We start from the raw sequence: 57,671 nt of genomic DNA, 5'->3' as shown, positions 1-57,671 counted from the left end.
TGTCGATCAGACGCTTGTGGGTGCGCATCTCGAAGTGCTCGCGGCTGTCCTTGTACTTGTGGGGCGACCGGATGACGCACACGACGTTCTTCTCGGTCGGAAGCGGCACGGGTCCAACGACCGTCGCGCCCGCTCGGGTCACGGTGTCGACGATCTTGCGCGCCGAGCTGTCAAGCCCCGCGTGGTCGTACGACTTCAGGCGAATGCGGATCTTCTGTCCCGCCATTGTCTGCTCACTCTCTTTTCTCGCGTCTTACCTCTGGACCCCGATCGGTTCGGGGCACGGGCATTGGACGCACCGTGGCGCTTGCGCGCCGTGGCACTTCACTCCGCGTGTTGCGGATGCTGCACCGCTGTTCTGATGTCAACCCGGACACTCGCGCATCCGGTCCCGCACGACACGCACGCGTGTCACCCTGGCAAGCAGGGATGATGTGTGGGAAACGTGTTCTGCTGCCCGCGGCCTAGACTCTGCGCTTGCGCGCGTTCTATGCACTGCCCTGGCAGTGATCCGAGCGCACGTCAGTGCGCATCAGAATGTGGAACCTGAACAGTCTACGTGCATCCCGGGCGTGTCGCAAACTCGGAATAGGAGTTGTTCCCGCTCATCCCGCGCACGACGAAGGCCCCCGCCGAAGCGGGGGCCTTCGCTGAGATGTTGCGGTGGCGCTTAGGCGTCCTGGCGCTCGCGGCGAGCCGCGAAGACCGTGACGAGCACGCCGCCGAGCAGCAGCACGCCGCCACCGATCCAGACGCCGAGCATCGAGCCCGCGTCGAAGCCGGTGCTCGCGATCGTCGCGTTGATCGTCAAGGAAATGCTCTCGCTGCCGAGCACACCCTTGAGCTCGTACGAGCCCTGAGCGTTCGTGGGCAGAGTGACCTTGACGGTTTCACCCGCTGCCTTCGACACGGCGGTCGAGGTCGGTGCGGCCTTGACCATGGCGAGGTTGGCCGGGCCGACACCCTCACCGGTCAGCGTGTACTCGACGGTGCCCGTGCCGCTGAAGTCGAACAAGAAGGTCGCCGTTCCCCAGCGGGAATGCTGGTGGTCGCGCCGGACGGCCCAACGGGCGTGTAGGCCATTGCTGCCGTAGGAGCAGCAATGAGGGCGACGATAGCGATGGCTGCCGCCGCGATCTTGGTACGAAGGCTCTTCATGGTGTCTCCCCGAAGTATGGAATAAGTCTGTTGTTGTGGTGTGCCGACATGGTGCGTGGGGCGTTGTGCGCGGAGGCAATTGCTTCCTGAAACAGCCCTCGGCCTCCCCGAGTTCTCCCAGGCTACCCACAGTTTCGTGAATACCACAATCCGGGTCCCGAAGTGGGACGCAATGTTCACCGATTCGAAACACAATGCCGACACCGGATGCCATCCCCAAAACAGGGGGTTCACGGCACGCGAAAGGGGGCCGCCCGCAGAAGCGGACGACCCCTTGTCGACAGGTGTCGAAGATTACTTCAGGATCTTCGTGACCGTGCCGGCGCCGACGGTGCGGCCACCCTCACGGATCGCGAAGCCGAGGCCCTCTTCCATGGCGATCGGCTGGATCAGCTCGACCGTCATGTCGGTGGTGTCACCGGGCATGACCATCTCGGTGCCCTCGGGCAGCGTGATGACGCCGGTCACGTCGGTGGTACGGAAGTAGAACTGCGGGCGGTAGTTCGTGAAGAACGGGTTGTGACGCCCACCCTCATCCTTGGACAGGATGTACGCGGTGCCCTCGAAGTTGGTGTGAGGGGTAACCGAGCCGGGCTTGACGACGACCTGCCCGCGCTCCACGTCCTCGCGCTTGGTGCCACGAAGAAGCAGACCACAGTTTTCGCCGGCCCACGCCTCGTCGAGCTGCTTGTGGAACATCTCGATACCGGTGACCGTGGTCTTCTGCGTCGGGCGGATGCCGACGATCTCGACCTCGGAGTTGATCGCGAGCGTGCCACGCTCGGCGCGGCCGGTGACGACAGTGCCACGACCGGTGATCGTGAAGACGTCCTCGATGGGCATGAGGAACGGCTTGTCCTTGTCACGCACCGGGTCGGGGATGGACTCGTCGACAGCCTCCATGAGCTCGACGATCGAGTTGACCCACTGCTCGTCACCCTCGAGAGCCTTCAGGCCCGAGACGCGGATCACGGGAGCGTTGTCGCCGTCGAAGTCCTGGCTGGAGAGCAGCTCACGGACCTCAAGCTCGACGAGCTCCAGGATCTCCTCGTCGTCGACCATGTCGGCCTTGTTCAGCGCGACGAGCAGGTAGGGAACACCGACCTGCTTGGCGAGCAGAACGTGCTCACGGGTCTGAGCCATCGGGCCGTCGGTGGCGGCGACCACGAGGATCGCGCCGTCCATCTGGGCAGCACCGGTGATCATGTTCTTGATGTAGTCAGCGTGACCCGGGGCGTCCACGTGTGCGTAGTGACGCTTCGGGGTCTCGTACTCGACGTGCGAGATGTTGATCGTGATACCGCGCTGGCGCTCCTCGGGAGCCGAGTCGATCGACGCGAAGTCACGCTGCACGTTGGTGGCCGACGGGTACTTGTCGGCGAGCACCTTCGAGATCGCCGCGGTGAGCGTCGTCTTGCCGTGGTCAACGTGACCGATCGTTCCGATGTTCACGTGCGGCTTGGTCCGCTCGAACTTGGCCTTAGCCACTGGGTCCTCCTCAGGACGGTCATGTAGAAGCTCCGGTCGCTGGATTGCGACCGGCTCTCTACGGGGATGTCTCTCAGTCTAAGCGAGAGCGTGTGTGTGTTTCTGGTGTGAAGTTGTAACCCCGAAGAACCGGATGCCGCGGGCGCGGCATCCGTGGGCGATTACTCGCCCTTGTTCTTCTGGACGATTTCGTCGGCGACGGCCCGGGGGACCTCCGCGTAGCTGTCGAACTCCATCGAGTAGACCGCGCGGCCCGAGGTCTTCGAGCGCAGGTCACCGATGTAGCCGAACATCTCCGACAGGGGAACCAGGGCACGGACGACCTTGACGCCCGCGGCATCCTCCATCGACTGGATCTGACCGCGACGCGAGTTCAGGTCACCGATGACGTCGCCCATGTACTCCTCGGGAGTACGCACCTCGACCGCCATGAGCGGCTCGAGGATGACGGGGTTCGCCTTGCGGATGGCCTCCTTGAAGCCCATCGAACCGGCGATCTTGAACGCCATTTCGGACGAGTCGACGTCGTGCGACGCGCCATCCATCAGGGTCGCCTTGATGCCGACCATGGGGTAGCCCGCGAGCACACCCACGTTCATCGCATCCTGGAATCCCTGGTTGGTCGGCTCGATGTACTCGCGCGGGATGCGGCCACCGGTGACCTTGTTCTCGAACTCGTAGATCTTCTCAGCCGTGACCTCGAGGGGCGCGATCGCGAACTGGATCTTCGCGAACTGACCCGATCCACCGGTCTGCTTCTTGTGGGTGTAGTCGTGACGCTCGACGGTCTTCTTGATCGTCTCGCGGTACGCGACCTGCGGCTTGCCGACGTTGGCCTCGACCTTGAACTCGCGCTTCATGCGGTCCACGAGGATGTCCAGGTGCAGCTCGCCCATGCCCTTGATGACGGTCTGGCCGGTCTCGGAGTTCTGCTCGACGCGGAACGTCGGGTCCTCTTCGGCGAGCTTCTGGATCGCCAGACCCAGCTTCTCCTGGTCAGCCTTGGTCTTCGGCTCGATCGCGACCTCGATCACCGGCTCCGGGAAGGTCATCGACTCGAGGACGACCTGGTTGTCGGCATCCGAGAGCGTGTCACCGGTCGTCGTGTCCTTGAGGCCGATGACCGCGTAGATGTGCCCCGCGGTGACCGAATCGACCGGGTTCTCCTTGTTCGCGTGCATCTGGAAGATCTTGCCCACGCGCTCCTTCTTGCCCTTCGTCGAGTTGACGACGGCCGAACCGGAGTCGAGGTGACCCGAGTAGACGCGGATGTAGGTGAGGCGGCCGAAGAACGGATGCGAGACGACCTTGAACGCGAGAGCAGCGAAGGGCTCCTCGCGGTCGGCGTGACGCTCGATGACCTTCTCTTCGTCCTTGGGGTCGTGCGCCTCGATCGAGGGCACATCCAGGGGCGAGGGCAGGTAGTCCACGACAGCGTCGAGCATCGGCTGCACGCCGCGGTTCTTGAACGCCGAGCCGCACAGGACGGGGTAGGCCTCGCCGGCGATCGTGAGCTTACGGACGGCGCCCTTGATCTCTTCGGGGTGAGCTCTTCGCCACCGAAGTACTTCTCGAGCAGCTCGTCGTCGGTCTCGGCGACAGCCTCGAGAAGCTTCGCGCGGTACTCCTCTGCCTTCTCGACGAGGTCGGCCGGGATCTCCTGGACCTCGTACTTGGCGCCCATCGTCACATCACCCTTGGCGTCACCGGGCCAGACCAGCGCACGCTTGTAGATGAGGTCGATGACGCCGACGAAGTCGTTCTCGACACCGATCGGGATCTGCAGCACGAGGGGCTTGGCCTTCAGGCGGCTGATGATCGTGTCGACCGTGAAGTAGAAGTCCGCGCCGAGCTTGTCCATCTTGTTGACGAAGCAGATACGGGGGACGTTGTACTTGTCGGCCTGACGCCACACCGTCTCGGACTGGGGCTCGACGCCCTCCTTGCCGTCGAAGACGGCGACGGCACCATCGAGCACGCGCAGCGAGCGCTCCACCTCGACGGTGAAGTCGACGTGACCGGGGTGTCGATGATGTTGATCTGGTTGCCTTCCCAGAAGCAGGTGACTGCTGCCGAGGTGATCGTGATCCCGCGCTCCTGCTCCTGCTCCATCCAGTCGGTGGTGGCAGCGCCGTCGTGGGTTTCGCCGATCTTGTGGTTGACACCCGTGTAGAAGAGGATGCGCTCGGTCGTCGTCGTCTTGCCGGCGTCAATGTGAGCCATGATGCCGATGTTGCGGACCTTGTTCAGGTCGGTGAGCACTTCTTGTGCCACGGGGTGTCCTTACGTGTGGTGAGGGATGTCGCGGACTCTGCCGATCCCGCAGGTTCGTGGCCTGCGGGATCGGCAGAGGGGTGTTACCAGCGGTAGTGGGCGAATGCGCGGTTCGACTCGGCCATCTTGTGCGTGTCTTCGCGGCGCTTGACCGCGGCACCGAGGCCGTTCGAGGCATCCAGGATTTCGTTCTGCAGACGCTCGGTCATCGTCTTCTCACGACGACCCTTCGCGTAGCTGACGAGCCAGCGCAGCGCGAGCGTGTTCGCACGGTGCGGCTTGACCTCGACCGGAACCTGGTAGGTCGAACCACCGACGCGGCGGCTCTTGACCTCGAGGGTGGGGCGCACGTTGTCGAGCGCCTTCTTGAGGGTGGCAACAGCGTCCTGGCCGTTCTTGGACTCGACGCCCTGGAGAGCGTCGTAGACGATCGACTCGGCGAGAGACTTCTTGCCGTCGACGAGGATCTTGTTGACCAACTGCGTGACGATGGGAGCGCCGTAGACCGGGTCGTTGACGACGGGACGCTTCGGGGCGGGACCCTTACGAGGCATTGTTCTCAGCCCTTCTTCGCGCCGTAGCGACTACGGGCCTGCTTGCGGTTCTTGACGGCCTGGGTGTCCAGGGCGCCGCGGACGATCTTGTAGCGCACACCGGGAAGGTCCTTCACACGGCCGCCGCGCACCAGCACGAGCGAGTGCTCCTGCAGGTTGTGGCCTTCGCCGGGGATGTAGGCGGTGACCTCGGTGCCGTTGCGCAGCTTCACACGAGCGACCTTGCGCATCGCCGAGTTCGGCTTCTTCGGCGTCGTGGTGTAGACGCGGGTGCAGACCCCGGCCTGCTGCGGGTTCGACTTCAGCGCGGGAGCCTTGGTCTTGCTGACCTTCGGCGACCGCCCCTTGCGAACCAACTGCTGAATGGTTGGCACGTTCTCTCCTTGATTGTGCTGCACGGTGACAGCTCGTGGTTTCACCACAGATCCACCGGCGCGCCAGAAGTCTGTCGCGAGTCGTGTGGTGGATATGCCGTGGGGGTGGCCTGTTCGCAGGCCGTTCCCTGATGCGCGGACTGCGCTTTCCTCGAGCCACGCCACGGCGCAGCACAAGTGGCGCGCAGGCGCACACCCGATCAATGATACGCGCGATGTGAGAGGTCGGTCAAACGCAGGCAGATGCCCGGCCCTGTGTCAACGCGACGCGCGGACCAACCGCAACTCCAGGTCGCCCAGAAGCAGGCGCTCTGCCGCTGGGGCTTCTCCCCCGGGGGCCAGCTCGACCTCGGTCCCGGTGACCGAGACCACGACGACGCCGTTGGTGGAGCCGAGATCGACGACGTGCCACTCGTCGCCGCGCAGCTCGAGGCGAGCATGCGTCTTCGAGACCGTCACGTCGTCAAGCGCGACGAGCTGGGCGCCGGAGTGCGCCGGGTCGGGGGACGGGCGTCGCCCGAGGATCACGACCTGCGAACGCAAGGCGAATTCGTCGCCGCCCGCCGTCACCAGCGACCACCGCGGCCGGTTGCGGTGTGCCAGCAGCGTCGCGTCGAAATCGCCGTCGTCATCCGCAGACGCCGATACCGCCGAGCGGGCCATCCTCGGCGAGCCCGCCACCGGAGAACCGACGATCGCCGACACGGCGCCGGATGTCTCGGGGAACGGTTCCGCATCCGGCCCGGTCGCCCAGTGCTCCCCGTCCGCGACCGGCGGGAACAGGGGCGCGTCCTCATAGGGCGAGCGACCGCTGACGGCCGACACCGGCGCGGGAGCGCCGGGAACGGCATCCGTCACATCGTCGATCGGCTCCCCGACGGAGCGAGCCCGGTCGCGCCGGTCTCGGCCGGGCGCGCCGCACGCGCCGGCGGAGCGAACGGTTCGGGCACGGCCGCCGGTTCGCCCGTGCGCGAGGATGCCGGCTCGTGGTCTCCCGAGGGCGCGGCGATCGCCGGGTCGTCAGCGTGCGACTGCGCGGGCACGGATGCCGCGACGGGTCGCTCCCCCGCCGCAGCAGCGACCGGGGGCGGCGGCGTCGAGGCAACGGGGGAACCGGGGGCGGCGGGCTCTGCTCGGCCTCGGTGAACTCGGAGAGCAGGTCCCACTCGTCCTCGGCAGGGTTCTCAGCGGCGGGCTCGGAGCGGATCTCGGGAGTGGGCTCGGCCCGCGCGAGTGAGCCGACATGAGCGTCGGATACCGCCGGACGATCGAGCGGCGGCGGCGCGAACGGCGAGACCGCGGGCGGTGCCGGTGGGGGCGGCGGCGACGCCGTCACGAGAGTCTCGGGGGCGCCGAAGCCGGTGGCGTCCGGTTCTGCTCCGCGGCGCCGGCGACCTTCTCGTCCGATCCACCGCGCCGAACCGAAGCCGAGGACTGTCGCCCACACCGGGAACAGCAGGGCGGCCAGCACCGTCATCCCGCCCCCGTAGCCGAACGACAGGTTGACCCGGTGAGCTGCAACGATGACGAGAACCGCGACGATGAGCGCACCCAACCCCGGAAGAAGCAGCAGCAGGACCCACCATCCGGGAATTCCGCCGAGAACGAGCAGTGCGGCGAGATTCACGAACGGGACCCACGCCTTCCAGCGCGGCTCACCAGACTTCACGAAGACAGCACCGAGCGCGAGGGCGCACCAGACGTAGAGCGCGATCACCGTCACCGAAACGGGGATCAACAGAATCAGCGCCTGGTTCACCGCGATGCCGTCGGTCATGGCATCCACCCTAGGCGGCGGCGTCCCCCAGGGACGCGACCCGTCGAGCGGAAGCCCTCACTCCCCGATGGCATCACGAGGATCAAACGGCGCGTCGAGCGATCGAGCGAGGTCATCGAGCATCGCCGTGATCTGCGGTTCGACGTACTGACTCACCCCTGCTGGATGCGCAGCCGGTGATGAAGCAGGATCGTGCAGACATCGCGACCGATCATGTTCGCGTAGTCGTCGGCGAGACCGACCTCCTGGCGCAGGGCGGCTTTGGCTTCGGCGCTCAGGGGCGGGAGAGCCGGAACATCGGCGTCCGCCTCATCGGCAAGGCCCGAGATCGTGAACAGGAACGGAGCTCCCGGAACCGGATCGGGGTCCAGGGGCAACCCCTCGAACTCCGGCTCCAGGCCTTCGGCCGGGCGGTAGCTTCGCGCGCGATTGCGGGCCGCCTGCTGGTCGAGTTCGGCCTGCAGCATGGGAAGGTTCTGGGCGGTGTAGTCAGCGACGGCGTGATCGACGATGGTCTTGATGCGCGTCGACAGGCCGTGCTGCACGCCATGCGGAACGTCGGCGCCCAGCCCCGCGGCCGACAGAATGGGCGACCCGAAGCACCGTCGACAGGGAGCCACCCGCCCACGGTGCGTCGCAGGCTCCCAGCGCGGAAGCCAGCGCAGCCAGGCATCCACTGCCTGGCTCACTTCCGTCTCGAGCGAGCGCTCCACCCCTCTACGGTAGCGCCGGAGCCTGCGCGCGCCGCGGCGTTCTCGCACCGTGCGCGTGTCGCTCGGTCATTCCTCGTCCTCCCGCTCCCACGTCCACCGGGCATTCTGGTCTGCCCCGCGCGCCACCGCGACAGCCATTGCCGCAGCGACGACGGCGGCGGCAATGACCACGAGACCGGGCCAGGTCGTCGCAGCACGCCCGACCGCCGACAGCGCGAGCACGGCATCCCCCGAGGCCACGACGGATGCCACGCCCAGCCCACCGAGATACCCGAGGAAGGCAGCGAGGGCGGACCACCCGAGAGTGCCCCACACGCCGGGCGCCGGCATCCGCGCCCAGAGTGTGCCGGCTACCGCGGCAAGCGAGGTCGCGACGGCAACCACCCCGGGAACCTGGCCGAGCCCGGGCGTGACGATCACGTCTTCATCGAGGAGGAGACTCACGATGCCGAACGCCGCGATCAGAACCGCGGCGTACAGCACGGCGCCGGCCGCGGTTGCCGCAGCTCGACGAGCGCTACTCACGATCCACTCGTCCGCTCGGAACCGGATGCGTACGGCTCAGTACTGGTGCAGCTGCGGACCCGCCTCGAGGGTGCGCTCGTACTCGCGGCGCGCTTCGACATTCAGCTCGGTCATGCGCTTGCCGCGGGCGGCGACCCACGAGCCGAACCAGATCGTGAGCTCGCGGCCGATGATGAAGGCGGCGATCGCGAGCGGAGCGAGCAGCTGCCCCTCGACGAGCTCGGCACCCTCTTGGGCCGTGAGGGTCCAGAACGGGGCCTGGAAGAGCTGCCCCAGCAGATGGCCACCGTAGGCTGCGGCACCGACGAGGAGTCCGAAGATCACCCACGCCGCCCAGCGGCCGCGGTTGATGATCGCACCGAGCAGCCAGAACGCGATGAAGAACACCACGACCGGAACCCACAGCGACCAGGTCGCGAGGGCGGCAAGCAGAGCGGTCCCGATGCTGCTGACGGTGACGGAACCGTCGACCAGTCCCAGGCCGACCCACACCGCGAGGTAGAGGACCCCGAACGAGAGCGCCGCGAGCAGGCCGATCGCACCCGCTGCCGCGCGGTTGCCGCGCGGACGCGGCGCTTCGGGGGCCTGAACGAAGATCGGCTGAGCACCGTAGGCGCCGACGCCCGGTTCGCTCGCCGTCACCGCGGTTGCGACAACGGCGGCTTCGTACGCTTCGGTGGGCGCTGCGGTCTCCGCGGCCGCGGACTCGACAACGACGGGCTCCGCCGCGACGGTCTCGACGACCGCGGGCTCGTCAACGCTGGGCGCGGACTCCACGACGACGGGCTCGACCACGACAGGCTCGGCTGCCGGTTCCTGGTCAGACGCGGGTGTTTCCGGCGAACCGGCGGCTTCGGCATCCGCGAGGCTCTCGCGCGCGCTGCCGACGACGTCGTCGACAGGGGGCTCCTCGGCGACAGGCTCGCCGACCGGTTCCTCCACGGGCTCGCCGGGTGTGGGCTTGTCGTCACTCATGCGAAACTCCTCCCGAGGTAGATCCTCGGCTCGCAGACTACCCCGACCCTGGTTCAGATCCGGGGAACGAGGCCGCGCGGATGCTCAGATCGTTCCCCCCACGACCGTTCTGGTGCACCACCGGTCCGCTGACGTCACTGCCAGAGGTGGGTCGCGATCCGTTCGTCATAGTCCTCGGGGTACCACGCGCTTGCCACCGTCGTCACCCACAGCGACCCGTGCACCGCCTGGTGCTCGTCGCCGGCATCGGTTGCGGAGGCGCACACCAGAGTGCCATCCGTCGTCGTGCAGGCGAAACCCTGCCCGCGCAGGGAGGCTTCCGCCATCCCGGCGGCATCCTCGGCGACCGTCGCAAAGGTCGTGACGACCTTCTGCCCGCTGCTGTCGGTCCATGTGCAGGTCCGTGCCGCCGTCGGCGCGAGCGCGGTGACGAGGTCAGTCATGGCCGTCGCCGGTCCCGCCGTGGACTGGCTCAGGATGGCGTCGGATGTCCACGTGAGTTCGTTCCACAGGTCGTTGGGGTACAGGTCGCGGCAGTCGGACGCGGAGACATCGAGTCCCTCGGCAACGACCACATGCGGGGTCGGGGTTGCCGCGAGCATCGTTGCGGCGTTTCCTGCCGTTCCCCCGCCCATGCCACGACGATCGGCATCGCGGGGACGGCGAACCAGACGAGCGCCCCGACGATGGCAAGCGAGAGCACCATCACGGGGATGGCGATGCGGTTGTCGCGACCGGGAACGCGAGCCATGGTGACCTCCGCCAGCAACCGTACGACGCGGCGGCCCGGGAAGCTGGCCGGAACGCTCGCTACGCGCCGAAAAGGTGGCGCGATGTGTCACCAAACGCGCCGTACGCGACAACATGCGCCAACTTTCCCCGATGCCTCCCCGTAGCCAAGACGTAGCGGCATGCCCTGCGCGGGGCTGGCACCGGGTCTGGCAGGAGCCGGCGCCAGCCGGCGAGGGCATGTCCCCGCGCAGGGCACGCCGCGAAGCCGGAATCACGAGCAGAAGCGAGAGTCTCGGGCACGCCGCGGAGCCGGACTCTCATACAGGCGGCACAACCCTCAAGGCATCCGAGCCCCCGGAAAAGGAGCAGGGCCCCGGGAAATCCCGAGGCCCTGCCGTAACCGTGACGACCGTCAGTTGTAGTTGCCGGTGAAGTCGTCGGTCGAGAAGCTGTCGAAGTCGACGAAGCTCAGGTCGGCGTCGCTGTATGCGCCGTCCGAGGCGAAGATGCGGTTGGGGTACCGCTCGCTCTTGGCCTCTTCCGTCGCCTCGACCGCGACGTTGCGATACTTCGCAAGTCCGGTTCCGGCGGGGATGAGCTTTCCGATGATGACGTTCTCCTTGAGGCCGATCAGCGGGTCGCTCTTGCCCTCCATCGCAGCCTGCGTGAGCACGCGGGTCGTCTCCTGGAAGGAGGCGGCCGACAGCCACGACTCGGTCGCGAGCGACGCCTTGGTGATACCCATCAGCTCCGGACGGCCGGATGCCGGGCGCTTGCCCTCGGCGACCGTCTGGCGGTTGATGTCCTGGTAGCGACGGAAGTCGACCAGTTCACCGGGCAGCAGCTTCGTGTCGCCGTGGTCGACGACCGTGACCTTGCGCAGCATCTGGCGCACGATGACCTCGATGTGCTTGTCGTGGATCGGCACACCCTGCGAGCGGTAGACGCCCTGGACACCGTTCACGAGGTACTTCTGCACCTCGCGTGCGCCCTGGACGCGCATGACCTCCTTGGGGTCGAGCGTTCCGACCTGCAGGGGCTGACCGACCGTGACGTGCTGGCCGTCCTCGACCAGCAGCGTCGCGCGCTTGAGCACCGGGTAGACCACTGCCTCGTCGCCGTTGTCGGGCGTGAGGATGATCTTCTTGGACTTCTCGGTCTCGTCGATCGTGATACGACCGTCGAACTCGGCGATCGGCGACGCTCCCTTGGGGGTACGGGCCTCGAACAGTTCCTGCACACGGGGCAGACCCTGCGTGATGTCCTCGGCGGATGCCGAACCACCGGTGTGGAAGGTACGCATCGTCAGCTGGGTACCGGGCTCACCGATCGACTGGGCCGCGATGATGCCGACGGCCTCACCGATGTCCACGATCTTGCCGGTGGCCAGCGACCGGCCGTAGCAGGTCGCGCAGACGCCGACAGCCGAGTCGCAGGTCAGGACCGAGCGCACCTTGATGGAGGTGATCCCGGCAGCAACCAGCTTGTCGATGAGCACGTCACCCACGTCGTCGCCAGCGGCAGCCACGACCTCGCCGCTGTCGGTGACGACATCCGCGGCCAGGGTGCGTGCGAACACCGAGTTCTCGACGTTCGCGTCGCGGACGAGCTTGCCGTCGGAGCCGGGGGCAGCGATCGTGAACTCGAGGCCCTTGGACGTGCCGCAGTCCTCCTCGCGGATGATGACATCCTGCGAGACATCCACCAGGCGTCGCGTGAGGTAGCCCGAGTCGGCGGTACGGAGGGCCGTGTCAGCCAGACCCTTACGGGCACCGTGCGTCGCGATGAAGTACTCCGCCACCGACAGACCCTCGCGGTACGAGGAGATGATCGGACGCGGGATGATCTCACCCTTCGGGTTGTTCACCAGGCCTCGCATACCGGCGATGTTCCGGATCTGCAGCCAGTTACCACGAGCACCCGAGGACACCATGCGGTTGATGGTGTTGTCCTCCGGGAAGTTCGCGCGCATCGCCTTCTGGACCTCGTCGGTCGCCTCCGTCCAGATCTTGATGAGCTCCTGACGACGCTCAGCGTCGGTCGTGAGGCCCTTCTCGAACTGCGACTGGACCTTCGCGGCCTGCTTCTCGTAGCCGGCGACGATCTCTGCCTTGTTCGGCGGCGTGAGGATGTCACTGAGCGCCACCGTCACACCCGAGCGCGTGGCCCAGTAGAAACCGGCGTCCTTGATGCGGTCCAGCGTCGCAGCAACCTCGACCTTGGGGTATTCCTCGGCCAGCTTGTTGACGATCTGGCTGAGCTTGCCCTTGTCGGCCTGCTCACGCACGAACGGGTAGCCCTTGGGCAGCGCGTCGTTGAAGATCGCCTGACCGAGCGAGGCATCCAGCAGCCCGTGCCCCCGGCGCGTAGTGCCGGATTCGTCGACCGAATCCGCGTAGCCCTCGGGGGCGTCGCCCTCGAGGAACGTGAGGCCGGGAACGCGGATACGGACCTTGGCCTGCAGGTCGAGGGTGCCCTCGTCCTTGGCGAGGATCGCCTCCGAGACCGAACCGAACACGCGGCCCTCACCGGTTGCCCCCGCCTTGACCGTGGTCAGGTGGTGCAGGCCGATGATCATGTCCTGCGAGGGCAGGGTGACCGGGCGGCCGTCCGAGGGCTTGAGGATGTTGTTCGAGGCGAGCATCAGGATGCGAGCCTCGGCCTGCGCCTCGACCGACAGCGGCAGGTGGACAGCCATCTGGTCACCGTCGAAGTCGGCGTTGAAGGCTGCACACACGAGGGGTGCAGCTGGATGGCCTTACCCTCCACGAGCTGCGGCTCGAACGCCTGGATGCCGAGGCGGTGCAGGGTGGGTGCACGGTTCAGCAGCACGGGGCGCTCGCGGATGATCTCCTCGAGCACGTCCCACACCTCGGGGCGCGTACGCTCGACGGCGCGCTTGGCAGCCTTGATGTTCTGCGAGTGACCGAGGTCGATCAGGCGCTTGATCACGAAGGGCTTGAACAGCTCGAGTGCCATCTGCTTGGGCAGACCACACTGGTGCAGCTGCAGACGCGGGCCGACGACGATGACCGAACGGCCCGAGTAGTCCACGCGCTTACCGAGCAGGTTCTGGCGGAAACGACCCTGCTTACCCTTCAGCATGTCGCTGAGGGACTTGAGGGCACGGTTGCCGGTACCGGTGACGGGGCGACCCCGACGGCCGTTGTCGAACAGTGCGTCGACGGCCTCCTGCAGCATCCGCTTCTCGTTGTTGACGATGATCTCGGGAGCACCGAGGTCGATCAGGCGACGGAGGCGGTTGTTGCGGTTGATCACGCGGCGGTACAGGTCGTTCAGGTCGCTGGTCGCGAAGCGGCCACCGTCCAGCTGCACCATGGGGCGAAGCTCCGGCGGGATGACCGGGACGACGTCGAGCACCATGGATGCCGGGCTCATGCCGGTCTGCAGGAACGAGTTGACGACCTTCAGACGCTTGATCGCGCGGATCTTGCGCTGGCCCTTACCCTCGGCGATCTGCAGGTGCAGGCTCTCGGCCTCGGCAGCCAGGTCGAAGGCGGCCAGGCGCCGCTGGATCGACTCGGCGCCCATGTGGGCCTCGAAGTACTGACCGAACCGGTCCTGCAGCTCCTGGAAGATCTCGTCTTCAGCCTTGAGCGAGCCGACCTCGAGGGTGCGGAACTCTTCCCACACACGCTCGAGCTTGGCGATCTGGTCGTCGGCCTGCTTGCGGGCCTGCGCCATGTCCTTCTCGGCGGCGTCCTTGACCTTCTTCTTCTGGTCGGACTTCGCACCCTCCGCCTCGAGCGCGGCGAGCTCGTCCTCCAGCTTCTGGAGGCGGGCAGCGATCCGCGCGTCGCGACGGTCGGCGAGCGTCTTCAGCTCGAGACGGATGTTGCTCTCCTGCGTCGCGAGGTCGCGGTGACGAGCATCCTCGTCGACCGAGATGACCATGTACGCGGCGAAGTAGATGACCTTCTCGAGGTCCTTGGGCGCCATGTCCAGCAGGTACCCGAGGCGCGAAGGCACGCCCTTGAAGTACCAGATGTGGGTGACGGGGGCAGCCAGTTCGATGTGCCCCATGCGCTCACGGCGCACGGACGACTTGGTGACCTCGACGCCACAGCGCTCGCAGACGATGCCCTTGAAGCGGACGCGCTTGTACTTGCCACACGCACACTCCCAGTCCCGCGAGGGCCGAAGATCTGCTCACCGAACAGACCGTCCTTCTCGGGCTTGAGGGTGCGGTAGTTGATGGTTTCGGGCTTCTTGACCTCACCGAAGGACCAACGACGGATGTCGTCTGCGGTGGCCAGGCCGATGCGAAGCTGATCGAAAGTTGTTGATTCGAGCACGAGTTCTCAGTTCTCCTGTATCGGAATTCTGTGTTGCCTGGCCGGGTCAGATCTCGTCGATGGACGAGGACTCGAAGCGGCTGGAGATGTTGATGCCGAGTTCTTCGGCAGCGCGGAAGGCATCGTCGTCGGTGTCGCGGAGGTTGACCGCGGTGCCGTCGGCCGAGAGGACCTCGACGTTCAGGCACAGCGACTGCATCTCCTTCATGAGGACCTTGAACGACTCGGGATGCCGGGCTCCTGGATGTTCTCGCCCTTGACGATCGCCTCGTACACCTTGACGCGGCCGAGGATGTCGTCGGACTTGATCGTGAGGAGCTCCTGCAGCGCGTACGCGGCACCGTAGGCCTCGAGGGCCCACACTTCCATCTCACCGAAGCGCTGACCACCGAACTGCGCCTTACCACCCAGCGGCTGCTGCGTGATCATCGAGTACGGACCCGTCGAGCGTGCGTGGATCTTGTCGTCGACGAGGTGGTGCAGCTTCAGGATGTACATGTAGCCGACCGAGATGGGAGCCGGGAACGGCTCTCCCGAGCGCCCGTCGAACAGCTGCGTCTTACCCGTCGAGTCGATCAGGCGGACGCCGTCACGGTTGGGCAGCGTCGAGTCGAGCAGGCCAGCCAGCTCGGACTCGTACGCGCCGTCGAACACGGGCGTCGCGACCTTCGTGCCGGGGGCTGCTTCCCGTGCGATCTCCGGCAGACGCGCTGCCCACTCGGGGTTTCCCTCGACCTTCCAGCCCTGCTTGGCGATCCATCCGAGGTGGAGCTCGAGCACCTGGCCGAAGTTCATGCGGCCGGGGATACCGAGCGGGTTCAGGATGATGTCGACCGGCGTGCCATCGGAGAGGAAGGGCATGTCTTCGACGGGGAGGATCTTCGCGATGACACCCTTGTTGCCGTGACGGCCGGCGAGCTTGTCACCTTCGGTGATCTTGCGCTTCTGGGCGATGTAGACCACGACGCGACGGTTCACGCCGGAACCGAGCTCGTCGTCACCGTCTTCGGCGTTGAACTCCTTGACCGCGATGATCGTGCCCTGCTCGCCGTGGGGAACCTTCAGCGACGTGTCGCGAACCTCACGGCTCTTCTCGTTGAAGATCGCGCGCAGCAGTCGCTCTTCGGCCGACAGCTCGGTCTCACCCTTGGGTGTGACCTTGCCGACGAGGATGTCGCCGGGGCGAACCTCGGCACCGATGCGGATGATGCCGCGCTCGTCGAGATCCTTCAGCAGGTCGGGGCTGACGTTGGGGAGATCACGCGTGATCTCCTCCTTGCCGAGCTTGGTGTCGCGGGCGTCAACCTCGTACTCCTCGATGTGAATCGAAGAGAGGGTGTCGTCCTTCACCAGGTCCTGGCTGAGGATGATCGCGTCCTCGAAGTTGTGCCCTTCCCACGTCATGAACGCGACGAGGAGGTTCTTTCCGAGGGCCAGCTCGCCGTTCTCGGTCGCGGGGCCATCGGCGATGACCTCGCCGGCCTCGATGCGGGCGCCGGCTTCGACGATCACGCGCTGGTTGTAGCTCGTGCCCTGGTTGGAGCGGTCGAACTTGCGCAGGAAGTACTCGTCGATCCCGCCCTCGTCCGTCTGCACGGCGACGACATCCGCCGAGACCTCGATGACAACACCGGCGCGCTTGGCGGTGACGACGTCACCGGCGTCGATCGCAGCGAAGCGCTCCATACCGGTTCCGACGACGGGCGAGTCGCTGCGCAGCAGCGGCACGGCCTGACGCTGCATGTTCGCACCCATGAGGGCGCGGTTCGCGTCGTCGTGCTCGAGGAACGGGATGAGCGAGGTCGCCACCGACACCATCTGGCGCGGCGAGACATCCATGTAGCCGATGTCCTCGGCGGGAACGAGCTCGACCTCGCCACCCTTGGAGCGGGCCAGGACGCGCGTCTCTTCGAAGTGACCGTCGGCCTTCAGCGGCGCGTTGGCCTGGGCGACGATGAAGTCGTCCTCCTCGGCGGCGGTGAGGTAGTCGATCTGATCGGTGACCCGCCCCGCGACGACCTTGCGGTACGGGGTCTCGATGAACCCGAACGCGTTGATCCGCGCGAAGGATGCGAGCGAACCGATCAGGCCGATGTTCGGGCCTTCCGGCGTCTCGATCGGGCACATGCGGCCGTAGTGCGAGGGGTGGACGTCACGAACCTCGACGCCTGCGCGCTCACGGGACAGACCACCGGGGCCCAGGGCCGACAGGCGACGCTTGTGGGTCAGACCCGCGAGCGGGTTGTTCTGGTCCATGAACTGCGACAGCTGGGACGTTCCGAAGAACTCCTTGATCGCGGCGACGACGGGGCGCACGTTGATCAGGGTCTGCGGCGTGATCGCCTCGATGTCCTGCGTCGTCATGCGCTCGCGAACGACGCGCTCCATGCGCGACAGACCCGTGCGGACCTGGTTCTGGATGAGCTCACCCACGGCCCGGATGCGACGGTTACCGAAGTTGTCGATGTCGTCGATGTCCATGCGGATCGTGGCCGGCTTGCCCGAACGCATGCCCTCGAAGCTCTCGTCACCGCGGTGCAGGCGGACGAGGTACTTGATGGTCGCGACGATGTCTTCGACCGTGAGCACCGAGTCGCTGAGCGGACCCGACAGGCCGAGCTTCTGGTTGATCTTGTAGCGACCGACCTTGGCGAGGTCGTAGCGCTTGGAGTTGAAGTAGAAGTTGTCCAGCAGCGCGCGAGCGGCCTCGGCAGCGACCTGCTCGCCCGGACGGAGCTTGCGGTAGATGTCGCGGAGGGCATCTTCCTTCGTGAGGATCGTGTCCTTGGACAGGGTCTCTTCGATGGAGTCGAAACCGGCGAACTCCTCGAGGATCTGCTCGCTGGTGAGGCCCAGCGCCTTGAGGAAGACCGTGACCGACTGCTTGCGCTTGCGGTCGATGCGCACGCCGACCTGGTCGCGCTTGTCGATTTCGAACTCGAGCCACGCGCCGCGGCTCGGGATGATGCGCGCCGAGACGATGTCCTTGTCGCTGGTCTTGTCGGGCGTCTTGTCGAAGTAGACACCGGGCGACCGCACCAGCTGGGAGACGACGACACGCTCGGTGCCGTTGATGATGAACGTTCCCTTGTCGGTCTGGAGCGGGAAGTCGCCCATGAAGACCGTCTGGGTCTTGATCTCACCGGTCTGGTGGTTCATGAACTCGGCCTCGACGTACAGGGGCGCGGCGTAGGTCTTACCGCGCTCCTTGCACTCTTCGATCGAGTACTTCTCGGGCTCGAGGTAGGGGTTGGTGAACGAGAGCTGCATCGTCTCGCTGAGGTCCTCGATCGGCGAGATCTCCTCGAAGATCTCCTCGAGGCCACTCTTAACCGAGATATCGGTGCGGCCGGCCGCCTGAGCCTCGGCGAGGCGGGCCTTCCACGTTTCGTTTCCGACGAGCCAATCAAAGGACTCGGTCTGCAACGCCAGCAGGTCGGGGACCGTCAGCGTGTCGGAGATTTTTGCGAACGAGAGGCGGGATGCTCCGCGGCCGTTCTTGAGGGATGTGGTGGTGGTTGCGTTGCGCGCAGCAGCCAAGGGGATTACCTCCGTGGGCCCGGGCGGGGCACTATCCTTGTCGTCAGGTGAAGCGTTCGGTCCTCCCCGAAAACCCGCGCGTCTCGCACCGCATCGAGCGGGGACACGCAGGCACAGCCGACCACCATATGAGGGCAGGGGGAATCCAAGAGCGCAACCACCAACTATACGCGTTCCGGCACGCCGTGTCCAGCGGGATTCTTGACGAGTCGAAATCGGTGCGGTATAAAGTGCGCTCTCAGTAGCGAGGCGCGTGCCGGAAGTGCACGGTTGTGCCGGGCCCCGCTTGGCCGAGCAGGTCGAGGTCGGCATCCAGAACCGTCGCGATGACCGCGTAGCCGCCCGTCACGGGTCCGTCGGCGAGCAAAATCGTCGGCGAGCCCGACGGGGGCACCTGGATAGCCCCGGGAACCATCCCCTCGCTCGGCAGCTCCGCGGCATCCGTTCGCTGCAGTCGCGGCCCCTCGAGCCGCATGCCGACCCGGTCGGCTGCCGCACCGACGGTCCACGTCGCCTCGAACAGCGCCTTCTCGGACGCGGGGGCGAAGGCGTCAGCGCGGGGCCCGGGAACGAGGCGGATGACCAGGTCCGGGGGCGGCGGGCTCCACGGCGCAAGATCGGATGCCGGGACGTCGCCGGTCTCGGCCGACCCGCCGGCGAGCACGGCGCCGGCACGAAGCGGTGCGGGCCCGAGGCCTGCGAGCGTGTCGGTGGCGGCCGAGCCGAGAACGCGCGGGGCCTCGATTCCACCCCGGACGGCGAGATACGCGCGGACCCCGGCCGAGACCCACCCCACCCGCAGGCGCTCCCCCCTCCGCCACAGCTGCGCGATGCCGTGATCGATGTCCCGTCCGTCGATCGTGAGGGCACCCCATGCGCCGGTCACGGCGATCCAGGCGTCGGTGAGCGCTTCGGCCTCGAAGCCGCCGGCGGTGATCTCCAGGCCCGCTGCATCCTCGGGGTTGCCGACCAGCCGGTTGGCGGTGCGGAGCGCGGTGCGATCGAGCGCGCCTGACACCGAGACTCCCAGCGACCCGACACCCGGGCGCCCGGCATCCTGGATCGTTGCGAGCAGTCCCGGCTCCTCGATCCGCAGCACGCGCTCGGCGGGTCCCCCGTGAGCGGCGGTCCGGTGCGGGTCCGGAGCATCTGGGCGGCGCTGATGCGCAGAGCTGCCGCGCGTGCCGGCCGGAAGGTCGGCCTCCGCGCGGAATCGGACGCGTATGCCGGGGCGCAGGAGGGCCGGGGATGCCGCATCCGGATCGAACAGCGGTGCGGATGTGGCGCCGATGAGCCGCCAGCCGCCGGGGGTCGACCGCGGGTAGGCGCCCGAGAAGCTCCCCGCCAGGCCGACCGAGCCCGCCGGCACACGCGTGCGCGGCGACGCGAGGCGGGGCACCTCGAACGGCCAGTCCTCGCTCACGAGGTACCCGAACCCGGGCGCGAAGCCCGTGAACGCGACGGTCCACGTGGCGGCCAGGTGCGCCGACACGAGGTCGGCGGGACGGATGCCGAGCAGAGCCGCGGTCTCCTCGAGGTCTGGCCCGTCATACCGGATGCCGATCTCGATGTCCGGGTCGCCGGGCGCGGGGGCTGCGGCGATGCCTCGGGCGTCGCGGCGGCGAGCGCGTCGGCGAGGGACTTCTCGATCCAGGCGCGGACGACGGACGCCGCGACCCGACTCGGCGTGAACCGCACCAGGACGGTCCGTGCGGCGGGGACGAGATCGACGACACCGTCGGGGCGGGAGAGCTCGAGCCGCTCCCGGAGGGCGATCACGACCCGCAGCGCCTCGGCCGAGCCGAGCACATCCGGAACCTCGGCGAGCAGTCCCGTGTCGCCGAAGAGCCGGACCGTGGGGCTGATCACCACGGCGCTCGCACCGTCACGGATGCCGCCTCCAGCGCCGCGCGCACGGCCCGAGCGGCCGCGACCGACGCCGACGAGTCACCGTGCACGCAGAGGGAGGCAGCTGTCACCGCCACGCTCGTTCCGTCGACCGCCACGACCGTGCCCTCCCGGGCCAAGCTCACGGCCCGGGAGGCCGCCAGAGCCGGATCCTCGACGAGGGCGCCGGGCTGATCGCGGGGAACGAGGGTCCCGCCCGGGGTGTATCCGCGGTCGAGAAACGCTTCCTCGACGACCTCGAGACCGAGCTCACCGGCGGCCGTCGAGATCTCCCCCGACATCCCCAGGATCGGCACGCGGCGACCGAGCCGGACTGATAGCTCCGACACAGCCGCGGCGAGCGCCGCCGCGTGCGCGGCATCCGTCGTCACGGCGTGATAGAGCGCGCCATGGGGTTTGACGTAACGGATGTCGGCGCCGACGTCCGCCAGCGCATCCAGCTGCGCGAGCACTGCCGTCCGAAGCTCGATCGCCGCCATCGCACGGGGCCGCCGCCCGAATCCGGGTCGGTCGGGGTAGGAGGGATGGGCGCCGATCGCCACACCGAAGCGCGCGGCACGCTCGACGGCCTCGGCCATGGAGCGCACGTCCCCGGCGTGACCCCCGCACGCGACGTTCGCGCTGGAAATGACGGCGAACAGCGCCTCGTCATCGGCTGTCGGCACCCCGTCGACCGTCTCGCCGAGATCGGCGTTGAGATCGATGGCGCTCATGCGACCACGGTACGCCGGTCTACGGTGGAGGCGTGGCCCGAGCGCACGTCGAAGCCCCGCCGCCGCAGGTGCGGTTGTCGGATGGGTCTCTGGCGCGCATCCTGCCGTCGGCGTTCGCCACCGGGTGGGAGTTGGAGGTGGGCGGCACACCGCAGTCCCATGTCGACCTCGACGACCCGACCCATCTCCACTTCGAGTACGTCGCACGGATGGGCGCGGTGATCGATCAGCTCGGTGATCCGGGGGCGCCCCTGACCGCCATCCACCTCGGCGCCGGCGCCTACACTCTTGCGCGCTACATCGACGCAACCCGGCCGGGCTCGCGTCAGCAGGTCATCGAACTCGAACCCGCGCTGGTCTCGCTCGTTCGCGAACACCTGCCGCTGCCTGCCGGATCGCGCGCCGGCGGCTCCATCCGCACCCGAACGGGCGACGCGCGCGATGTGCTCGAACGGATGCCGACCGGCATCCGCGGTCAGGCAGACCTCGTGGTCGCAGACATCTTCCACGGCGCTCGCACACCCGCGCACGTGACCAGTGTCGAGTTCTACCGCCTCGCGGCGCGCTACCTCACCGACTCGGGCGTGCTGTTGGTCAATGTCGCCGACGGCCCCGGGCTCGCCTTCGCGCGCCGTCAAAGCGCAACCATTCGCAGCGAACTCCCCCACGTCGCGCTCCTCGCGGAGGTTCAAGTACTCAAGGGGAGGCGCTTCGGGAACATCGTGATCGCGGCTTCCCGAGCGCCGCTGAAGGCCGACTGGCTCCCTCGGCTGATGGCCGCCGGTCCGCACCCCGCGAAGGTGGCTCAGGGGGCGGAAGTCGACGCGTTCGTCGCTGGGGCGCGCATCGTCACCGACGCCGACGCCGTCGCGTCGCCGGCACCCTCGGCCTCGTTGTTCGACCGCTGACGGCGTGGGAAACCGGCGCCGCGCGCCATCGCGGCCACAATGAAAGCGCATCGCGTGTGGGGCGAGGTGCGGCGAGGATGCGGGATCTGGCGGCCTGACCGCGGCGATCACCGCCTGCGGGAAGGAGCGCGAGTGAGCTATATCCACGGCTACGACCCCGTCACGCTTCGTGAAGTGGTCAACCCGCGCGATTGCCGCGAACGCCTCGATGAACTCGGCGATCAGCGCTCACTCCCGGCCCTGCTTGAACGGGTGTGGCTGCTGAAGGTCCTCGACCGCCTGGATGACGCGCTCGAGATCGCCGATCAGACGGTGCGCACGGCCCGGATGGCAGGAACACGCAAAGACCTGCTGCGCGCCCGCATCCTGCACGCGACGGTGCTGCAATTCCGCGGATCTCTCGCGGCAGCCGAGCAAGAGCTCACGACCTGCGCCGTCGAGGCCGAAGGTGCCGGATGGGCCTCGATCGCCGCCTTCGCCTACCAGCACCGCGGGAAGGTGCACTACGACGCCGGCGACTTCGACGCTGCGCGCGCCGACTTCAAACGCGCACTGTTCGCCCGTCAGAGCACGGCGACACCGGATGACCAGCTCGAGTCGACGCTTCTCGCGATCGACGCTGCGGAGCGTCGCCGGGCAGAGGCCGGCGCGGCCGTCGCAAGCTGACCGGCCGGTGTCCGACCCTCCGCTTACGCTGTCGTCATGTCCGAGTTGCACCGCGTTCGCCATTGGGCCGAGGCCCTGCTCTCGGCGCACCTGAGTCCGGAATGGACATTCGGCTTCGACAACGCGAAGCGCCGTGCGGGCCTGTGCGACTTCACGCGTAAACGCATCACGGTGTCGCGCTATTTGGCCGCCCGCCACGACGACGACACCAACCACCAGACGCTCCTGCACGAGGTCGCGCATGCGCTCGCCGGCGCTGCGGCCGGTCACGGCCCGCGGTGGAAGGCGATTGCGCGCGACCTCGGCTATGTCGGCGGCACGACCCACCACGGGGAGACGGCAACAGAACTCGCGCCGTGGGTCGGGGTGTGCCCGTCGGGGCACGTCGCCTATCGCCACCGCCGGGCCAGCCGGCAGACCTCCTGCGCGCGCTGCGCGCCCCGCTTCGATGAGCGCTACCTGCTCACCTGGTCCAAGCGCGAGATCCCGGCATCCGTGCGCCTGGCGGCGATGACCCCGCGCTGAAGCACCGGATCCTCTTTTCTCCGGCCTTTAGTCCCTATCTCGCTAGTACCCCCGGGGTATCGTGCGAGTGAAGGCCATGGCGGCCGGAAAGCGAGGAACACGATGTCACGTGTCATCGTTCTCGGCGCAGCGTTGCGGGCCATACCGCTGCGTTGACACTGCGTCGCAAGCTCGGGAAGGAACACGACGTCATCGTCGTGTCGCCGAACGCGAACTGGAACTGGATCCCGTCGAACATCTGGGTGGGCGTCGGACGGATGAGCCGCGACACCGTGGTGTTCCCGCTGGCTCCGGTCTAGAAGCGCAAGAAGGTCGCGTTCCACCAGGCCAAGGCCACGGCGATCTGGCCCGATGGCGACGGCGACTCTGCCCAGGGCGCCGTCGATATCGAGTACACCGAACCCGGCCGTGCGGGCCAGACCGAGCGGCTGCGCTACGACTACCTCATCAACGCCACGGGTCCCGCACTGAACTTCGCGGCCACGCCGGGGCTCGGGCCCGACAACGGCTACACGGTGTCGGTGTGCACCCCGGGGCACGCCACCGACGCATCCGAGCAGCTCGACGCTGCCATCGAGCGCGCCCGGGCTGGAGAACGGCTGCGCTTCGTCGTCGGTGTCGGGCACGGACAGTGCACCTGCGAGGGCGCGGCGTTCGAGTACGCGTTCAATGTCGAGCAGAAGCTCACGCAGGCCGGTGTGCGCGAGAACACCGAGCTGGTCTACCTCAGCAACGAGCCCGAACTCGGCGACTTCGGCGTCGGCGGCATGTCGTTTCGCACCAAGGGCGGCGACATACCAGGCCAGCAGTGGATGTCGAGCTTGTTCCGCGAGCGCGGCATCCGTGCAATCACCCGCGCTGCCGTGACCGCGGTCGAGCCCCAGACGATCCGCTACGTGCAGGAGGACGGTTCGCCGCAGGCGCTTGATTTCGACTTCGCGATGCTCCTGCCGCCGTTTCGCGGAGTCGCGCTGACCGCGTACGACCGCGACGGCTACGACGTCTCGGATCGGTTCTTCGCCCCGAGCGGGTTCATGAAGGTCGACGCCGATTACTCGCCGAAGCCGTACGCGCAGTGGTCCGCGAAAGACTGGCCGACCACCTACCAGGTGCCCGGATACCCGACCATGTTCGCCGTCGGGATCGCCTTCGCTCCCCCACACGCGATCTCGCAGCCGCTGTCGACACCCGAGGGTGTCGCTATCGCGCCCGCGCCACCGCGGACGGGAATGCCCTCGGGCGCGATGGGTAAGGCCGCCGCGCTGAACATCGCCGAGATGATCAGGACGGGCACGAGCATCGCCCGCCACGGCGCATCGATGGCGGAGCTGCCGGCCGCGTGCATCGCCTCGACCGGAACCGGGTTTGCCCGGGGAAGCGCCGTCGCCATGACCATGACCCCGATCGTCCCTGACTTCGAGGCTCGGCCCACCTCCCACGGTCGAGACCCCGACCACACGACCGGCGAAGTGGGTCTGGCCGCGCACTGGCTGAAGCGGATGCTGCACACGGCGTTCCTGTACAAGGCCAAGGCCTACCCGCTGTGGTATCTCATCCCGGAATGACCCCGCCACGGCGGTGAAAGGAGTCTCATGATGATCACGCCCGTGGATTCATCGGCCCAAGCGATGGTCGATGCCGCACCGCTGCCGACGGATGCCGATCTGCGCCGCCGCACGAACCTGTTCGTTCAGCTGTTCCGGTTCATCGTGCTCGGCTGGGGGATGTTCCGGCTCGCTCAGCACTAAGCGGGCGAATCGGCATCCACCGAGGCCGCGGCGAGAACCTCATCGCGGCGTCCGGCGTCAAGCCAAGCCTGCCCGGTCCCGCTGGCCGTCAGCAGATGGCGCACCGCCGGACGAAGTCCCCGGAACGCCTCACATGCCGCGGCAGCCTCGGGCGAGGTGTGGTCGATACCGCGCGCCGCGAGCGCGTCGATGACTGCTCCGGCACCGAGAAGGTCCTCGACGGCGAACCGCGCGCCGTCGGCATCCGCCCCGCCGCAGGCGATCACGGCGATGCTCGTGCGCTCGGCTCGCCGATGCTGCTCGGCCAACACGGCCTCACCGATCGCTGAGGCGTTCCGAAGCCCTCCGCGCAGCACGACGCTACCCGCCGCCGCCGCTTTCTCGGCGATCTGGTCGGCAGCGGAGTCCGCGTCGGCGAGGACGTCAACGATCACGGTGACCTGCGCCGGTGCCAGGCGGTCGCGGCCCGCGGGTCCCCACTCGAGACGTACCTGATAACGACCCTGATCCAGCGGTGACGGCATCCGTCCAGCGTAAAGCGATGGCGGATGCGAGACTTGCCGCATGCGCGTGCTCAGCAAGTTCACGATCGACTGCGATGCCGACGCCGCCTGGCGCGCCCTGCACTCCCCGCGGGTACTGGCCGAGGTGTATGGCCCGTTCCTCGACATGCAGCCGCTCGAAGCGATGCCGACCCGGTGGGAGCACGGCCAGAACGCCGCCGTCGGGCTCAGCATCGCGGGCCTGATCCCGGTCGGGCGCCAGCTCATCTCGATCACGGATGCGCAGCGCGAGCTCGACGGCGTGCGGGTGCGGATCATCCGCGACTCGGGCATGCCCCTGACCGGTCCGCTCGCCGTCCTCGATGTGTGGGACCACCAGATGGCGGTCTCGCCCCTTCCGGACGGCCGAACCCTGTGGCGCGAGCGCCTCGTGATCGGCGGCGCCGCGGCGCCGGTGCTGTGGCCGAGTCTGTGGGCCGTGTGGCAGTGGCGGGCTGCCCGCATCCGTCAGATCGCGCCATCGTGGGCACATGATCCGGATGCCGCGACGGCCGACCCCGAGGACTCGGACTCGACCGCCACGGCGTAACCCGCTACTCGCTCAGCGCCGCCACGGGAGCGACCCGCGTGGCAAGACGTGTGGGCGTCACCGATGCCACAACCGTGAGCACCGCCGTTGCCGCAATGATCACCACGAGCGGCCCGAGCGGCACCGCCGGCCACACGATGCCGGCGCGCAGGAGACCGTCGGGGCTCGTGGGAACGCTGCCCAGCAGCGACTGGGCTCCCGCCCAGCCGTACGCGATGCCCAGCAGAACGCCCAGCAGGGTCGAGGTCACCGTCACGTGGACCGCTTCGAGCAGCACCATCCGGCGGATCTGCGCGATCGAGACCCCGAGGGCACGCAGGAGCCCCAGTTCCCGGGTGCGCTGGATGATCCCGAGCGTCAGGAGGTTCACGAGCCCGACTCCCGCGATGACCGCCGAGATCGCGACGAGCCCCATCATGATCGCGGCGAAGGTGTCCATGATGCTGGCCAGCTCCGGCTCGAGCGTGCCTCCCGCGTTGGCCGTGAGCACCGCCTTCACCGACTCGATCGCCACGGCGAACATCGTCACGAGCGTCACACCGATGACGATGCCGATCGATGTCCGGGCGGCGCGCTCCGGATTCCGGTAGGCGTTCTGCACCGCGAGCCGGGCGGGAGCTGACCGACCGAACGCGCGTCCGACCAGACGCAGCGCCGGCGGCATGACCAGCGGGGCTGCCATCGTGATGCCGGTGAACGAGAGGACCCCACCGAAGAAGGCCACAACGACGCCGAGCGGCGAGACAAGACCCAGCAAGATGCCCGCAGCAAGCGCAACTGCCCCGAGGGCGAACAGGATGCCGGCGACCACGTGCCTGCCCCGACGCGCGGCGACCTCGTCGGCTGCAAGCGGGACCGAGCCCGACACGGCCTGAAGCGGTGTGACCTCGAGAACCCGCCGGGAGCCGATCCACGCTGAAAGCCAGGTCGTGAGCGCCACGATCAGGCCGGGAAGCAGCATCGAGACCGTGACGGGAGCGACATGCACGGCATCCAGCCCGAGTCGAACGATCGCGATCTGCGCTCCGGCGGCAGAGACGACGATACCCAGAACCGTGCCGGCCACCGCGCCGACGATGCCGACGACCAGGCCTTGCGTGGCGACCCGCGCGCGTTGTGAGCGCGCCGAGGCGCCGATCAGTCGCAGAAGCGCGATCTGGCGGGCACGCCCCGCGACGACAGTCGCGAACGTATTGGCCGTGACGATGCCGGCGACATAGACCGCGAGCGCGACGAGCAGCAGCGTGAGGAACCCGAGGACGAAAGCGAGGGTTCCGCTGTCCCCGATGTAGGGATCTGCGCGCAGCATCGCCGCCAGAAAGTCGGTCGTGGCGATGAGGACGACCCCGAACACCGTCGAGATCGCCGCGACCAGGATGCTGGCCCCCATCCCGCGCTCGCGCAGCCACGCGAGACTGGTGCGTGTTCGGCGCACGCTGAAGGCCGCAGGCTCGACGGATGTCGCGAGGGCACTCATGCCTCTACCCCCGTGCGCTCTGTCTCACGCTCGAGGCCACCGGCGTCAGCTGCCAACATGTGTGCCGAGATCTGCTCAGCGGTTTGTGCGGGCTTGTCGGCCACCAAACGTCCGTCGCCGAGGAACAGGACGCGATCGGCGTGGCTTGCCGCGACGGGATCGTGCGTGACCATCGCGATGGACTGTCCGCGGGTTCGGCTTGCTTCGGCCAGGAGCGCGAGGACCTCACGACCCGAGCGCGAGTCGAGGTTTCCGGTCGGCTCGTCGGCAAACAACAGATCGGGCGCGGTAGCCAGGGCGCGGGCGATAGCAACACGCTGCTGCTGGCCACCCGAGAGCTCGTGCGACCGGTGATTCAGGCGCGATCGAAGCCCGAGAGCATCGATGAGTCCGTCGATGCGGGAGCGTTCCAGCACGCTCGGTGCCCGACCGTCGAGGTCGAACGGAAGCAGGATGTTGCCCAGGGCATCCAGGGTGGGAACGAGGTTGAAGGACTGGAACACGAACCCGACGCGGCGCCGGCGCAGGATCGTGAGTTCCAGATCGCCGAGGTCGGTGATGTCGGTGTCACCGATCCAGACCCGTCCTGCGGTGGGGGCATCCAACCCCGCCATGATGTGCATGAGGGTCGACTTGCCCGAGCCGGACGGACCCATGATCGCGGTGAACTCGCCGCGACGGATGCCGACTGTGACGTCATCGAGCGCCCTGACCGCTCCGCTCCCGGTGCCATACGTCTTGCCGAGGTTCTCTACGCGGGCAGCCAAGCCCATCTGCGTCGTGGTGATCTTCATACCTCTGACGCTAGGAATCACACCCTCGCCACCGCGTCAGTCGTCGGATGCTCCCTCATACATCGCAGGGATGATTCCGCGACATCCGTCTGACGGCTTCCGCACGTGGACGCTCAGACGCTCGTCGAGGTCAGACCAGGCCGTGCTCGTAGGCGAAAACGACGAGTTGGACGCGATCACGCAGGCCGAGCTTGCCGAGGATGCGGCTGATGTGCGTCTTCACGGTCGCCTCCGAGAGGTACTCGCGGGTGGCGATCTCGGCGTTGGACAGACCCCGGGCCGCCTGGGCGAAGATCTCCCGCTCCCGCTCGGTCAAGTCGCCGAACGCGCGCGGCACGGGGAGTGTCCGTTCGTCGCGGAAGTGCGCGAACAGCTGCGCGGTGGCCGTCGCGGCGATGACCGCCGACCCGGCATGAACGCTGCGGATCGCCGCGAGGACGAACTCGGGTTCCGCGTCCTTGAGCAGAAACCCGCTCGCACCACCACGGATCGCGCGGGCCGCCGCCTCGTCGAGGTCGAAGGTCGTGAGCATCACGATGCGAGGCGCCCCCGGGTCCTGCAGCAGCTGCGCCGTCGCCTCAATGCCGTCCATGACCGGCATCCGAATGTCCATGAGAACGACGTCCGGATGGGTATCCCGCACCACCGATAGCGCGGCCAGGCCGTCCCCCGCTTCCCCCACGACCGCCATATCGCGCTGCGAGTCGATCACCATCCGGATGCCGGCTCGGAAGAGCGCCTGATCGTCGACGAGCGCAACCCGGATGACGGCAGGATCGCTCATACGGCGGTCGCCCCAGCGCCCGCCGCCATTCCGGTCCCGGGGCCCCCGGGGATGGGGAACGTGGCGCGCAGAATCCACGCCTCACCGACCATTCCCGCCTCCACTGCGCCACCCACGAGCCGCGCCCGCTCGCGCATGCCGACGATACCGTGACGCACCTCGATCGGCTCGGTGGGGTGGGCGCCATCATCCACCGTAGGCGGGCCTACCGGATTCGATACCCACAGGTGCAACCGGTCGGGAAGCCACCGCATCGTGACATCGATGTCTCCGTTGCCATGACGGATGGCGTTGGTGAGCGCCTCCTGCAGCACCCGGTAGACCGCCAACTGCACGGCCGCCGGCACGGTCGCGGGAGGCATCGGCTCGACATCCACCCGCACCGCGAGTCCGGCAGCGCGCACCTGCGCGTACAGGCCCTCCAGGTCGTTCAGCATCGGCTGCGGGGCTCGCCCTTCGCTGTGACGCAACTGCGCGAGAAGCAGCCGGACGTCCGCGAGCGCACTGCGCGCTGCGGTCGAGATCGTCGCGAGAGCGTCCTGCGCCGCCCGCGGTTCGGTGTCGGCGGCATACCGGGCCCCGTCGGCCTGGGCGATGATGACGGCGAGCGAATGACCGACGACGTCGTGCATGTCGCGGGCGATGCGGCCACGCTCCTGCTCCTCGATGCGTTCCCGCTCGGCGCGCTCGCGCTCGCGCTGTGTGCGCTGCGCACGCAGCGACGTTCGCACAAGAGCTCCCACCGTCCACGCCAGCAGCAGCGCAAAGCCCGCCGCGACGAGGACGGCAGCGGCCAGCGGAAGCAGGCTCCACGAGTCGACGCTCAGCAGTTGCGCGCCGAAGAGGTACCCCGTGATGACGGTGGCCCCGACGATCGCCGACGCGAATCCGAGCCAATACACGACCACCGTGCCGTAGGCCGCCGTCGCATACAGCACAGCGAAGATCGCGACATCGACGAAGGAGGGGGGACGCAGCAGGAGCATCTGCGCGATCGCCGCGATCCACGCCGCCCCGAGCGCGAGCAGCGGCGAGAGCCGGCGCACCGCGAGCGCGCTCGCGAAGAGCAAACACATGATGACGGTCGTCAACGCGGCCTCGGGTGCCCAGCCAGCGCCCGTCAGCTCGATGGGGAGGCAGACCAGCCCGAACACCCCGGCGACGGTGACATCGGTCGCCACCTGGTAGGGCAAAAGCTCGCGAAAAATGGCGGGGCGCTTCACCTGCTCCACGGTACGGAGTGCTGGGGCCGCGCGCGTCCATCTCGCGATGTATCTGCCGGCCTAGCCGCCTACGGTGACGGCGCGCTCTCCGCTTCCATCACCGCGGCCTCGGGCGCCGCGCGGTACTGGGCGGTGATGAGCCGATACGACCGCGTCGTGAACGCGAGCAGGGCGATGACGACCATGGCGAGCCCTGCGAAGACGAACACGAGCGCGATGCCGCGCGCATCCCCGTCACCGAGCAGCCATCCCCAGGTCTGCTGACCGCTCGGCTATTCCATGGAGGGGATGATCCAGAACTCGGCGATCGGTGCGATGAGGAATGCCGTGATGGGCGCGGCCGCCGATTCGAACGCGGCGGCGAACCCGAAGACGCGCCCCTGCGAGCCATAGGGCACGACCTTCTGAATGACGGTCTGCTCGGCGGCCTCGACCGCCGGCACGAGAGCCATGTAGAGCCAAATGCCCGCGGCGTAGAGCAGCCACCACTCGCGGATCGTGAACAGCGCGCCGAGCAGTCCCATCGCGACCACGACGAGCAGCATCGTTCGGATCGGATTTCGACCAAGTCCGAACCTGGCGATCACGATGCCGCCGACGATGAAGCCGGTCGCAGCCACCCCGAACACGATCCCCCACGCCTCGACGGTGAACAGGGTCAGACCGTAGGGGTCCATCAGCGCGATGTAGACCCCACCGATGAGGTTGTTGAACGTCGAGAAGATGATGAGCGCGAATAGTCCGGGCGCCAGCCGCACGGCTGTGATGGCGCCCCGGAGATCGACGCCGCGCCCCACGGATGCTGTCGGCTGGTCCTCGGGGATCCGCAGCAGCAGCAGATGAATCCCCGCGATCGCCGTCGCGACAATCGCGATGAGTAATGTCCAGCCCATGCCGAGGAGGCCAACCGACAGTCCGCTGAAGACGCTCGTGATGATGAACGCGATGCCCTGAACGGTGCCGACCAGGCCGTTGGCGTTCGCGTGCCGCTCCTCGGGGACGAGGAGGGTGACCGTGGTCGAGAGCGCGATGTTGCGCATGTTCTCGACGATCGAACCGAGCAGGATGATGCCGGCGAAGGCCCAGAACCAGGGACCGCTGATGTCGACGGGCGCGGACTCGGGCTGGGCGAGATAGAGAGCCCCGGCGATGAGGAACGCCACCAGGGTCGCGGCAGCCGAAAACACCATGACCTGATGCTTGCGGTGGCGGTCGACGAGCGTGCCGAACCACATCGCGAACACCCGCCAGCAGCAGCATGTACGTCCCGCCGATGATCCCGGTTGCCAGCACCGAGCGGGTCTCGAGGTACACCCAGAACGTGAGGGCGAACCACAGGTAGCTCGTCGTGATGTTCGCAGCGGCGGTATTCACGAGCACGTGGAGGAAAGTGCGCTCCTTCGCGGTGCCGAAGCGGCGTGCGCGAGAGGCAGCGTCAGTGGGGTCCGCCGGAGCGGGAGTCGTCATGCCGGGAAGCGTACTGCGAGGCCCGGACATCCAAAACTCTCGCGTTCCGCCCCGGAACGGCGCATGATCGAGGACAACCTCGTCGAGCCGAACGGTTACCACCCCGACATGACACGAAACGGTGGGGAAACGTCGAGGACCCAGGATGGCGAGAAGTGGGCCGGTCGGCTCGCCCGCCGATACGGAGGGAGCAACCGAGATGACGACGGTAAGAGCGGCCATCACGCAGACCACGTGGACCGGCGACAAGGCATCCATGCTCGACAAACATGAGCAGTTCGCCCGGGATGCAGCATCCGACGGCGCACAGGTCGTGTGCTTCCAGGAACTCTTCTACGGCCCGTACTTCGGCATCACGCAAGACAAGAAGTACTACCGCTACGCCGAACCGGTCGACGGTCCCATCGTGCAGCGCTTTGCGGCAGTGGCGAAGGAGCTCGGCACCGTCATGGTGCTGCCGATCTACGAGGAGGCCCAAACCGGGGTCTACTACAACACGGCAGTGCTGGTAGATGCCGACGGCACGGTGCTCGGCAGCTACCGCAAGAACCACATCCCGCACGTCGAGAAGTTCTGGGAGAAGTTCTACTTCCGGCCCGGCAACCTCGGCTACCCGGTCTTCGACTCTGCCGTCGGAAAGGTCGGCATGTACATCTGCTACGACCGCCACTTCCCGGAGGGGTGGCGCGAGCTGGGCCTGAACGGCGCACACATGGTCTTCAACCCCAACGCCACCAAGCCGGGGCTGTCCAACCGGCTCTGGGAGGTCGAAGGGCCGTGCGCTGCCGTGGCCAACGGCTACTTCGTGCTTCAGCCCAATCGCGTGGGTCGCGAAGACAACGAGTACGGCGACGAGGCGGTGAGCTTCTACGGCACGAGCCAGGTCATCGACCCGCGGGGGAATTTCGTCGGCGCCCTCGGCTCCAGCGAGCACGAAGAAGTCCTCATCCGCGACCTGAACCTCGACATGGTCCAGGAGATGCGCGACGACTGGCAGTTCTACCGCGATCGCCGCCCCGACAGCTACGAAGGGATCTCTGCGCCATGAGCACCACGCTGATTACCGGCGGCACCGTCGTCTCGGCCACTGGCCGGGCAGCCGCCGACGTCCTCATCGACGGAGAGAAGATCGTCGCGGTTCTCGCGCCGGGCTCAGAACTGCTCGGGACGAACCTGGCGGCATCCGTCGACACCGTCGTCGACGCGACGGGCAAGTACGTCATCCCCGGCGGCATCGACGCCCACACCCACATGCAGCTGCCCTTCGGCGGCACGTTCGCGAGCGACACGTTCGAGACCGGCACGCGCGCCGCCGCGTGGGGCGGCACGACGACGATCGTGGACTTCGCCGTGCAGACCTACGGCACGAAGGTGCCCGACGGCCTCGCCGCGTGGCATGAGCTTGCCGCGGGAAACTGCGCGATCGACTACGGCTTCCACCAGATCGTTGGGGGCATCGACGATGAGTCGCTCGCGTTCTTGCCGACCCTCGTCGACGAGGGGATCACGAGCTACAAGCTGTTCATGGCCTACCCCGGCGTCTTCTATTCGGATGACGCCCAGATCCTGAAGGCGATGCAGGTCGCCGCCGACACCGGTCTGCTCACGATGATGCACGCCGAGAACGGGCCCGTCATCGACGTCCTCGCCCAGCAACTGGTCGACGCCGGCAAGACCTCTCCGTACTTCCACGGTAAGGCCCGCGTATGGCAGGCCGAGGAGGAGGCCACGCACCGCGCGATCATGCTCTCGAACATCACCGGAGCGCCGCTGTACGTCGTGCACGTCTCTGCGAAACAAGCTGTCGAGCAGCTCGCCGCCGCCCGTGACAACGGGTTCAACGTGTTCGGCGAGACCTGCCCGCAGTATCTCTACCTTTCGCTGGAAGAGCAGTTGGGCGCCTCCAGCGAGCAGTGGGGCGACTTCGAGGGCGCCAAGTGGGTGTGCTCGACGCCGCTGCGCTCGCGCGAGGAAGGCCACCAGGACCACATGTGGCAGGCGCTGCGGACGAACGATCTGCAGATGGTCTCCACCGACCACTGCCCGTTCTGCATGAAGGACCAGAAGACCCTGGGGCTGGAGGATTTCCGCAAGATCCCCAACGGCATCGGCTCGGTCGAGCACCGCATGGACCTCATGTACCAGGGCGTCGTCACCGGCGAGATCACCCTCGAACGCTGGGTCGAGCTGACCAGCACGACGCCGGCGCGCATGTTCGGGATGTACGGCAAGAAGGGCGTCATCCAGCCGGGGGCGGATGCCGACATCGTCGTCTACGACCCGAACGGGCACACCTCGATCGGCTACGAGCGGACCCACCACATGAACATGGATCACTCGGCCTGGGAGGGTTTCGAGATCGACGGGCACGTGGACACCGTGATCTCCAAGGGCAAGGTCATCGTTGACGACGGTCAGTACCTCGGCCGCAAGGGCGATGGCAGCTTCGTCAAGCGCGGCCTGAGTCAGTACCTGGTGTGAGGCAGCTCATGGATTTCGGTGTCGTCCTCCAGACCAATCCCCCGCTTCGCGCGTGATCCAGCTCTCCAAGCTCGCGGAGGCGCACGGGTTCAGCCACGTATGGACCTTCGACTCGCATCTGCTCTGGGAAGAGCCGTACGTCATCTACTCCGCGATCCTCGCCGAGACCCGCACGGTGACCGTCGGGCCGTTCGTCACAAACCCTGCGACGCGGGATTGGACGGTCACGGCATCCGTCTTCGCGACACTCAACGAGATGTACGGCAACCGGACGATCTGCGGCATCGGACGCGGCGATTCGGCCGTGCGCGTGACCAACGGCAAGCCCTCCACGCTGACAGAGCTGCGCGAGTCGATCCACGTCATTCGCGAGCTGGCCAACTCGCGAGCCGTCGAGTACAAGGATGCGACGCTCCAGTTCCCGTGGAGCACCGGCTCCGAGCTCGATGTCTGGGTCGCAGCCTACGGCCCACTAGCACTCAAGCTCACCGGAGAGGTCGCCGACGGGTTCATCCTGCAGCTCGCCGACCTCGACATCGCGGCGTGGATGATCCAGACGGTGAAGGATGCCGCGGCAGCCGCCGGCCGTGATCCGGAGTCGATCGCGTTCTGCGTCGCAGCTCCCATGTACATCGGCGACGACTGGGCCCATATGCGCGACCAGTGCCGCTGGTTCGGCGGGATGGTCGGCAACCACGTCGCCGACATCGTCGCCAAGTACGGCACCGACGGCGCCGTACCGGCTGCCCTCACCGACTACATCGCCGGTCGCACCGGGTACGACTACAACTCGCACGGCAAGAGCCACAACGACCACGTCGACTTCGTGCCCGACGAGATCGTCGACCGCTTCTGCGTGCTAGGGACGGCCGAGGAGCACATCGCCAAGCTCGAGGCACTGCGCGAGCTCGGCGTCACCCAGTTCGCCGGCTACCTGCAGCACGACAACAAGGAAGAGACCCTCCGTGTCTACGGCGAAACCGTGATCCCGGCCCTGCGCGAGAAGGTCACGGCGAAGTCGTGACGGCTCGACGCGGCTGGATCGACACGAGCGAGTGAGGCGGCACGACATGCGGGGGCGGATCGAGGGGCTCGGGTGGGGCATCCTCGGCGTGCTGGCGATCGTCCTCATCTGGGAGGGCTACAAGTTCCTCGGTCCCGCCGACGGTGTCACGATCGGCGCTGTCGAGGGTCAGACCGGTTCCGGATTCATGATCCTGCCGCGAACGCACGATCGCGCCATGCCTCACGTGTGGGACATGCTCGCACGACTTGTCGCTCCCACCAGCGGCGGCGACACCCCGCCCCTGGTCGCGACCGTCGCGATCGCCGCACTCACAACCCTCGGGATCGCGACGGTCGGGTGGGTGCTCGGCGTCATCGTGGGCGGTGCGCTGGCCCTGGTCATGCAGCGCTGGCAGCTGCTGGAGTGGGGCCTGCTGCCGTGGATCGTCGTGAGTCAGACGGTCCCCCTTATCGCGTTTGCACCCGTCATCAACGCGATCGGCAACCAGATCGATCGCGGCGGCACAAGCTGGCCGCAGTGGTTGTCGGTCGCCGTCATCGCTTCGTATCTGGCGTTCTTCCCTGTCGCGATCGGGGCCCTGCGCGGCCTGGAGGCACCCGACCGCATCCATGTCGACCTGATGCGCACCTATGCCGTCGGCTACTGGGCCACCCTGCGCCACCTTCGGCTGCCCGCTGCGGTGCCTCACCTGCTGCCGGCCCTGCGACTCGCCGCCGCGAACGCCGTGCTCGGGGTCGTCGTCGCGGAGGTCTCGATCGGGATGCGGGGCGGAATCGGACGGATGCTGATCCAGCTCGCCGGTCAAGCCTCCAGCGACCCGGCCGCCCCGTGGGGGCCGATCTTCGGCGCCATCGCGCTCGGGCTGATCGCAGCTGGCTCGGTCGCCCTGATCGGCGTGGGTCTGCACCGCTACCGACGAGGAGAGGCCACCGCATGAGTACGCCGTCGACTGCGCCAGAGACACCCGCCGTCCTCGCCCGCGACGTGGGGAAGGTTTTCCCAACGTCAGGTGGAGACGTCACCGCACTCACAGGGGTCGACCTGGATGTCGCGCCGGGTGAGTTCGTCTCACTCATCGGACCGTCGGGATGCGGTAAGTCGACGCTGCTGCGTCTGATCGCCGATCTGGACGAGGCGACAACGGGCACGTTACAGCTCTTCGGTAAACCCGCCCACCTAGCCCGGATCGATCAGGACTACGGCATCGCGTTCCAGCAGGCGGGACTGCTGCCCTGGCGCACGGTGGCGGGCAACATCGCGCTCCCTCTCGAACTGCACGGAACAGCCAAGCCCTCCCGCGAAGCGCGGGTCAAGGACCTTGCCGAGTTGGTCGGGCTCTCAGACTTCATTGATCGCTACCCCGATCAGCTCTCGGGCGGGATGCAGCAGCGTGTCGCCATCGCGCGAGCACTGGCTGCCCGCCCGCGGCTCCTCCTGATGGATGAGCCGTTCGGGGCGCTCGACGAGATGACCCGGGAGTACCTGCAGTCCGAGCTCACGCGCATTGCTGCTGAAACCGGCGCGGCCGTCGTGTTCGTCACCCACTCGATTCCCGAGGCCGTCTTTCTCTCGGACCGGGTTGTGGTGATGAGCCCTCGACCGGGGCGCATCACCGAGATCGTCGCGATCGGGCTCGGTCAGACGCGAGACGACGAGCTGCGCGAGTCGCCCGCGTACTTCGAGCGCGTCACGGCAGTGCGTGAAGCGCTGCACGGGACCGCGGTCGAGAGAGCGAACGAGAGATGAGCCTGCGCGCCAGCACGCTGTCAGCACGCCCCCTGCCGGGGTGGGTGCGCGTGGCAGCGCCGGTCGGGGTCGGCATCCTCGGCCTTGCCGCCTGGATCCTGTATGTCGATGTGGCTGCCTCGGCACCACGCATGCTGCCGAGCCCCGTCGCGATCGTGCAGGAGTTCGTCGCGCACAGCGACATCATCGCGGAGGCGATGGCGGTCACTGCCACGAACGCGCTCATCGGTCTCGTGGTCGGCTCGCTCGTCGCGATTGCGCTGGCGGCGCTTGCCGCCGCGATTCGCCCGTTCGACGGGATGCTCGCACCGCTCGTCGCCGCGCTGGCGGTGATCCCGATTGTCGCGATCACCCCGGTGCTCAACACGATGTTCGGCGCATCCAGCCAGTTCGGTAGGCAGGCCGTCGCCGGGCTTGCCGCCTTCATCCCCGTCTTCATCAACGTGCTGCGCGGGCTGCGTCAGAGCAGGCCCGTGCACCGCGATCTGTTCCGGGCCTCTGCAGCATCACCGGGTCAGACCTTCCGGCTGCTGACCCTGCCGACCGCGCTGCCCTACCTCATGACAGGCCTGCGGATCGCGAGCTCCCTGGCGGTCATCGCAGCGCTCGTGGCCGAGTACTTCGGCGGGCCCGCCAACGGTATCGGCACCGCGATCGCGACGTACGCCAAGTCGGGACGCGCTGCCCTGGCCTGGGCTTTCGTGCTGGGCGGAATCATCATCGGCCTCGCCTTCTTCCTGGTCACCTCGCTTCTGGAGCGTTTGTCGACCCGAAGGATGCCGGTCTGACCGGCATCGAGCACCACCCGCACCACCGAGCACCATCGGCACTACCCGCACCACCGAGAGAGCACCCCCACCGAAGAAGGGAACACCGTGAGACACAGCACCAGACGCGGCCTTGTCGCCGCATCCACCCTCACCGTCGCCGCGCTCACACTGGCGGCGTGCGCGGGCTCGTCCGATCCAGCCACCACGGAAGACAGCGGGGAGTTCGAGCCGCTCACCACTGTCAGTCTGCAGCTGCAGTGGCTCCCGCAGGCGCAGTTCGCGGGCTACTACGTCGCCCTCGACCAGGGCTACTTCGAGGAGGAGGGCTTCGACGATGTCGAGATCATCCCGTCCGGCGGCGACATCGTTCCCCAGGACGCCCTGATCGCGGGAGACGTGGACTTCGCGATCGCCTGGGTCCCGAAGGTCCTCGGAAGTCTCGAGGCGACGGGCGTGGAACTCACCGATATCGCGCAGGTCTATCAGGAGTCCGGCACCACTCAGGTCTCCTGGGCTGACTCGGGCATCACCGAGGTCGCCGACTTCGAGGGCAAGCGCATCGGCTCGTGGGGCTTCGGGAACGAGTGGGAGATCTTCGCCGCGATGGCAGCCGATGACCTCGACTCCACGACGGTGTCGATTACAACGCAGGACTTCAGCATGAACGCGCTGCTGGATGGCGACGTCGACGCCGCGCAGGCGATGACCTACAACGAGCTTGCGCAGGTTCTCGAGACCGTCAACCCCGAGACTGGCGAGTTGTACACCCTCGACGACCTGAACGTCATCTCGTACGAGGAGACCGAGGGCGCGATGCTGCAGGACGCGATCTGGGCAGACACCGAGCGCCTCGCATCCGACCCGGCATACGCCGATGCCGCCGTGCGGTTCCTCAAGGCGATCACGAAGGGATGGATCTACGCCCGCGACAATCCTGTCGAGGCCGCCGCGATCACCTACGACTACGCGATCAACGCCGAAGCTGCCTTCCCGGTGGGCCCCGTCCACCAGGAGTGGATGATGAACGAAGTCAACAAGCTCATCTGGAACGGGTCAGAGTTCGGCGTGATGGACCCGGCAGCCTGGGACAAGACGGTCGCCGGCGCCCTGTCTGCGGTCAACCAGGACGGGCTGAACCTCATCACTGCTGAGCCGCCCGCGTCGGCGTACTCCAACGAGTACATCGAGCAAGCTCTCGCGGAGCTCGTCGAGGACGGATACGACGTCTCGGCGACGTACACCCCCATCGAGGTCACGTTGACCGAGGGCGGGCAGTAATTCCCGCTGGACCGGCCGAGGGAACTCGGCCGGTCCAGCATCCGCCTCCCCGCTCGAGCGAGCTGGCCAGTCCGTGAGCCCCGGGGAGCTCGAGACCTCTCGAAGCACCTAGCGCGGAACAGCAGCGGGTGCGATCGGACGATGCTCGTAGAAGGTCTGCAGCACCACGGTCGTTCGCGTGCTCACGTTGGCTGCCACCCGGATGTCGCGAAGCAGCGACTCCAGGTGACGGGGCGTCGCGACCCGCACGAGCAAGAGGTAGCTTGCCGAACCCGCGACGGAGTGGCAGGCCTCGATGTCTTCCAGGTGAGCGAGCAGTTCGGGTGCCGTGTCGGGCTGCGCGGGGTCGAGCGGGGTGATCTCGACGAACGCTGCCAGCGGCTTGCCGACAGCCTCGGGGTCGACGACGACGCGGTATCCCGTGATGATCCCCCGGCTCTCGAGGCGACGAACACGTGCCTGCACCGCGGACACAGACAGCCCGACGGCCGCCGAGAGGTCGGCGAGGGTCGCGCGCGCATCCGCCGAGAGGGCGCGCAGGATGCGGGCGTCGGTATCGTCATCGAGCCGAGGGGGCGCAGTTTCCGTGGACATAGGCACGAGCCTAGCCGCGGCAAGCCGTGAGAGCCGGAAATATTCCTGCTGCACAGCGGCTTTGACGGAGAAATATCTAGAATCGCCAACGACCATACGTTCGGAGGCCTCATGTCGACCCTGTCGTCCCCCGCTCCCCTCACACCGTTTGCTCCCGCCGAGATCAGTGCATCGGTGGAGACCTCGCCGGCGTGGCTTCGGCTGCGCGCCGCTGCCGAAGCGCTGCACCCGCTGCAGGTCACCGACGGCTCGATTCCGGATGCCGCAGACCACCCCGCGGCCCGCGCACACGTCGCGGCGATCGTGGCGGCAATCACCGAGTTGGCCCCGGCGTTCCCTCACGACGCCAGCTACCTCACTGCCCTCACGCGGGACTTCGAACGGTGGGCTGGCGACGGGTTCGGGGTTCCCGACTTTCTCGATTCGCTGGTGGAGTTCCAGCCGCAGCGGCATCGCGTGAACGGCATCCGTCACCTTGTCGTCTTCCCGATGTACACACAGAACGGATCGAGGCAGCGTCATGTCGAGGCGGTTCTGGTCGAGGCCATCTGGCCCGAGTTCATCGCGGAACTCGAGAGCACGGACTACGGCAATGCCCTCTTCGTCTCGCTCCGGCTGATCGACTTCACGGCGGGCTACGACACCAACTCTGCGGTGCTGTTTCCCGAGACCGTCGCGATGCGCGAGATCCCGACCTTCACGTGGGGCGGGATCTTCCAAGACCGTGAGGCTGCCCGCTATCGCCGGGTCGTGCGCGCGGCAGCTGAGATCACCAAGCTCGACCTTCCGGCCGATGCGGCGCGCATGCTGGATGACCCGGCCCTCGCCGAACGCACCTTTGTGATGTGGGATCTCATCCACGACCGCACCCATATGCGCGGAGACCTCCCCTTCGACCCGTTCATGATCAAGCAGCGGATGCCGTACTTCCTCTACGCGCTCGAGGAGTTGCGCTGCGATCTCACGGCGTTCCGCGAGAGCGTCCGAATCCACGCGCGGCTGCAGGGGCGCCGCGACGGCGGCGAGACCCTCAGCGCGACCGAGGACGAGACCCTCGAACACGCTCAACTGGTGCAGTACGCCGTGGTCTTCGACCGGATCTTCCGGTTCGCGATCACCGGGTCGCGGATGCGCAACTACGACGGACTCGGTGGACAGCTGCTGTTCGCGTGGCTGCACCAGCGCGGGGTGCTCCACTGGACCGACACCGCCCTGACCATCGACTGGGACGCGGTTCCCGCAGCCGTCGTTGCGCTGGCCGACCGCATCGACGAGCTCTACTGGGCCTCCATCGACAGGCCCAAGCCCGTGCACTGGCTGGCTGCGTACGACCTCATCCGCGAGACGCTTCCGCCGCACCCGGCCTCGCGATGGAACCGGGGGCTGCCTGACGACGTGCTCGCCGGCCCGCTGTCGGGGTATACGGATGCCGTGCTCGACGACGAGTTCCCGCTGTCGATGTTCTACGAGGCGCTCGAGAAGAAGATGCGCCCGGTGATCGCCTCAACGTCCGGCATCCGGGCCACCGACGCATGACCGCGTCGCGAGGAGAGGTCCCCGCGAACCGTAGGCTGAGACGGTGAGCAGCACACCCGTCCACGCCCGCGGATTCGCTTCCGACAATTACTCCGGTATCCACCCCGAGGTTCTCGCAGCGATTGCCGCCGCGAACGTCGACCATGAGCCCGCGTACGGCGCCGACTCGGTGACCGAGCGGCTTCGCGGGGTGTTCGCGGGCCACTTCGGGAAGGCCGTCGAGGTGTTCCCGGTCTTCAACGGCACGGGCGCGAACGTCACGGCGCTGCAGTCGATGCTGCCCCGGTGGGGAGCGGTGATCGCGGCATCCACGGCCCACGTCAACAGCGATGAGGGCGGGGCGCCCGAGAAGGTCGGCGGCATCAAGCTGCTCACCATCCCGACCCCCGACGGCAAGCTCACGCCCGAGCTGATCGACACCGAGGCGTGGGGATGGGGCGATGAGCACCGCGCCCAGCCACTGGTGGTCGCCATTACCCAGTCGAGCGAACTCGGCACCCTCTACACACCCGCCGAGATCCGCGCGATCGCCGACCACGTCCACGAGCGCGGAATGCTGCTCTACATGGATGGGGCCCGGATCTCCAACGCCGCCGCAGCCCTCGACCTGCCGCTGCGCGCCTTCACGACGGATGTCGGGGTCGACGTCGTCAGCGTCGGGGGAACCAAGAACGGGGCTCTCGCGGCCGAAGCGATCGTGGTGCTCGACGAGGCGGCATCCGTCGGACTGCACTACCTGCGCAAGATGAACATGCAACTCGCCTCCAAGATGCGGTTCGTCTCGGCCCAGCTGGTCGCCCTGTACGAGGGTGACCTGTATCTGCGCAACGCCCGTCACGCCAACGCCATGGCAGCGCGCCTCCGACACGGCCTGGAGGAGGCGATCGCCGCGGGCACCATCCGGGGGTCGGGTTCACGCAGCAGACCCAGGTCAACGGCATCTTCGCGACGCTGCCCCCGGGAGCTGCCGAGACCGTCCGCGAGAGCTTCCGGTTCTACGACTGGGATGCCTCGGTCGGTGAGGTGCGGTGGGTGTGCAGCTTCGACACGACCGAGGCCGACATCGACACCCTGATCGAGGCCGTCGCCCGCGCAACGCGCGCCTGAGCACGCGTCGCGCGGGTCACCTCAGATACTGACCCTCAGGCGAGGTCCAGCTCGATCGTCGCGAACGAGTGAGCCGGAAGCCGCACGGAAAGCACCCCGTCGTCGATCTGCGCCTCCACCGGCGTGGGTGCGACCCGGTCGGGCGCGCTCGGGTCGTTGAAGGCCGACGCGCTCTCCGCACTGAGGACGCGGGCACGGGCGACGGAAGCTGCCCGACCACGCAGGTCGATGCTCACATCCAGGTCATCGTGCGCCGCCAGGTGTGTCAGCGAGACCAGGGCCCTGTGGTCCTTGACGGATGCCGAGAACGACAACAGCGGCAGCTCCTCATCCCCCACCGTCTCGCTCGGCGCCTCGAGGATGTGAGCGCCTAGCTGCAGGGCATCCTGGTGCCCCTTGTTCATCTCGAACACGTGATAGGTCGGCGTCAGCACGAGACTGTCACCGTCGGTGAGGATCATCGCCTGCAGCACGTTGACGGTCTGGGCGATGTTCGCCATCGTGAGCCGGCGCGCGTGACGGTGGAAGATGTCGAAGTGCAGGCCCGCGACCAGGGCGTCGCGCACCGTGTTCTGCTGGAACAGGAACCCAGGATTGGTGCCCTCCTCGACGTTCCACCAGGTGCCCCACTCGTCGCACACGAGGTCGATGCGCCCACGCGGATCATAGGCGTCCATGAGCGCGACGTGTGCGGCGACGATCCGCTCGATCCCGGCCGCGTAGGCCATCGTCCGGTAGTACTGGTCGTCGGTGAAGCCCGCGGCATCCTCGGTGTTGATGCCCGTTCCCGAGTGCGTGTAGTAGTGGAACGAGATCGCCTGGTAGACGGGATTGTCGTCCTTCGTGCACCCGAGGCAGTTCACCGCCTCCATGAGGGCTCGTGTCCAGCGGAGGTCGCCCTCGTTCGCACCGGCGGCGATGCGGGTGAGCTGATTGCCGCCGTGGTTGCGGCAGAAGGTCGCGTAGCGGCGGGCCTCGTTCGCGTAGTGCTCGGGCGACATGGTGCCCCCGCACCCCCACGCCTCGTTACCGAGACCCCAGAACGGGACCTTCCAGGGCTCGTCGCGACCGTTCTCGCGACGCAGCCGCGCCATGGGGCTGTCGTCGTCGCGCGTGAGGTACTCGACCCAGTCGGCCATCTCCTGCACCGTGCCGCTGCCGAGGTTTCCGTTGACATAGGGGTCGGCGCCGAGCATGTCGCACAGGTCCATGAACTCGTGAGTACCGAAGTGGTTGTTCTCGATGACATCACCCCAGTGGGTGTTCGCCATGCGGGGGCGCTGGTCGCGCGGGCCGATGCCATCCCGCCAGTGGTACTCGTCGGCGAAGCATCCACCCGGCCAGCGCAGATTCGGGATGTTCACGGCACGCAGGGCCTCGACGATGTCGAGACGGATGCCGCGCTCGTTCGGGACCGGTGAATCCTCGCCGACCCAGAACCCGTCGTAGATGCAGCGACCGAGGTGCTCGGCGAAGTGCCCGTAGAGGTGGCGGCTGATGACGGGACCGGTCACGTCGAGGTCGACGACGGCGCGGGCGGTTGCGGTCATGGGTTCATCTCCAGTCGGATGCGGGGGTCAGCGGAACCAGGGGCGGTCGCTGCACCGTGGTCGTGAGGGTGATTGGGGTGTTCTCGCGCGCCGAGCGCAGCAGCTCGGCCATGATCTCGAGGACGTGGAGGGCGAGGGCACCGCTCGCACGCCCGGCGCCGGTGCGCACGTGGTCGATAAGGCCGATACCGCGCCCGGCATCGCGGTATCCGGCTGACGCTGCAACGCTCTCCCAGTCCGGTGCTCCCAGCATCCGCACCTGCACGTCACCCTCGAACATGTTCGGGTCCGGGACGGCGATCGAGCCGGTCTCGCCGTGCACCTCGATCGGGGAGGCGTGGGTTGCGACGCTGTCGAAGCTGAAGACGACGGTCGAGATCGCGCCGCCGGCGTGCCGTAGCGTGCCGGTCACGTACGTGTCGACCTCGACCGGAATCTCCTCCCCTGCCCGCGGTCCCGATGCGATCGTGCGGGTGTCGCGACTGCGAGAGGATGCTCCACTGACGCTGACGACGGGGCCCAGCAGGTGGACGAGCGAGGTGAGGTAGTACGGGCCCATGTCCATGAGGGGTCCGCCGCCCTCCCGGTAGTAGAAGTCCGGGTTCGGATGCCACGCCTCGTGCCCTGGGGCGACCCACGTGGCCGTCGCCGCGAGCGGGCGGCCGATCCGACCCGAGTCGACGATCTCCCGGGCAGTCTGGATACCGGCGCCGAGAACGGTGTCGGGTGCGCCGCCGACCCACGCAGGCCCACCCGCCGCCATGATCTGCTGCGCCTGCGCCAGCGTTGCCGCGAGCGGCTTCTCCCCGTAAACGTTCTTGCCTGCGGCGAGCGCGGCCAGCGCGACCTCCGCGTGCGCAGCAGGGATCGTGAGGTTCAGCACGGTGTCGACGGCGGGGTCTGCCATCAGTTCCGCGACGCTCAGGGCGCGGCATCCGGGGATCGTGTCAGCGACCTCCTGCGCGCGGGCGTGATCAAGATCGGCGACCGCGACGATCGCGACGTCGCGCTCTCCGACGAGAGTCTCGCGGTACTGCGCGAAGATCACACCAAGTCCGACGACGCCGACGCCGTGCGTGCTGCCCACAGCAATCCCCTCTCGATGATCGTGCGTACGTTCGGGTTCTCGAGCACGTCAAGGCTGTGCCCGGGTGTCGCAACGAAGACGCGCCCCGCTCCCCACAGCCGGGTCCAGATCGCAGGCGACGTGATCGGGCGGTGCCAGGGGTGGTACGGCTGGGTCGGATGCGTCGTGGTCGCGAGAACGTCGTTGAGGTCATCGTGCAGGACCCAGTACTGCTCGGTCGTCAGCTCGAAATCGCCGATTCCTGCGGTGATCTCGTGCTCGTGCCCGAGCTCTGTCATCTCGACCGTGTACGGCAGGTAGTTATCACTCTGGTCGCCCGTGCACTGATCCGGGCTCTTGGACGGATGCGTCGCGAACTGCCCACCGATCAGCTGCAGGTAGTCGGCGTCCCGACGATAGGAGTCAGCGATTCCGCCGTGCCAGCCACCCAAACCGACGCCTGCGCTGACGGCGGCCCGCAGCCCGGCGATCGCCTCCCGCGATGCGTCGGCCATCGTGACGCACTGCAGCACGAGGTCGGTAGCTGCCATCACACCGGCATCCGTGTAGATCTCCGGCGACTCTTCGACCCGCACCGCGAATCCGCTCGCCTCCAGGAACGGGATGTAGAGGTCTGTGGCTTCGACGGGATGGTGCCCGTCCCACCCGCCGCGAACGACGAGCGCCTGCCTGCTGGTCACGATGATGCTCCTTCCACAACGGTCATGACGCTGCCGTGCGCCGCGCTGGCTTCGACGGCAGCGAGAACACGCTGCACCTGGGCTGCCTCGGCGAACGAGGGCGAGACAGGCCCCCGCTCGGTGATCGCGCGAACGACGTCCACGATCTGGTGCGTGAAGCCGTGTTCGTATCCGAGGCCGTGCCCCGCGGGCCACCAGGCCGCCGCGTACGGATGCTCGGGCTCGGTGACCTGGATGCGACGGAAGCCTTGTTCCCCCGCCGGATCGGCAGCGTCGTAGAACTCGAGGTCGTTCATATGCTCGAAGTCGAATGAGATCGCGCCGCGCGATCCGTTGATCTCGATGCGGTTGGCGTTGCGCCTGCCCGTTGCCATGCGGGTGGCCTCGAAAACACCCAGCGCGCCGCCGGCGAAGGTAGCGGTGAAGGCCGCGGCGTCGTCGACGGTGACCTCGCGACGCGGCGCACCGTCGGCGGCTCGTCCGCCAAGACCCACGTGCTCGTCGCGTTCCGGACGCTCGGTGACGAACGTTCTCGTGACCGCTGAGACGTTCGCAATCCGGTCTCCCGTGAGCCACTGGGCCGTATCGATGCTGTGCGCACCGATGTCTCCGAGCGTGCCCGACCCCGCGCGCGCCCTGTCCAGGCGCCAGGTGAAGGGGGCCTCGGGGTCGCTCAGCCAGTCCTGCAGGTACTGCGCCCGCACGTGTCGGATCTCACCCAGTCGCCCCGCCGCGATCAGCTCACGCGCAAGCGAGAGGGCGGGAGTGCGGCGGTAGCTGAACCCGCACATCGCGACGACGTCGGGAGCCGCCTCGGCTGCTGCCGCCATCCGGTCGGCATCGGCAACGCTGTTCGCGAGCGGCTTCTCGCACAGCACGTGCTTTCCGGCGGCAAGAGCTGCCAAAGCGATCTCGGCATGCGTGTCGCCGGGCGCGCAGATGTCGACGACATCGATGTCGGGACGCGTCACCACCTCCCGCCAGTCGGTGGCCGACGCGAGAGCCCCGAACTCGGTAGCCGCGGCGGCGGTTCGGTCGGGATCCCGCCCGACGACGACGGCGATCTCGGGGGTGGCGTCAAGGGGGAAGAAACGGTGCGCGGTGCGCCACGCATGGGCATGCATCTTTCCCATGAAGCCGGTCCCGATGATGGCAACCCTCAGGACTGCTGGACTCGACATCGCCATCGACATCGCCTTTCTCTCGCGATCCGCGCACCAGAATGCCACTGGGCGTGGCGGGTGTCTTCAATTTTGCGCAAAAATGGCCTGCGTGAGCTCCCTCGCCCAGATCGCCGCCGAGAGCGGGGTCAGTGTCTCAACGGCCTCCCGCGCGCTGCGCGGCAAGGGAGAGATGACCCCGCAGACCCGTGCCCGCGTGCTGGCTGTCGCCCAGCGGCACCGCTACTCGAGCACCGGCGTGCGGCGGGGACGACCGCGGACGGGAACGTCACGCCTGTTCGATCTCGTCCTGGGCACCTTCCACGACCCCTACGCCGACGAAGTGACCGCTGGCGCGCACCTGGCGGCAGCCCGGCATCGGTTCGACCTGGTCCTCACGGCAGAACGTGAGACTCCCGACGACGACTGGCCCCTGCGCATCCGGTCTCGAGGCTCGGCGGGCGTCGTGCTGGGCCTGATTCTGCCGACCGCTGCGCAGATCGCGCTGCTGCACGATGCCGGCATCCCGATCGTCCTGATGGACCCGCGAGCAGAGGCGGGGGAATCGTTGACCAGCGTGCGCACGACCGACCATGCCGGGGGTGCGGCAGCGGCGGAGCACCTGCTCGCGGCGGGCGCGGAGCGGTTCATCGTCGTGGATGCTGCGCCCTCGTACCGCTTCGGACGTGCTCGCGTGCAGGGCTTCGAGAGTACCGTCCGCTCGCGCTACCCGGCCGCCAGTATCCACCGGGTCCGAGCTGACTGGACCTCGCCCGGAGCCTGGCGCGTGAGTGTTCCGGCGCTGCGCGAGGCCGCGGCAGCCGGGCCGGTCGGCGTCTTCGCGGTCTCAGACGAGATGGCGATCGGGGTCTACCGAGCCGCGACCGATGTCGGCCTGCAGATCGGGCGGGATGTGCTCGTGGTGGGGTTCGATGACGTCCGAGGGGCGAAGTGGGTCCAGCCCGCGCTCACGACGGTTCACCAACCGATTCGGGAGATGGCGGGCGCGGCGATCGACGAACTGGCTGCCATCGCCCACGGCGCCGACCCCCAGCCGCGCATCATCGAGCTGGCAACGACGCTGGTGGTACGTGGTTCGACGGGGATGGCGGGCACCGGTGCCGACGGGGTCAGCCGCGAAAGTCCTCGGGGTCGACCTCGTCGAGAAACCGCTTGAACTCGTCGACCGAGACCTCTGCGTCATCCTCGTCGAGGATGTCGGGCATGCCGGCTTCCTCGATGACGGCGTCGGCGACCCAGATCGCAGCACCAACGCGCGAGGCCAGCGCAATGGCATCCGAGGGTCTCGCGTCGATGATCAGAACCTGGTCGCCGTGCGCAACGGTGATCTCGGCAAAGAACGTGCCGTCGGTGATTCGCGTCACCTCGACGCGTGTTACCTGCGCCTCCAGCTGCTGGAGCATCACCGTCATGAGGTCGTGAGCCAGCGGTCGCGGTGTCACCGCGTTCTCGACGGCGACGAGGATCGACGTCGCCTCCTGCGCACCGATCCAGATCGGCACGATCGATCCGACCCCCGGCGCATCACTGAGGGGCTTGAGCAGAATGACATGCTGCCCCATCGAATCCACCGCCACCCCGGCGACGCGTACCTGGACCATGCCGAACCTCCCTCGCGGGCTTCGGCCAGACTACGCGTGCTCGGCGTCGCCGTCCCCGCCCGCGGCGATGTCGGCATCCGTCGCCGCCCCATTGTGCTCGGATTCCGCGGCCTGCGGCGTCACACCATCAGGCCGGATCATCTCCCGCACCTCGGCCATGAAGCTCGTCAGCTGATGCTGCTGCCAGCGCAGCTGTCGCGTGCGGTCTTCCGCATCGCGCAGCACGGTGTCGGTCTGCGTCGTCACGGCATCGATGATCCGCTGCGCCTTCTCCCGCGCACGGTCGAGGTGCTCGGCGGCCCGCATCCGGGCATCGGCGTCGATCTGCTGGGCCTGCGACCGCATGAGCTTGTCGAAGTCGTCGGCCTTCGCGGTGATCCGCTGCGCGTGCTCGAGCGCGGAGGCGACCTGCGCGTTCGCGTCGGTCGTGATGCGCTCGGCGTGCGCGACAGCCTGATTGTGCAGCACCAGGAACTCCTGCTGTGCGTCGTCCTGTCGGCGCGTGAGCGACTCCTCGAACTCGGCGGCCCGCATCCGCAGCTCCCGCACTGCCTCCTCGGCGGCGGCCCGCGACTGCTCGGTCTCCCGCGCCACGGTGGCCCGGGTCGTCGCGGCGGCCTTTTCAGCCTCGGTGCGGATCGCGGCTGCCTCCTGCTCGGCCTGCACGACGGCATCCGCCGAGGCCGCAGCCTCCCGCTCCAACCGAGCGGTGTGCGCGGTCAGCTCCGTCTGCATCCGAAGCCTGACCTGTTCGGCGTCGCTGTTGGCGCGCGCGATGATCTGCGCGGCATCCGCCTCGGCCTCGGCCCGGCGGCTGTCGCCCTCGGCTCCCGCGGCCTGCAACAGCTTGTCGGCTTGGTTGGTGGCGTTGTAGATGATGGTGCTCGCCTGCTCCTCGGCGACCCGGAGCACCTCCTCGAAGTGGCGCCGGTTCGGTGAGGATGCCGACCCATCGGCCAGTTCCTCCGTCAACGCGGCGATCCGACTCTCGGCATCCGCGAGCTGCGCGCGAACGGCGGTGAGGTCCCCCTCCACGCGGGCGAGGCGCTCGGCTGCGGCATCAGCTCGCGCCGCGCTCTCGGTAGCCCGCTGCGACTCGGCGGCGAGATTCGCGCTCAGGCGCGAGACCGCCGCATCCACGTCATCGCGGTCATATCCGCGAAAGACCGTGGCAAATGTCGCGCCCTGCGCAGGCGTGGGTTCCGCGGCCGCGCTCATGAGCTCGTCGAACGGCGTCGAGGGCGGGGCATCGGTGCGGGGGGATGAAGCGTTTTCTGGCATCCGGTCCTCCGGGACGTGCGGTGTCAAACTCCCCCGAGCGCACACACGATACCGCGCTCAGATGACGATCAGGTAGCCGGATGCTTGGTATCGCCCGAGCGCGACCGCACGCGGCGCCCGCCCCAGTGGCGCGCGACGTACTCGACGGCCTCGTCCACGGCGAACGAGCGCGTCGAATTGCCCACCCGAACCCACAGTTCCGTCGAGGCGCCGTCCTTGGCGTGCGTCACAAAAACGGGCCGCGGCGAGGGCGGGCACACGATCGCGCACACCATGTTTCCGTTCGGTGCGGTGGGGAACCGAACGATCGGCAGCGCTGCGGCGTTGCGGCCGAGAAGGGTCGAGAGCATGTCGCGCAACCACAGCTCGAAGCGGTCAGCGTCCGGAACCCGAAGGGTCGCGAGATCGCGCTCCAGCCCCAGCGCTTCACCGTCGTCGTTGGCGCCGACCACGAGCGTTCCGCCTCCGCTGTTGAGGAATGCAGCGACAGTCTTGGCGATCACCTGCTCCATCCGCGGATCCTTCTTGCCCTCCCGCACATTCCAGCGGGCGGTCTCTTTGAGTTCGACGCGGTCGGATTCACCCGCGGCCAACAGTGCCGCGACATCGACATCACCGGGATCGCGGCGAAGGCCGGCGAACAGGCCCGAGACCAGAAAGGTGACGAGGATGCTGGACCCGAAGGCGATCAGGAGGGTCAGCGGCTCCCACAACCGCAGCCCCGGGATGAACCAGCCCGCGACGAACAACCCGATCGCTGTCCCCAAGATCGACGTGAGGATCATGACGGGCAGCGACAGCGGGAGCCGCTCGCGAAAGACCCGCCGCATCGCGAGCGCAACGAGGTACGAGAAGAGCAACGCAATCGGCAGGCCGATCGCGTACTCGACCATCTGAAGATTGGCGGGCATAGGAATCCGGATCAGCGCAGCGCGCCGACGCTCGCGAGCGCGAGGCGTACGAGTGTTCCCCGCCCGCCTTCCATCTCAGCGGCCAGCGAGTCGGATGCTGCTTCCTCGGGCGGCATCCAGGTGACCTCGAGCGCGTCCTGACGGGGCTCGCACGTGCCGGTGACGGGCACGACGAAAGCGAGCGACACCGCGTGCTGGCGGTCGTCGAAGAAGGGACTGACGCCGGGAATCGGGAAGTACTCGGCGACCGTGAATGGAACCGGCTGCGGCGGCAGCAGCGGGAACGCCATCGGTCCGAGGTCGTTCTCGAGGTGACGGAACAACGCATCGCGCACGGTCTCGCCGTAGCGCACGCGCCCCGAGACGAGCGAGCGGGTGATCTCACCGAGCGGTGTCGCGCGCAGCAGGATGCCGACCTCGGTGACAAGGCCCACGCCGTCGGTTCGAACCGGGAGCGCCTCGACGTAGAGCATGGGCAGGCGGCGGCGGGCTTCAGCCAATTCGATATCGGTGAGCCAGCCCGGGTTCGACGCGCTTCCGGGGTGGGCGATCCGAAGGATCCGTCACCCACGGGGCGGTCCGAGCGGCCGAACGAGGCGCCGATCCCGCCGAGCGGATCGCCCGGCGTGCCCTCGTCGTCGCGCTCGTTGGGGTCGGGGTCTGGGGTCCGTACCGGCATGTCTCTTGTATACCCTGAGGCCATGAGCCAGATCGACACGCCGGCACTGTCCGGGGATGCGGTGCTCTGGTCTGAGGACCCCGAAGACCGCGTGGGGAGGCCGCTGCTCGTGCTGCTGCACGGCTACGGATCCGACGAACGCGACCTGTTCGGGCTGCGACCCTACCTTCCCGTCGGAATCACGGTCGCCGCGGTCCGCGCACCGCTCACACCGCCGTGGCCGGCCCCGGGGTACTCCTGGTACCCGATTGAAGGACTGGATGGCCGCGACCCGTCACGGGTGACGGATGCCGCCCGTCGCCTCATCGAGTGGATCGACACGCTGCCCGGGGACGACCCCGTGGGGCTTCTCGGCTTCTCGCAGGGTGCGGCGGTCTCGATGCAGGCCCTGCGCCTGGAGCCGCACCGGTTCGCGTTCGCCGTCAACCTCAGCGGCTACGTCGCTCCCGGCGATCTCGAGGGCGACGCCGCGATGGCCGAGCGCACACCGCCCGTCTTCTGGGGTCGCGGGACGCACGATGACGTCATCCCCCGGCGCTCGTGGAACACACGATGCAGTGGCTGCCCGGCCACGCCACCCTCTCGGGCGGCGCATACCCGGGACTGACGCACAGCGTCTCGGAGCAGGAACTCGCCGATGTCCGCGAGTTCCTGGACGCGCAGCTCGCCGCGCTCTGAGGGTCAGCCTTCCCGAAGACGGCGGTCATCCCCCGCGCGAGCGCCGGGCCCTCCGTTCGACAATGGGCTCATGAATCAACTCATCAGACCCCGACAGGGCCGCCTGATCGCCGGCGTGTGCGCCGCCGTCGCCGACCGCTTCGGCTGGGACCGGACCCTCGTGCGGGTCCTCACGGTCGCCGCCGTCATCTTCGCGGGTCTCTCGCTGTGGATCTACATCCTGCTCTGGATCATCATTCCGTCGGACGGATAGGGACCGTTCGCAGGACCAGATGACCCGATGCGGCGGCAGGGACACGGGAAGACCCTGTTCATCCTGCGTTCGGGACGCGCTGAGCGACGAAACGGCGGCGTGAGGCCCGGTCCGACTGGTCGGCAAACCGTAACCCGCACGCAACAGTTCTGCGCCACGCTGTGTGCATGTCGATCAAGGTGGCTCTCGAGCACCGCACTGCGTACGAGTTCGCCCGGCCCATCTCGGTCGCTCCGCACCTCGTTCGGCTGAGGCCGGCCCCGCACTCGCGAACCCCCATCGAGGCGTACTCGCTTGAGGTCAGCCCGAAGAACCACTTCGTCAACTGGCAGCAGGACCCGTTCGGCAACTGGGTGGCCCGCCTCGTCTTCCCCGAGAAGGTCGACCGCCTCGAGATCACGGTGGGCTTGGTCGCCGACATGATGGTGATCAACCCGCTCGATTTCTTCATCGAGGAGTACGCAGAGCGGTTCCCCTTCGCGTACCACCCCGACCTGGCATCCGATCTCGCCCCGTACCTGCGGCCTGTCGCCGGCAGCGGCCGCGCCCAGAAGTGGCGGGAGACCCTGCCGCCGGTCCCGGAGGACGGCGTCCCCACCGTCACATTCCTCGCCGAGCTCAACCGCGCCGTGCAGCAGCGGGTCGCGTACAGCGTGCGGATGGAAGCGGGGGTGCAGACCCCGAACCACACGCTGCGTAGCGGCATCGGCTCGTGCCGCGACAGCGCCTGGTTGCTCGTGAGCCTGCTGCGCCAGTATGGGCTGGCCGCGCGCTTCGTCTCGGGCTACCTCATTCAGCTCGCGCCCGACCAGGAGTCCCTCGACGGCCCGAGCGGCCCTGCCGCCGACTTCACCGACCTGCACGCCTGGGCCGAGGTCTACGTTCCCGGAGCGGGCTGGATCGGACTGGATGCCACGAGTGGCCTGTTCGCCGGTGAAGGGCACATCCCCCTCAGCGCGACGCCCGAACCGTCCTCGGCTGCCCCGATCTCGGGGCGACGGAGGCCGTCGAGGTGGAGTTCTCGTTCCACAACGAGGTGCGTCGCATCCACGAGGATCCCCGCACGACCCGCCCCTACACCGACGCCCAGTGGCGGCGAATCGACGGCCTCGGGCAGAGCATCGACGAACGACTCACGGCTGCCGACGTGCGCCTCACGATGGGCGGGGAGCCGACGTTCGTCTCGGTGGATGACGCGACGGCTCCCGACTGGAACACGGACGCCGACGGCGAGCACAAACGCGAGCTTGCCGACACCCTCGCTGAAAAGCTCCGCGAGCGGTACGCCGGCGGCGGCATCGTGCACCGCGGCCAGGGCAAGTGGTACCCAGGCGAGCCGCTTCCCCGCTGGAACATCGCGCTGCAGTGGCGCAAGGACGGGGTAGCTCTGTGGCAGGATCCCGCGCTGTTCGCCGACCCGTGGTCGGACGAGCCGCGCCGCGGCGCGGACGCGGATGCCGAGGCGCTGGCTCGCCGGGTGACGCAGACCCTCGGCATCCCGAACAGCCGGCTCCTGCCCGCCTACGAAGACCCGCTGGCTGCGCTGGCTGCCGAGGTGCGCAAGCCCGTCGGCGAGCCCACCGACGTCGAAGGGTTCGACGAGCACGACCTGGCCGCCCTCGACCGCGACATCGACACCCCGACCGGCTGGGTCCTGCCCCTCACGACCGACGGGCACTGGACGAGCCCCGTCTGGACATTCCGCCGGGGTCGCCTCGTGCTCAGCCCCGGAACGAGCCCCATCGGCCTGCGTCTGCCGCTGGATTCGGTGTCGTGGGCGCCACCGGACCTGACCGCGGAGCCGTCGTACCTCGAGGAGTCGCCGCTGCGCGAGCCGGCCGTGCCGGACGTGTCACTGCAGGGGGTCGCCGCCACCCCGACGACCGCCATCGCGTTCGAGGCCCGGGACGGTCAGGTGCACGTCTTCCTGCCGCCCGTCGCGCATCTGGAGGACTACACCGACCTGCTGCACGTCCTCGAGCAGGCAGCGGCGGCCACCGGCATCCGGCTCGTGATCGAGGGATACTCGGCGCCGCCTGACACCCGCCTCGAGCAACTCGTCGTCACGCCCGACCCCGGCGTGATCGAAGTGAACGTGCAGCCGGTCTCGTCGTGGGCGCAGCAGCGCGAGCTGACCACGACGCTGTACGACCTGGCCCGGAGCAGCCGCCTGTCCACCGAGAAGTTCGATCTCGACGGACTGCACACCGGCACTGGCGGCGGCAACCACATCACGATCGGCGGCATCCAGCCGATCGATTCGCCGCTGCTACGCCGACCCGACCTGCTCGCGAGCCTCATCGCCTACTGGCAGCGCCACCCGAGCCTGTCCTACCTCTTCTCGGGCCGGTTCATCGGCCCGACCAGCCAGGCTCCCCGCTTCGACGAGGGCCGGCCGGAGGCGGTGTACGAGATGGAGGTCGCACTGCGGGAGCTTCGCCGACTGGATGCCGAGGCTGCGGCATCCGGGGGCGCGACGCGACCCTGGATCGTCGACCGGGCGCTGCGACACCTGCTCACCGACCTGACCGGCAACACGCACCGGGCCGAGTTCTGCATCGACAAGCTCTACAGCCCGGATTCCAGTCGGGGCAGGCTCGGACTGCTCGAGCTGCGCGGATTCGAGATGCCGCCGCATCCGGAGCTCGCGCTCGTCCAGGCGCTGCTGGTGCGAAGCATCATCTCCTGGTTCTGGGACACGCCCTACGACGAGCCCCTCGTCCGGTGGGGAACGCGACTGCACGACGAATTCCTCCTCCCGCACGGGACGCTGCTGGATATCGAGAGCGTCGTCGACGACCTGAATCGCGCCGGCATCCCGTTCGAACAGACCTGGCTCGACGCGTTCGCGGAGTTCCGCTTCCCCCGCGTCGGGCTCACGAGGATCTCTGCCCCCGGAGCCCGCATCGAGCTCGAACTGCGCCAGGCGATCGAACCGTGGCACGTGCTCGGTGAGGAGGCCACCGGGTCGGGAACTGCCCGCTACGTCGACTCCTCGGTGGAGCGGATGCAGGTCACTGTGCGCGGCATCGACGAGCGCCGACACCTCGTGACGTGCAATGGTGTACCTGTGCCTCTCACATCGACCGGCACGCTCGGCGAGTACTATGCGGGCGTGCGCTATCGCGCCTGGCAGCCGTGGTCGGCGCTGCATCCCTCGATCGAGGTGCACTCGCCGCTGACCTTCGACGTCATCGACACCCACTCCGAAGCGAGCCTCGGCGGCGCCACGTACCACGTCGTTCATCCCGGCGGACGCGCCTACGAGCACCCGCCGGTCAACGCCTTCGAAGCCGAGGCGCGGCGCGCGAGCCGCTTCGACACACACGGTCACACCCCCGGCCGCGTCGACGTGGGAGCTCTCCGCGAGCGCGGCCGCCATGCGGCATCCTCCGACTACCCCCACACCCTCGACCTGCGCAGGACCGCCCCTGCGTGAGCGTCCTCCGCGACTACGCCGCCGCGGTCACCCAACCCACGCTGCCCTTCGCTTCACCCCGGGGATCGTCGGCGCGCTTCGACGAGGTCATCGCCCCCGACGGAACGCTGCGCCCGGCATGGCGAGCGATGGCCCCGGGGGCGCTCACCCTCACGATCGAGGACCTGTCGCGACTGAACCGTGAAGTCTCGATGCTCCTGGCCGACGAGGGCGTGACCTACAACCCTGCCGACGCAGACCCGGAGCCGTGGCGCCTGGACCCGGTCCCTCTCGTGCTCGACAGCACCGCCTGGGCGAAGCTCGATGTCGGGCTCGCCCAGCGCGCCGAACTCCTCAACGCCCTCCTGGTCGATGTCTACGGCGAGCGCCGGATGCTGCGCGAGGGGATTCTGCCGCCCGCCACCGTGCTGGGGCATGCCGGCTACATCCGCGCCGTGGCCGGGACCGGAGCCACTGACCCGCACCCGCTGCTGTTCAGCGCCACCGACCTCGGACGCGACGGCGACGGCGAGTGGCGCGTGATCTCCGACCGCGTGCAGGCCCCGTCGGGGCTCGGGTACGCGATGGAGAACCGCCGCATCGTCTCGCAGGTCGTTCCCGAGCTGTTCCACGGCGCTGCCCTGCACCGCATCGAACCCTACTTCGATGCCCTGCGCGAAGCGCTCGTCGCTGCGGCTCCGGACGCCCGGCCCGACGCGCGCGTCGTCGTGCTCAGCCCCGGCGCCCTCTCGGAAACCGCCTACGACCAGGCCTTCCTGGCAGGCATGCTGGGCTTCCCCCTCGTGCAGGGAGCCGATCTCGTCGTGCGCGACGGGAAGGTGTGGATGAAGCCCGCGGGCTGGCCTGAGACGACACCCCGCGACCGCGTCGACGTCATCCTGCGTCGCGTGGATGCCGAATGGTGCGACCCCTCGAGCTGCGCGGCAACTCACAGCTCGGCGTCGCGGGACTGACCGAGGCTGTCCGCCGCGGCGGGGTGCGCCTGGTCAACGGCCTCGGCGCCGGCGTCCTCGAAAATCCCGCACTGCTCCCGTTTCTTCCCGCGCTGTGCGAACGACTCCTGGGTGAGCAGTTGCGGCTCGACTCAACGCCGACCTGGTGGTGCGGCGATCCTGACGCGCTCGATCAGGTGACCCCCCGCCTGCTCGGTGCCGACCCGACACTCGTCGTGCGCACCATCGACGGGTCGCGGACCCCGCTCGAGGCATCCGACCCCGCGGGGCTGGTCGACCGCATCCGCCAGAGCCCCCACCGCTTCGCCGTGCAAGAGCTCCTCCCGCTCTCGCAGGCGCCGACGTGGCGCGCGCCAGCCGCCGTGGACGCGAGACCGGTGGTTCTTCGCACCTTCACGCTGCGGCACCAGTCGACCTATCGACCGCTCATCGGGGGGCTCGCTACCGCCGTGGCCGACGGCACGCTGCCGACGGCGTCGAAAGACGTCTGGGTTCTCAAGGCCGATCCGGCCGATCTCGACCAGGGCCTGCCAGACGCGACAACGGTCACCGTCGTCCAGTCGGTGCCCGAGGTCGCCCCGCGCGCACTCGATGACCTGTTCTGGTCGGGCCGCTACGCCGAGCGCGCCGAGGACCTGTTGCGGCTCGTGCTCGCGATCCGATCGGATGCCGATCAGCTCACCGCGCCGGGGCTGACCGCAGCGCAAAGCACCCAGGTTCTCGTCGGCGCCGTGCAGCGCCTGTGCGGGACCCGGTGGCTGGACCTCGACGCCGAGTTCCGGTCGGTGCTTCTCGACGGCGTCCGGCCGGGATCGGTAGCCCACTCGCTGTCGCGGCTGCGCACAACCCTGGAGGGCGTGCGCGATCAGCTCTCGGCCGACACCTGGCGGGTGTTCGCTGCCACCGACCGGGCGGGCTCCTCCCTCCGGATCACCCCGCACGCCCACGGGATCGGCGAGTCCGCGGGTCAGATGCTCACGGCGCTTCTCGCGCTGCAGGGCACGTCGGCGAACATGATCCGCGATGCCGGCTGGCACATGATCGAGACCGGCCGGGCCATCGAACGGGCGCTGCAGGTCGGCATCCTGTTGCGCGCGACGATGGTCGA

General features: G+C 68.0%; 44 protein-coding genes and 12 pseudogenes (2 of these 56 running past the window's edge). 23 read left to right on the top strand and 33 right to left on the bottom strand.

The annotated features are described in order from the left end of the window. The 18 genes and pseudogenes from rpsJ to IT882_RS01850 all read right to left on the bottom strand — a co-directional run. Nucleotides 1-226, bottom strand: partial view of a 30S ribosomal protein S10 gene (gene rpsJ, locus IT882_RS01925; RefSeq protein WP_013584016.1) — the 5' portion only. 83 nt of this gene lie to the left of the window's left edge; only the first 226 of its 309 coding nucleotides appear in the window; the start codon lies at nucleotides 224-226; the stop codon falls past the left edge of the window. A gap of 444 nt (nucleotides 227-670) precedes the next feature. Next, a complete protein-coding gene (locus IT882_RS01920; RefSeq protein WP_195692932.1) occupies nucleotides 671-1,015 on the bottom strand; it encodes an LPXTG cell wall anchor domain-containing protein in 345 nt (114 codons plus the stop codon). Nucleotides 1,016-1,452: 437 nt separating this feature from the next. Next, nucleotides 1,453-2,646 (bottom strand): elongation factor Tu, encoded by a 1,194-nt coding sequence (gene tuf, locus IT882_RS01915; RefSeq protein ID WP_195692931.1) that lies wholly within the window; start codon nucleotides 2,644-2,646, stop codon nucleotides 1,453-1,455. A gap of 161 nt (nucleotides 2,647-2,807) precedes the next feature. Further along, nucleotides 2,808-4,920, bottom strand: a pseudogene (fusA, locus tag IT882_RS01910) (elongation factor G). A gap of 83 nt (nucleotides 4,921-5,003) precedes the next feature. Next, the gene (rpsG, locus tag IT882_RS01905; RefSeq protein ID WP_195692930.1) at nucleotides 5,004-5,474 is read right to left on the bottom strand and encodes a 30S ribosomal protein S7; all 471 of its coding nucleotides are present in this window, start codon (nucleotides 5,472-5,474) and stop codon (nucleotides 5,004-5,006) included. Between the two features lie 5 nt (nucleotides 5,475-5,479). Next, nucleotides 5,480-5,848, bottom strand: coding sequence for a 30S ribosomal protein S12 (gene rpsL, locus IT882_RS01900; RefSeq protein ID WP_013584051.1), 369 nt, complete (start codon nucleotides 5,846-5,848; stop codon nucleotides 5,480-5,482). Between the two features lie 258 nt (nucleotides 5,849-6,106). Then, nucleotides 6,107-6,673: an FHA domain-containing protein gene (locus tag IT882_RS01895; protein WP_229382244.1), complete on the bottom strand. Its 567-nt coding sequence runs from the start codon at nucleotides 6,671-6,673 to the stop codon at nucleotides 6,107-6,109. Continuing rightward, nucleotides 6,642-7,625: a DUF5684 domain-containing protein gene (locus IT882_RS01890; protein WP_195692929.1), complete on the bottom strand. Its 984-nt coding sequence runs from the start codon at nucleotides 7,623-7,625 to the stop codon at nucleotides 6,642-6,644. Before IT882_RS01890 ends, IT882_RS01895 begins: the two co-directional genes overlap by 32 nt. Nucleotides 7,626-7,682: 57 nt before the next feature. Next, nucleotides 7,683-8,338, bottom strand: a pseudogene (locus tag IT882_RS01885) (spermidine/putrescine ABC transporter substrate-binding protein). Nucleotides 8,339-8,404: 66 nt separating this feature from the next. Next, nucleotides 8,405-8,863, bottom strand: coding sequence for a hypothetical protein (locus tag IT882_RS01880; protein ID WP_195692928.1), 459 nt, complete (start codon nucleotides 8,861-8,863; stop codon nucleotides 8,405-8,407). Between the two features lie 36 nt (nucleotides 8,864-8,899). Continuing rightward, complete coding sequence (locus IT882_RS01875; protein ID WP_195692927.1) at nucleotides 8,900-9,838, bottom strand: ABC transporter; 939 nt, start codon at nucleotides 9,836-9,838, stop codon at nucleotides 8,900-8,902. 134 nt (nucleotides 9,839-9,972) lie between these two features. After that, entirely contained in the window at nucleotides 9,973-10,473 is a 501-nt protein-coding gene (locus tag IT882_RS01870; protein ID WP_195692926.1) for a hypothetical protein, read from the bottom strand. A 509-nt stretch (nucleotides 10,474-10,982) separates the two neighbouring features. Continuing rightward, nucleotides 10,983-14,886: pseudogene (rpoC, locus tag IT882_RS01865) on the bottom strand (DNA-directed RNA polymerase subunit beta'). A 46-nt stretch (nucleotides 14,887-14,932) separates the two neighbouring features. Continuing rightward, nucleotides 14,933-18,426, bottom strand: a pseudogene (locus tag IT882_RS01860) (DNA-directed RNA polymerase subunit beta). Nucleotides 18,427-18,664: 238 nt separating this feature from the next. Further along, nucleotides 18,665-19,651, bottom strand: coding sequence for a biotin-dependent carboxyltransferase family protein (locus tag IT882_RS16200; protein ID WP_418887803.1), 987 nt, complete (start codon nucleotides 19,649-19,651; stop codon nucleotides 18,665-18,667). A gap of 69 nt (nucleotides 19,652-19,720) precedes the next feature. After that, a pseudogene (locus IT882_RS16835) lies at nucleotides 19,721-19,960 on the bottom strand (carboxyltransferase domain-containing protein); the annotation flags it as partial. After that, a complete protein-coding gene (locus IT882_RS16195) occupies nucleotides 19,846-20,235 on the bottom strand; it encodes a carboxyltransferase domain-containing protein (protein WP_267490559.1) in 390 nt (129 codons plus the stop codon). The pseudogene IT882_RS16835 and the gene IT882_RS16195, both read right to left, overlap by 115 nt. Nucleotides 20,236-20,291: 56 nt before the next feature. Continuing rightward, the gene (locus IT882_RS01850) at nucleotides 20,292-21,047 is read right to left on the bottom strand and encodes a 5-oxoprolinase subunit PxpA (protein ID WP_195692925.1); all 756 of its coding nucleotides are present in this window, start codon (nucleotides 21,045-21,047) and stop codon (nucleotides 20,292-20,294) included. Nucleotides 21,048-21,079: 32 nt separating this feature from the next. Here IT882_RS01850 and IT882_RS01845 point away from each other — a divergent pair, with 32 nt between their 5' ends. The 6 genes from IT882_RS01845 (at nucleotide 21,080) to IT882_RS01825 (ending at nucleotide 24,894) form a co-directional block, all read left to right on the top strand. Continuing rightward, nucleotides 21,080-21,955, top strand: a complete 876-nt coding sequence (locus tag IT882_RS01845) for a spermidine synthase (RefSeq protein WP_195692924.1) — start codon at nucleotides 21,080-21,082, stop codon at nucleotides 21,953-21,955. Nucleotides 21,956-22,087: 132 nt separating this feature from the next. Continuing rightward, on the top strand, nucleotides 22,088-22,621 hold the full coding sequence (locus tag IT882_RS01840; RefSeq protein WP_195692923.1) for a tetratricopeptide repeat protein: 534 nt from the start codon (nucleotides 22,088-22,090) through the stop codon (nucleotides 22,619-22,621). 36 nt (nucleotides 22,622-22,657) lie between these two features. Then, entirely contained in the window at nucleotides 22,658-23,146 is a 489-nt protein-coding gene (locus IT882_RS01835; RefSeq protein ID WP_195692922.1) for a SprT-like domain-containing protein, read from the top strand. A gap of 152 nt (nucleotides 23,147-23,298) precedes the next feature. Further along, a complete protein-coding gene (locus IT882_RS16190) occupies nucleotides 23,299-23,445 on the top strand; it encodes a hypothetical protein (protein WP_229382243.1) in 147 nt (48 codons plus the stop codon). A 222-nt stretch (nucleotides 23,446-23,667) separates the two neighbouring features. Then, complete coding sequence (locus IT882_RS01830; RefSeq protein ID WP_229382242.1) at nucleotides 23,668-24,711, top strand: NAD(P)/FAD-dependent oxidoreductase; 1,044 nt, start codon at nucleotides 23,668-23,670, stop codon at nucleotides 24,709-24,711. Between the two features lie 27 nt (nucleotides 24,712-24,738). Next, entirely contained in the window at nucleotides 24,739-24,894 is a 156-nt protein-coding gene (locus tag IT882_RS01825; RefSeq protein ID WP_195692921.1) for a hypothetical protein, read from the top strand. Here IT882_RS01825 and IT882_RS01820 read toward each other — a convergent pair. Beyond that, complete coding sequence (locus tag IT882_RS01820; RefSeq protein ID WP_195692920.1) at nucleotides 24,891-25,418, bottom strand: 2-phosphosulfolactate phosphatase; 528 nt, start codon at nucleotides 25,416-25,418, stop codon at nucleotides 24,891-24,893. The genes IT882_RS01825 and IT882_RS01820 overlap by 4 nt on opposite strands. Before the next feature lie 40 nt (nucleotides 25,419-25,458). Here IT882_RS01820 and IT882_RS01815 point away from each other — a divergent pair, with 40 nt between their 5' ends. Further along, entirely contained in the window at nucleotides 25,459-25,986 is a 528-nt protein-coding gene (locus tag IT882_RS01815; protein WP_195692919.1) for a hypothetical protein, read from the top strand. 4 nt (nucleotides 25,987-25,990) lie between these two features. On the opposite strand, the gene IT882_RS01810 is transcribed toward IT882_RS01815, so the two are convergent. The 5 genes and pseudogenes from IT882_RS01810 to IT882_RS01790 all read right to left on the bottom strand — a co-directional run bounded on the left by IT882_RS01810 (nucleotide 25,991) and on the right by IT882_RS01790 (nucleotide 31,731). Continuing rightward, complete coding sequence (locus IT882_RS01810; RefSeq protein ID WP_195692918.1) at nucleotides 25,991-27,463, bottom strand: ABC transporter permease; 1,473 nt, start codon at nucleotides 27,461-27,463, stop codon at nucleotides 25,991-25,993. Further along, entirely contained in the window at nucleotides 27,460-28,257 is a 798-nt protein-coding gene (locus IT882_RS01805) for an ABC transporter ATP-binding protein (RefSeq protein WP_195692917.1), read from the bottom strand. The genes IT882_RS01810 and IT882_RS01805 overlap by 4 nt, the downstream gene beginning before the upstream one ends. Before the next feature lie 130 nt (nucleotides 28,258-28,387). Then, nucleotides 28,388-29,041, bottom strand: coding sequence for a response regulator (locus tag IT882_RS01800; protein ID WP_195692916.1), 654 nt, complete (start codon nucleotides 29,039-29,041; stop codon nucleotides 28,388-28,390). Then, entirely contained in the window at nucleotides 29,038-30,264 is a 1,227-nt protein-coding gene (locus tag IT882_RS01795) for a sensor histidine kinase (RefSeq protein ID WP_229382241.1), read from the bottom strand. Before IT882_RS01795 ends, IT882_RS01800 begins: the two co-directional genes overlap by 4 nt. Nucleotides 30,265-30,332: 68 nt before the next feature. Next, a pseudogene (locus IT882_RS01790) lies at nucleotides 30,333-31,731 on the bottom strand (MFS transporter). 199 nt (nucleotides 31,732-31,930) lie between these two features. Here IT882_RS01790 and IT882_RS01785 point away from each other — a divergent pair. The 7 genes and pseudogenes from IT882_RS01785 (at nucleotide 31,931) to IT882_RS01755 (ending at nucleotide 39,033) form a co-directional block, all read left to right on the top strand. Beyond that, nucleotides 31,931-32,779 (top strand): nitrilase-related carbon-nitrogen hydrolase, encoded by an 849-nt coding sequence (locus IT882_RS01785; protein WP_195692915.1) that lies wholly within the window; start codon nucleotides 31,931-31,933, stop codon nucleotides 32,777-32,779. Continuing rightward, nucleotides 32,776-34,212, top strand: a complete 1,437-nt coding sequence (hydA, locus tag IT882_RS01780; RefSeq protein WP_195692914.1) for a dihydropyrimidinase — start codon at nucleotides 32,776-32,778, stop codon at nucleotides 34,210-34,212. The genes IT882_RS01785 and hydA overlap by 4 nt, the downstream gene beginning before the upstream one ends. Nucleotides 34,213-34,220: 8 nt before the next feature. Continuing rightward, a pseudogene (locus tag IT882_RS01775) lies at nucleotides 34,221-35,236 on the top strand (TIGR03842 family LLM class F420-dependent oxidoreductase). A 31-nt stretch (nucleotides 35,237-35,267) separates the two neighbouring features. Continuing rightward, nucleotides 35,268-36,176 (top strand): ABC transporter permease, encoded by a 909-nt coding sequence (locus IT882_RS01770; RefSeq protein WP_324253910.1) that lies wholly within the window; start codon nucleotides 35,268-35,270, stop codon nucleotides 36,174-36,176. After that, nucleotides 36,173-36,985 carry an ABC transporter ATP-binding protein gene (locus tag IT882_RS01765; RefSeq protein ID WP_195692912.1) on the top strand — a complete coding sequence of 271 codons (813 nt, stop codon included), beginning with the start codon at nucleotides 36,173-36,175 and terminating at the stop codon, nucleotides 36,983-36,985. The genes IT882_RS01770 and IT882_RS01765 overlap by 4 nt, the downstream gene beginning before the upstream one ends. After that, nucleotides 36,982-37,773 (top strand): ABC transporter permease, encoded by a 792-nt coding sequence (locus IT882_RS01760; protein ID WP_195692911.1) that lies wholly within the window; start codon nucleotides 36,982-36,984, stop codon nucleotides 37,771-37,773. Before IT882_RS01765 ends, IT882_RS01760 begins: the two co-directional genes overlap by 4 nt. A gap of 87 nt (nucleotides 37,774-37,860) precedes the next feature. Then, nucleotides 37,861-39,033, top strand: coding sequence for an ABC transporter substrate-binding protein (locus IT882_RS01755; protein ID WP_195692910.1), 1,173 nt, complete (start codon nucleotides 37,861-37,863; stop codon nucleotides 39,031-39,033). Between the two features lie 108 nt (nucleotides 39,034-39,141). Here IT882_RS01755 and IT882_RS01750 read toward each other — a convergent pair whose 3' ends face one another. Beyond that, entirely contained in the window at nucleotides 39,142-39,627 is a 486-nt protein-coding gene (locus IT882_RS01750; RefSeq protein ID WP_195692909.1) for an Lrp/AsnC family transcriptional regulator, read from the bottom strand. Between the two features lie 111 nt (nucleotides 39,628-39,738). On the opposite strand from IT882_RS01750, the gene IT882_RS01745 reads away from it, so the two are divergent. After that, the gene (locus tag IT882_RS01745; protein ID WP_195692908.1) at nucleotides 39,739-41,163 is read left to right on the top strand and encodes a DUF6421 family protein; all 1,425 of its coding nucleotides are present in this window, start codon (nucleotides 39,739-39,741) and stop codon (nucleotides 41,161-41,163) included. Nucleotides 41,164-41,206: 43 nt separating this feature from the next. After that, nucleotides 41,207-42,270 (top strand): annotated as a pseudogene (locus IT882_RS01740) (threonine aldolase family protein). A 35-nt stretch (nucleotides 42,271-42,305) separates the two neighbouring features. Here the strand turns inward: IT882_RS01740 and IT882_RS01735 are convergent. Genes IT882_RS01735 through IT882_RS01720 form a run of 4 tightly spaced genes read right to left on the bottom strand, consistent with a single transcriptional unit; the run spans nucleotide 42,306 to nucleotide 46,768 of the window. Next, nucleotides 42,306-43,820, bottom strand: coding sequence for an alpha-N-arabinofuranosidase (locus tag IT882_RS01735; RefSeq protein WP_195692907.1), 1,515 nt, complete (start codon nucleotides 43,818-43,820; stop codon nucleotides 42,306-42,308). Between the two features lie 4 nt (nucleotides 43,821-43,824). Beyond that, nucleotides 43,825-44,907, bottom strand: a complete 1,083-nt coding sequence (locus IT882_RS01730) for a Gfo/Idh/MocA family protein (protein ID WP_195692906.1) — start codon at nucleotides 44,905-44,907, stop codon at nucleotides 43,825-43,827. Then, a complete protein-coding gene (locus IT882_RS01725) occupies nucleotides 44,865-45,587 on the bottom strand; it encodes a ThuA domain-containing protein (protein WP_195692905.1) in 723 nt (240 codons plus the stop codon). The genes IT882_RS01730 and IT882_RS01725 overlap by 43 nt, the downstream gene beginning before the upstream one ends. Further along, nucleotides 45,584-46,768, bottom strand: coding sequence for a Gfo/Idh/MocA family protein (locus IT882_RS01720; protein WP_195693997.1), 1,185 nt, complete (start codon nucleotides 46,766-46,768; stop codon nucleotides 45,584-45,586). The genes IT882_RS01725 and IT882_RS01720 overlap by 4 nt, the downstream gene beginning before the upstream one ends. A gap of 91 nt (nucleotides 46,769-46,859) precedes the next feature. On the opposite strand from IT882_RS01720, the gene IT882_RS01715 reads away from it, so the two are divergent. Further along, on the top strand, nucleotides 46,860-47,924 hold the full coding sequence (locus IT882_RS01715; RefSeq protein WP_229382240.1) for a LacI family DNA-binding transcriptional regulator: 1,065 nt from the start codon (nucleotides 46,860-46,862) through the stop codon (nucleotides 47,922-47,924). Here IT882_RS01715 and IT882_RS01710 read toward each other — a convergent pair. From IT882_RS01710 to IT882_RS01695, 4 genes and pseudogenes are all read right to left on the bottom strand, one after another. Continuing rightward, nucleotides 47,878-48,369 carry a bifunctional nuclease family protein gene (locus tag IT882_RS01710; RefSeq protein ID WP_195692903.1) on the bottom strand — a complete coding sequence of 164 codons (492 nt, stop codon included), beginning with the start codon at nucleotides 48,367-48,369 and terminating at the stop codon, nucleotides 47,878-47,880. The genes IT882_RS01715 and IT882_RS01710 overlap by 47 nt on opposite strands. 30 nt (nucleotides 48,370-48,399) lie before the next feature. Continuing rightward, nucleotides 48,400-49,650: a DivIVA domain-containing protein gene (locus IT882_RS01705; protein WP_195692902.1), complete on the bottom strand. Its 1,251-nt coding sequence runs from the start codon at nucleotides 49,648-49,650 to the stop codon at nucleotides 48,400-48,402. A gap of 68 nt (nucleotides 49,651-49,718) precedes the next feature. Further along, entirely contained in the window at nucleotides 49,719-50,561 is an 843-nt protein-coding gene (locus tag IT882_RS01700; protein WP_229382239.1) for a helix-turn-helix domain-containing protein, read from the bottom strand. Between the two features lie 11 nt (nucleotides 50,562-50,572). Next, nucleotides 50,573-51,240: pseudogene (locus IT882_RS01695) on the bottom strand (NUDIX hydrolase family protein). A 22-nt stretch (nucleotides 51,241-51,262) separates the two neighbouring features. Here IT882_RS01695 and IT882_RS01690 point away from each other — a divergent pair. The 6 genes and pseudogenes from IT882_RS01690 to IT882_RS16175 all read left to right on the top strand — a co-directional run. Then, nucleotides 51,263-51,918 (top strand): annotated as a pseudogene (locus IT882_RS01690) (alpha/beta hydrolase). A gap of 70 nt (nucleotides 51,919-51,988) precedes the next feature. Further along, complete coding sequence (locus IT882_RS01685; protein WP_195692901.1) at nucleotides 51,989-52,171, top strand: PspC domain-containing protein; 183 nt, start codon at nucleotides 51,989-51,991, stop codon at nucleotides 52,169-52,171. 167 nt (nucleotides 52,172-52,338) lie between these two features. Continuing rightward, nucleotides 52,339-53,025: pseudogene (locus IT882_RS16185) on the top strand (transglutaminase family protein); the annotation flags it as partial. 158 nt (nucleotides 53,026-53,183) lie between these two features. Beyond that, the gene (locus IT882_RS01680; RefSeq protein ID WP_324253908.1) at nucleotides 53,184-55,610 is read left to right on the top strand and encodes a transglutaminase family protein; all 2,427 of its coding nucleotides are present in this window, start codon (nucleotides 53,184-53,186) and stop codon (nucleotides 55,608-55,610) included. A 128-nt stretch (nucleotides 55,611-55,738) separates the two neighbouring features. Then, a pseudogene (locus tag IT882_RS16180) lies at nucleotides 55,739-56,946 on the top strand (circularly permuted type 2 ATP-grasp protein); the annotation flags it as partial. After that, nucleotides 56,926-57,671, top strand: partial view of an alpha-E domain-containing protein gene (locus tag IT882_RS16175; protein WP_418887802.1) — the 5' portion only. 451 nt of this gene lie beyond the right edge of the window; only the first 746 of its 1,197 coding nucleotides appear in the window; its start codon is at nucleotides 56,926-56,928; its stop codon lies beyond the right edge, outside the window. The pseudogene IT882_RS16180 and the gene IT882_RS16175, both read left to right, overlap by 21 nt.

This window comes from Microbacterium schleiferi (assembly GCF_015565955.1).
In the GTDB taxonomy this organism is placed as follows: Bacteria; Actinomycetota; Actinomycetes; order Actinomycetales; family Microbacteriaceae; genus Microbacterium; species Microbacterium schleiferi_A.
This window is presented reverse-complemented; position numbering and strand designations above follow the sequence as displayed.

Bases quoted from the DNA above. Each gene is read 5' to 3' on its own strand.
- IT882_RS01765 (WP_195692912.1), top strand. From the start codon at position 36,173: ATGAGTACGCCGTCGACTGCGCCAGAGACACCCGCCGTCCTCGCCCGC.
- IT882_RS01870 (WP_195692926.1), bottom strand. From the start codon at position 10,473: ATGGGCGGGGGAACGGCAGGAAACGCCGCAACGATGCTCGCGGCAACC.
- IT882_RS01760 (WP_195692911.1), top strand. From the start codon at position 36,982: ATGAGCCTGCGCGCCAGCACGCTGTCAGCACGCCCCCTGCCGGGGTGG.
- IT882_RS01745 (WP_195692908.1), top strand. From the start codon at position 39,739: ATGTCGACCCTGTCGTCCCCCGCTCCCCTCACACCGTTTGCTCCCGCC.
- IT882_RS01720 (WP_195693997.1), bottom strand. From the start codon at position 46,768: ATGTCGAGTCCAGCAGTCCTGAGGGTTGCCATCATCGGGACCGGCTTC.
- IT882_RS01800 (WP_195692916.1), bottom strand. From the start codon at position 29,041: ATGAGCGATCCTGCCGTCATCCGGGTTGCGCTCGTCGACGATCAGGCG.
- IT882_RS01785 (WP_195692915.1), top strand. From the start codon at position 31,931: ATGACGACGGTAAGAGCGGCCATCACGCAGACCACGTGGACCGGCGAC.
- IT882_RS01705 (WP_195692902.1), bottom strand. From the start codon at position 49,650: ATGCCAGAAAACGCTTCATCCCCCCGCACCGATGCCCCGCCCTCGACG.
- IT882_RS01890 (WP_195692929.1), bottom strand. From the start codon at position 7,625: ATGACCGACGGCATCGCGGTGAACCAGGCGCTGATTCTGTTGATCCCC.
- IT882_RS01875 (WP_195692927.1), bottom strand. From the start codon at position 9,838: ATGAGTGACGACAAGCCCACACCCGGCGAGCCCGTGGAGGAACCGGTC.
- IT882_RS01835 (WP_195692922.1), top strand. From the start codon at position 22,658: ATGTCCGAGTTGCACCGCGTTCGCCATTGGGCCGAGGCCCTGCTCTCG.
- IT882_RS01710 (WP_195692903.1), bottom strand. From the start codon at position 48,369: ATGGTCCAGGTACGCGTCGCCGGGGTGGCGGTGGATTCGATGGGGCAG.
- rpsG (WP_195692930.1), bottom strand. From the start codon at position 5,474: ATGCCTCGTAAGGGTCCCGCCCCGAAGCGTCCCGTCGTCAACGACCCG.
- hydA (WP_195692914.1), top strand. From the start codon at position 32,776: ATGAGCACCACGCTGATTACCGGCGGCACCGTCGTCTCGGCCACTGGC.
- IT882_RS01750 (WP_195692909.1), bottom strand. From the start codon at position 39,627: ATGTCCACGGAAACTGCGCCCCCTCGGCTCGATGACGATACCGACGCC.
- IT882_RS01805 (WP_195692917.1), bottom strand. From the start codon at position 28,257: ATGAAGATCACCACGACGCAGATGGGCTTGGCTGCCCGCGTAGAGAAC.
- IT882_RS01685 (WP_195692901.1), top strand. From the start codon at position 51,989: ATGAATCAACTCATCAGACCCCGACAGGGCCGCCTGATCGCCGGCGTG.
- IT882_RS01735 (WP_195692907.1), bottom strand. From the start codon at position 43,820: ATGACCGCAACCGCCCGCGCCGTCGTCGACCTCGACGTGACCGGTCCC.
- IT882_RS01815 (WP_195692919.1), top strand. From the start codon at position 25,459: ATGCGCGTGCTCAGCAAGTTCACGATCGACTGCGATGCCGACGCCGCC.
- IT882_RS01810 (WP_195692918.1), bottom strand. From the start codon at position 27,463: ATGAGTGCCCTCGCGACATCCGTCGAGCCTGCGGCCTTCAGCGTGCGC.
- IT882_RS01700 (WP_229382239.1), bottom strand. From the start codon at position 50,561: ATGCCCGCCAATCTTCAGATGGTCGAGTACGCGATCGGCCTGCCGATT.
- IT882_RS01850 (WP_195692925.1), bottom strand. From the start codon at position 21,047: ATGAGCGCCATCGATCTCAACGCCGATCTCGGCGAGACGGTCGACGGG.
- IT882_RS01820 (WP_195692920.1), bottom strand. From the start codon at position 25,418: ATGCCGTCACCGCTGGATCAGGGTCGTTATCAGGTACGTCTCGAGTGG.
- IT882_RS01825 (WP_195692921.1), top strand. From the start codon at position 24,739: ATGATGATCACGCCCGTGGATTCATCGGCCCAAGCGATGGTCGATGCC.